52 protein-coding genes, 3 tRNA genes and 1 pseudogene (2 of these 56 cut by a window edge) are annotated in these 56,971 nt (G+C 64.0%); 38 read left to right on the forward strand and 18 right to left on the reverse strand.

The annotated features are described in order from the left end of the window. From aroA to G6032_RS08845, 15 genes are all read left to right on the forward strand, one after another. Positions 1-784, forward strand: partial view of a 3-phosphoshikimate 1-carboxyvinyltransferase gene (aroA, locus tag G6032_RS08775; RefSeq protein ID WP_165281764.1) — the 3' portion only. It extends 536 nt beyond the left edge of the window; the window shows 784 of its 1,320 coding nt (coding positions 537-1,320); its start codon lies beyond the left edge, outside the window; its stop codon occupies positions 782-784. Then, complete coding sequence (gene cmk / locus G6032_RS08780) at positions 781-1,455, forward strand: (d)CMP kinase (RefSeq protein WP_165281765.1); 675 nt, start codon at positions 781-783, stop codon at positions 1,453-1,455. Before aroA ends, cmk begins: the two co-directional genes overlap by 4 nt. 111 nt (positions 1,456-1,566) lie before the next feature. Next, complete coding sequence (gene rpsA, locus G6032_RS08785) at positions 1,567-3,243, forward strand: 30S ribosomal protein S1 (protein WP_165281766.1); 1,677 nt, start codon at positions 1,567-1,569, stop codon at positions 3,241-3,243. 85 nt (positions 3,244-3,328) lie between these two features. Then, complete coding sequence (locus G6032_RS08790) at positions 3,329-3,631, forward strand: integration host factor subunit beta (RefSeq protein ID WP_165281767.1); 303 nt, start codon at positions 3,329-3,331, stop codon at positions 3,629-3,631. A gap of 92 nt (positions 3,632-3,723) precedes the next feature. Next, on the forward strand, positions 3,724-4,011 hold the full coding sequence (locus G6032_RS08795) for a LapA family protein (protein ID WP_165281768.1): 288 nt from the start codon (positions 3,724-3,726) through the stop codon (positions 4,009-4,011). After that, positions 3,998-5,221, forward strand: a complete 1,224-nt coding sequence (gene lapB / locus G6032_RS08800; protein ID WP_165281769.1) for a lipopolysaccharide assembly protein LapB — start codon at positions 3,998-4,000, stop codon at positions 5,219-5,221. Before G6032_RS08795 ends, lapB begins: the two co-directional genes overlap by 14 nt. A gap of 89 nt (positions 5,222-5,310) precedes the next feature. Beyond that, complete coding sequence (locus tag G6032_RS08805; RefSeq protein WP_165281770.1) at positions 5,311-5,589, forward strand: helix-hairpin-helix domain-containing protein; 279 nt, start codon at positions 5,311-5,313, stop codon at positions 5,587-5,589. A 125-nt stretch (positions 5,590-5,714) separates the two neighbouring features. Further along, entirely contained in the window at positions 5,715-6,587 is an 873-nt protein-coding gene (galU, locus tag G6032_RS08810; protein WP_165281771.1) for a UTP--glucose-1-phosphate uridylyltransferase GalU, read from the forward strand. A 252-nt stretch (positions 6,588-6,839) separates the two neighbouring features. Next, complete coding sequence (locus G6032_RS08815) at positions 6,840-9,212, forward strand: OmcA/MtrC family decaheme c-type cytochrome (protein WP_206211897.1); 2,373 nt, start codon at positions 6,840-6,842, stop codon at positions 9,210-9,212. Between the two features lie 171 nt (positions 9,213-9,383). After that, on the forward strand, positions 9,384-10,316 hold the full coding sequence (locus tag G6032_RS08820; protein ID WP_165281773.1) for a DmsE family decaheme c-type cytochrome: 933 nt from the start codon (positions 9,384-9,386) through the stop codon (positions 10,314-10,316). A gap of 21 nt (positions 10,317-10,337) precedes the next feature. Then, on the forward strand, positions 10,338-12,476 hold the full coding sequence (locus G6032_RS08825) for an MtrB/PioB family decaheme-associated outer membrane protein (RefSeq protein ID WP_165281774.1): 2,139 nt from the start codon (positions 10,338-10,340) through the stop codon (positions 12,474-12,476). A 188-nt stretch (positions 12,477-12,664) separates the two neighbouring features. Further along, entirely contained in the window at positions 12,665-13,690 is a 1,026-nt protein-coding gene (gene moaA, locus G6032_RS08830; protein WP_276610941.1) for a GTP 3',8-cyclase MoaA, read from the forward strand. Between the two features lie 5 nt (positions 13,691-13,695). Next, positions 13,696-14,178 carry a cyclic pyranopterin monophosphate synthase MoaC gene (gene moaC, locus G6032_RS08835; protein ID WP_240902099.1) on the forward strand — a complete coding sequence of 161 codons (483 nt, stop codon included), beginning with the start codon at positions 13,696-13,698 and terminating at the stop codon, positions 14,176-14,178. Continuing rightward, entirely contained in the window at positions 14,175-14,420 is a 246-nt protein-coding gene (gene moaD, locus G6032_RS08840; RefSeq protein ID WP_165281777.1) for a molybdopterin converting factor subunit 1, read from the forward strand. Before moaC ends, moaD begins: the two co-directional genes overlap by 4 nt. Before the next feature lie 5 nt (positions 14,421-14,425). Continuing rightward, positions 14,426-14,947, forward strand: coding sequence for a molybdenum cofactor biosynthesis protein MoaE (locus G6032_RS08845; protein ID WP_165281778.1), 522 nt, complete (start codon positions 14,426-14,428; stop codon positions 14,945-14,947). 111 nt (positions 14,948-15,058) lie between these two features. Here G6032_RS08845 and G6032_RS08850 read toward each other — a convergent pair. Both G6032_RS08850 and G6032_RS08855 read right to left on the reverse strand, forming a co-directional pair. Continuing rightward, positions 15,059-15,134 (reverse strand) — tRNA-Asn (locus G6032_RS08850). 79 nt (positions 15,135-15,213) lie between these two features. Beyond that, positions 15,214-16,395: a pyridoxal phosphate-dependent aminotransferase gene (locus G6032_RS08855; protein WP_165281779.1), complete on the reverse strand. Its 1,182-nt coding sequence runs from the start codon at positions 16,393-16,395 to the stop codon at positions 15,214-15,216. A 131-nt stretch (positions 16,396-16,526) separates the two neighbouring features. On the opposite strand from G6032_RS08855, the gene uvrB reads away from it, so the two are divergent. Further along, a complete protein-coding gene (gene uvrB / locus G6032_RS08860; protein ID WP_165281780.1) occupies positions 16,527-18,590 on the forward strand; it encodes an excinuclease ABC subunit UvrB in 2,064 nt (687 codons plus the stop codon). A gap of 129 nt (positions 18,591-18,719) precedes the next feature. Here uvrB and G6032_RS08865 read toward each other — a convergent pair whose 3' ends face one another. Continuing rightward, positions 18,720-19,355, reverse strand: coding sequence for a hypothetical protein (locus tag G6032_RS08865; protein WP_165281781.1), 636 nt, complete (start codon positions 19,353-19,355; stop codon positions 18,720-18,722). Between the two features lie 325 nt (positions 19,356-19,680). Between G6032_RS08865 and G6032_RS08870 the strand changes: the two genes are divergently transcribed. The 15 genes and pseudogenes from G6032_RS08870 to G6032_RS08940 all read left to right on the forward strand — a co-directional run bounded on the left by G6032_RS08870 (position 19,681) and on the right by G6032_RS08940 (position 31,145). Then, positions 19,681-19,755, forward strand: a tRNA-Val gene (locus tag G6032_RS08870). 83 nt (positions 19,756-19,838) lie between these two features. Beyond that, positions 19,839-21,770, forward strand: coding sequence for a threonine--tRNA ligase (gene thrS, locus G6032_RS08875; RefSeq protein ID WP_165281782.1), 1,932 nt, complete (start codon positions 19,839-19,841; stop codon positions 21,768-21,770). A gap of 3 nt (positions 21,771-21,773) precedes the next feature. Further along, entirely contained in the window at positions 21,774-22,292 is a 519-nt protein-coding gene (gene infC, locus G6032_RS08880) for a translation initiation factor IF-3 (RefSeq protein WP_165282166.1), read from the forward strand. Positions 22,293-22,379: 87 nt separating this feature from the next. Next, positions 22,380-22,577, forward strand: coding sequence for a 50S ribosomal protein L35 (gene rpmI, locus G6032_RS08885; RefSeq protein WP_165281783.1), 198 nt, complete (start codon positions 22,380-22,382; stop codon positions 22,575-22,577). A gap of 11 nt (positions 22,578-22,588) precedes the next feature. Further along, complete coding sequence (gene rplT, locus G6032_RS08890; protein ID WP_165281784.1) at positions 22,589-22,948, forward strand: 50S ribosomal protein L20; 360 nt, start codon at positions 22,589-22,591, stop codon at positions 22,946-22,948. A 110-nt stretch (positions 22,949-23,058) separates the two neighbouring features. Continuing rightward, positions 23,059-24,054: a phenylalanine--tRNA ligase subunit alpha gene (pheS, locus tag G6032_RS08895; protein WP_165281785.1), complete on the forward strand. Its 996-nt coding sequence runs from the start codon at positions 23,059-23,061 to the stop codon at positions 24,052-24,054. Beyond that, positions 24,051-26,423: a phenylalanine--tRNA ligase subunit beta gene (gene pheT, locus G6032_RS08900; protein WP_165281786.1), complete on the forward strand. Its 2,373-nt coding sequence runs from the start codon at positions 24,051-24,053 to the stop codon at positions 26,421-26,423. The genes pheS and pheT overlap by 4 nt, the downstream gene beginning before the upstream one ends. A 1-nt stretch (position 26,424) precedes the next feature. Next, entirely contained in the window at positions 26,425-26,724 is a 300-nt protein-coding gene (gene ihfA / locus G6032_RS08905) for an integration host factor subunit alpha (protein ID WP_165281787.1), read from the forward strand. Further along, positions 26,705-27,064: a MerR family transcriptional regulator gene (locus G6032_RS08910; protein WP_165281788.1), complete on the forward strand. Its 360-nt coding sequence runs from the start codon at positions 26,705-26,707 to the stop codon at positions 27,062-27,064. The genes ihfA and G6032_RS08910 overlap by 20 nt, the downstream gene beginning before the upstream one ends. Positions 27,065-27,150: 86 nt before the next feature. Then, positions 27,151-27,227: transfer RNA gene (locus G6032_RS08915), tRNA-Pro, on the forward strand. Between the two features lie 229 nt (positions 27,228-27,456). Further along, positions 27,457-27,969, forward strand: coding sequence for a hypothetical protein (locus G6032_RS08920; RefSeq protein ID WP_165281789.1), 513 nt, complete (start codon positions 27,457-27,459; stop codon positions 27,967-27,969). Between the two features lie 514 nt (positions 27,970-28,483). Continuing rightward, a pseudogene (locus G6032_RS08925) lies at positions 28,484-28,567 on the forward strand. Positions 28,568-28,804: 237 nt separating this feature from the next. Continuing rightward, on the forward strand, positions 28,805-30,169 hold the full coding sequence (locus G6032_RS08930) for a GntP family permease (RefSeq protein ID WP_206211900.1): 1,365 nt from the start codon (positions 28,805-28,807) through the stop codon (positions 30,167-30,169). Positions 30,170-30,227: 58 nt separating this feature from the next. Beyond that, on the forward strand, positions 30,228-30,548 hold the full coding sequence (locus G6032_RS08935; RefSeq protein ID WP_165281790.1) for an Mpo1-like protein: 321 nt from the start codon (positions 30,228-30,230) through the stop codon (positions 30,546-30,548). A 99-nt stretch (positions 30,549-30,647) separates the two neighbouring features. Next, on the forward strand, positions 30,648-31,145 hold the full coding sequence (locus G6032_RS08940; protein WP_165281791.1) for a methyltransferase domain-containing protein: 498 nt from the start codon (positions 30,648-30,650) through the stop codon (positions 31,143-31,145). 91 nt (positions 31,146-31,236) lie between these two features. Here G6032_RS08940 and G6032_RS08945 read toward each other — a convergent pair whose 3' ends face one another. Next, the gene (locus G6032_RS08945) at positions 31,237-33,105 is read right to left on the reverse strand and encodes a DUF885 domain-containing protein (RefSeq protein ID WP_165281792.1); all 1,869 of its coding nucleotides are present in this window, start codon (positions 33,103-33,105) and stop codon (positions 31,237-31,239) included. Positions 33,106-33,428: 323 nt separating this feature from the next. Here G6032_RS08945 and G6032_RS15820 point away from each other — a divergent pair, with 323 nt between their 5' ends. The 4 genes from G6032_RS15820 (at position 33,429) to G6032_RS08965 (ending at position 37,788) form a co-directional block, all read left to right on the forward strand. After that, on the forward strand, positions 33,429-34,130 hold the full coding sequence (locus tag G6032_RS15820; RefSeq protein WP_165281793.1) for a matrixin family metalloprotease: 702 nt from the start codon (positions 33,429-33,431) through the stop codon (positions 34,128-34,130). 253 nt (positions 34,131-34,383) lie between these two features. After that, positions 34,384-34,956, forward strand: coding sequence for a PRC-barrel domain-containing protein (locus G6032_RS08955; RefSeq protein WP_165281794.1), 573 nt, complete (start codon positions 34,384-34,386; stop codon positions 34,954-34,956). 193 nt (positions 34,957-35,149) lie between these two features. Then, entirely contained in the window at positions 35,150-37,054 is a 1,905-nt protein-coding gene (locus G6032_RS08960) for a DUF294 nucleotidyltransferase-like domain-containing protein (protein WP_165281795.1), read from the forward strand. Positions 37,055-37,065: 11 nt separating this feature from the next. Beyond that, positions 37,066-37,788 (forward strand): 3'-5' exonuclease, encoded by a 723-nt coding sequence (locus G6032_RS08965; protein WP_165281796.1) that lies wholly within the window; start codon positions 37,066-37,068, stop codon positions 37,786-37,788. On the opposite strand, the gene G6032_RS08970 is transcribed toward G6032_RS08965, so the two are convergent. The 7 genes from G6032_RS08970 to G6032_RS09000 form a co-directional block, all read right to left on the reverse strand. Further along, the gene (locus G6032_RS08970; RefSeq protein ID WP_165281797.1) at positions 37,789-39,456 is read right to left on the reverse strand and encodes a BCCT family transporter; all 1,668 of its coding nucleotides are present in this window, start codon (positions 39,454-39,456) and stop codon (positions 37,789-37,791) included. Positions 39,457-39,481: 25 nt separating this feature from the next. Continuing rightward, positions 39,482-39,898, reverse strand: coding sequence for a universal stress protein (locus tag G6032_RS08975; RefSeq protein ID WP_165281798.1), 417 nt, complete (start codon positions 39,896-39,898; stop codon positions 39,482-39,484). 182 nt (positions 39,899-40,080) lie between these two features. Further along, positions 40,081-41,211, reverse strand: coding sequence for a polysaccharide deacetylase family protein (locus G6032_RS08980; protein WP_165281799.1), 1,131 nt, complete (start codon positions 41,209-41,211; stop codon positions 40,081-40,083). Then, positions 41,192-41,992 (reverse strand): glucosaminidase domain-containing protein, encoded by an 801-nt coding sequence (locus tag G6032_RS08985; RefSeq protein WP_206211901.1) that lies wholly within the window; start codon positions 41,990-41,992, stop codon positions 41,192-41,194. Before G6032_RS08985 ends, G6032_RS08980 begins: the two co-directional genes overlap by 20 nt. 88 nt (positions 41,993-42,080) lie before the next feature. Beyond that, positions 42,081-42,518: an HIT family protein gene (locus tag G6032_RS08990; RefSeq protein ID WP_165281800.1), complete on the reverse strand. Its 438-nt coding sequence runs from the start codon at positions 42,516-42,518 to the stop codon at positions 42,081-42,083. A 48-nt stretch (positions 42,519-42,566) separates the two neighbouring features. Next, the gene (locus G6032_RS08995; protein ID WP_165281801.1) at positions 42,567-43,727 is read right to left on the reverse strand and encodes an alkaline phosphatase; all 1,161 of its coding nucleotides are present in this window, start codon (positions 43,725-43,727) and stop codon (positions 42,567-42,569) included. Next, entirely contained in the window at positions 43,724-46,639 is a 2,916-nt protein-coding gene (locus G6032_RS09000; RefSeq protein ID WP_165281802.1) for a TonB-dependent receptor, read from the reverse strand. Before G6032_RS09000 ends, G6032_RS08995 begins: the two co-directional genes overlap by 4 nt. 439 nt (positions 46,640-47,078) lie before the next feature. On the opposite strand from G6032_RS09000, the gene G6032_RS09005 reads away from it, so the two are divergent. Then, positions 47,079-48,545, forward strand: a complete 1,467-nt coding sequence (locus tag G6032_RS09005) for an HD domain-containing phosphohydrolase (protein WP_165281803.1) — start codon at positions 47,079-47,081, stop codon at positions 48,543-48,545. A 34-nt stretch (positions 48,546-48,579) separates the two neighbouring features. Here G6032_RS09005 and G6032_RS09010 read toward each other — a convergent pair whose 3' ends face one another. From G6032_RS09010 to G6032_RS09030, 5 genes are read right to left on the reverse strand one after another with little or no spacing between them, the layout of a single operon-like run. Then, positions 48,580-49,206, reverse strand: coding sequence for a PqiC family protein (locus tag G6032_RS09010; protein WP_165281804.1), 627 nt, complete (start codon positions 49,204-49,206; stop codon positions 48,580-48,582). Between the two features lie 4 nt (positions 49,207-49,210). Further along, positions 49,211-50,224 carry an MlaD family protein gene (locus tag G6032_RS09015; protein ID WP_165281805.1) on the reverse strand — a complete coding sequence of 338 codons (1,014 nt, stop codon included), beginning with the start codon at positions 50,222-50,224 and terminating at the stop codon, positions 49,211-49,213. A gap of 31 nt (positions 50,225-50,255) precedes the next feature. Further along, positions 50,256-51,044, reverse strand: coding sequence for an ATP-binding cassette domain-containing protein (locus G6032_RS09020; RefSeq protein WP_165281806.1), 789 nt, complete (start codon positions 51,042-51,044; stop codon positions 50,256-50,258). Further along, entirely contained in the window at positions 51,041-52,186 is a 1,146-nt protein-coding gene (locus G6032_RS09025; protein WP_165281807.1) for an ABC transporter permease, read from the reverse strand. Before G6032_RS09025 ends, G6032_RS09020 begins: the two co-directional genes overlap by 4 nt. Positions 52,187-52,214: 28 nt before the next feature. Next, positions 52,215-52,898 carry a zinc metallopeptidase gene (locus G6032_RS09030; RefSeq protein WP_165281808.1) on the reverse strand — a complete coding sequence of 228 codons (684 nt, stop codon included), beginning with the start codon at positions 52,896-52,898 and terminating at the stop codon, positions 52,215-52,217. A gap of 155 nt (positions 52,899-53,053) precedes the next feature. Here G6032_RS09030 and G6032_RS09035 point away from each other — a divergent pair, with 155 nt between their 5' ends. Further along, positions 53,054-54,097, forward strand: a complete 1,044-nt coding sequence (locus G6032_RS09035) for a putative sulfate exporter family transporter (RefSeq protein ID WP_165281809.1) — start codon at positions 53,054-53,056, stop codon at positions 54,095-54,097. A gap of 46 nt (positions 54,098-54,143) precedes the next feature. On the opposite strand, the gene G6032_RS09040 is transcribed toward G6032_RS09035, so the two are convergent. Continuing rightward, positions 54,144-54,626, reverse strand: coding sequence for a hypothetical protein (locus G6032_RS09040; protein WP_165281810.1), 483 nt, complete (start codon positions 54,624-54,626; stop codon positions 54,144-54,146). A 95-nt stretch (positions 54,627-54,721) separates the two neighbouring features. After that, positions 54,722-55,276 carry a superoxide dismutase family protein gene (locus G6032_RS09045; protein WP_165281811.1) on the reverse strand — a complete coding sequence of 185 codons (555 nt, stop codon included), beginning with the start codon at positions 55,274-55,276 and terminating at the stop codon, positions 54,722-54,724. A 189-nt stretch (positions 55,277-55,465) separates the two neighbouring features. On the opposite strand from G6032_RS09045, the gene G6032_RS09050 reads away from it, so the two are divergent. Continuing rightward, positions 55,466-56,971: the 5' portion of an AbgT family transporter gene (locus G6032_RS09050; protein ID WP_165281812.1), read on the forward strand. Its footprint extends 45 nt past the window's final position; only the first 1,506 of its 1,551 coding nucleotides appear in the window; its start codon is at positions 55,466-55,468; its stop codon lies beyond the right edge, outside the window.

The following is a 56,971-nucleotide window of genomic DNA, read 5'->3' on the forward strand; positions in this document are numbered from 1 at the left end:
GTCGGCCGAGGGCCGGACTGTCGTTCGCCAGCCGGCCGTCTGTCGCGACCATACCGAGCGCTTGCTGGAATCACTCGGGTGCCCGGTCGAGCGGGGCGAGTGGGGCGCCGCCGTAACGGGACCGACCCGTCCCTCGGGGGGACAGGTCGTCGTTCCCGGGGACTTTTCCTCCGCTGCTTTTTTCATCGTGGCCGGACTGCTGGCCGGCGGGGAGGCCCCGATCGAACTGCAGGGCGTGGGTATGAATCCCACGCGCACCGGGCTGCTCGACATTCTGCGGATGATGGGCGGACGGATCGAGATATCGAGCCCGCGAGAAGAGTCGGGGGAACCGGTCGCCGACCTGCGGATCTGGCGCGCGGACCTCGTCGGTGCCGACGTGCCTCCCGAACTCGTCCCGCTGGCCATCGACGAACTGCCGGCGCTGTTCGTCGCAGCCGCGTATGCCCGCGGCGAGACGCGGGTCCGGGGCGCCGAGGAGTTGCGGGTGAAGGAATCCGACCGGATTGCCGTGATGGCCCGCGGGCTCGAAGCGGTCGGGGTCGAGGTCAGCGAGCAGGCGGACGGCCTCCTGATCCGCGGCGGGGGCATGCGGGGCGGTGTGGTGGACAGTGGTGGCGACCACCGCGTGGCCATGTCCTTTGCGATCGGCGCCGCCCGCGCCTCCGGTCCGATCGAGATTCTCGACGTCGCGAACGTGGCGACCTCGTTCCCCGGCTTCGAACAGGCGGCCGCGACGCTCGGGCTGTCCGTCGAGCCGCTGCATGCGGAGCACCGCGCATGAACGGTGCACCGGTACTGGCGGTAGACGGACCGGGCGGCGCAGGAAAGGGCACCTTGTGCCGGCGCGTCGCGGAGCGGCTCGGCTGGCGCCTGCTGGACAGCGGTGCACTGTACCGCCTCGTGGCGTTGGCGGCCGGCCGCGCAGGCGTGGCACTGGATGACGAAGCCGGGCTCGCTGTGCTGGCGCGGGACCTGCCGGTGCGATTCTCCGGCGAGCAGGTCTTGCTCGACGGCGAGGATGTGAGCGAGGGGATTCGCACCGAGCGCTGCGGCGATGAGGCCTCCCAGGTCGCGCAGTTGCCGGGGGTGCGGACCGCTTTGGTGGGACTCCAGCGGGGATTCCGCCGGCCGCCGGGGCTGGTGGCGGACGGGCGCGACATGGGCACGGTCATATTCCCGGATGCCGAAATGAAGGTATTCCTCACTGCGGCCGCCGAGGAACGCGCGAGACGCCGCTATAAGCAGTTGAAGGAAAAGGGGTTTGATGTTAGCCTTTCCGGTCTTACGGCGGAGATTGCCCACCGTGACAGGCGGGACGCGGAGCGTGCCGAGGCGCCTTTGCGTCCGGCACCGGACGCGTGCGTGATCGACAGCACCGACATGGATATCGATGAAGTCGTCGGTGTCGTGCTCGATGAAATGGCGCGGCGGCAGTTGATGCGGCAGGAGTGAAGTTATCGCGGTCCCTACGGAAAGGGGCCTTTTTTAATGAAAGCCCGACGAGGCAAGGATGCGCCGTCGGATAACCATTGGTCGGCCTGCGAGCCGTTGGATCAACAACCCATGTCTGAAAGTTTTGCAGAGCTCTTTGAGCAAAGTTTCGCGAGTCAGCAGATTCGCCCCGGCGCCATCCTCAAGGGACAGGTCGTCGAGATCAACGACGATGTCGTCATCGTTTCCGCCGGACTGAAATCCGAATCCGTCATTCCCGCCGAGCAGTTCAAGAACGAGAAGGGCGAGTGGGAAGTCGAGGTCGGTGACGAAGTCGAAGTCGCGCTGGACGCCGTCGAGGACGGCTTCGGCGAGACGCGCCTGTCGCGCGACAAGGCCAAGCGTTCCCGCACCTGGACGGTCCTCGAGGAAGCCTTCGAGAAGGGCGAGATCGTCGAGGGCATGATCACCGGCCGCGTCAAGGGCGGCTTCACGGTGGAACTCGAACTGGTCCGCGCGTTCCTGCCTGGCTCCCTCGTGGATGTCCGGCCGGTGCGGGATCCCGGTTACCTCGAGGGCAAGATGCTCGAGTTCAAGGTCATCAAGCTCGATCGCAAGCGCAACAACGTGGTTGTTTCGCGCCGCGCGGTCGTCGAGGCCGAACACAGCGTCGAGCGCGAGGAACTGCTGAAGAACCTGACCGAGGGGGCCGTGCTGCCCGGCATCGTCAAGAACCTGACCGACTACGGCGCATTCGTCGACCTCGGCGGCATCGATGGCCTGCTGCATATCACCGACATGGCCTGGCGCCGGGTCAAGAACCCGTCCGAGGTCGTCAACGTCGGCGACGAGATCCAGGTGAAGGTCCTGAAGTTCGACCGCGAGCGCAATCGCGTGTCGCTGGGCCTGAAGCAGCTCGGCGAGGATCCCTGGCAGGATATCGCGCGTCGCTACCCGACCAACACCCGGCTGTTCGGGCGCGTGACCAACCTGGCCGACTACGGCGCCTTCGTCGAGATCGAGGACGGCGTGGAAGGCCTGGTGCACGTCTCCGAGATGGACTGGACGAACAAGAACGTCAACCCGTCCAAGATCGTGCAGATCGGCGACGAGATCGAAGTCATGGTGCTCGAGATCGACGAGGAGCGCCGGCGCGTCTCCCTCGGCATCAAGCAGTGCATGCCCAACCCCTGGGACGAGTTCGCCACGAGCTTCAACAAGGGTGATCGCGTCAAGGGCGTCATCAAGTCCATTACCGATTTCGGCATCTTCATCGGTCTCGACGGCGGCATCGACGGCCTCGTGCACCTCTCCGACCTGTCCTGGGACCTGGCCGGGGAAGACGCCGTGCGCAATTACCGCAAGGGCGAGGAAGTGGAAGCCATCGTGCTGTCGATCGATCCCGAGCGCGAGCGCATCTCGCTGGGCGTGAAGCAGATGGATCGCGACCCGATGTCGGCCTGGCTGGCCGAGAACCCGAAGGGCAGCATCGTCCGCGGCGTGATCACGGAAGTGGACGCCAAGGGCGCGCTGGTCGATGTGGGCGGCCTGGAAGGCTACCTGCGGGCCTCGGAACTCTCCCGGGAACGCGTCGAGGACGCCCGCACCGTGCTGAAGCAGGGTGAAGAGGTCGAGGCACGGTTCATCGGGCTCGATCGCAAGAGCCGCCAGATCTCCCTGTCCATCAAGGCCAAGGAAGTCTGGGAAGAAGCCGAGGCGATGCAGAGCTACAAGAAGTCTGACACGACGACGGGGACTACGCTCGGCGACCTGCTCAAGGAGCAGATCTCGAGCCAGGAAAACAGCTGAGGTAGATTCGGGCGGGCCGCCACCGGTGGCCCGCCCGTTATCGAACACGCATGGACTCAGATCGAGGCGCTGACGGATCAACACCATGACAAAGTCTGAACTGATCGAGGCAATAGCTCACCGCCAGAACCACCTGAACGCCAAGGACGTGGAACTTGCGGTCAAGTACCTGATCGAGGTGATGAGCAACAGCCTGGCCAGCGGCGAGCGCATCGAGATCCGGGGGTTCGGAAGTTTTTCGCTGCATTTCCGCCCACCGCGCATCGGCCGCAACCCGAAGACCGGCGAGGCCGTCGCGTTGTCGGGCAAGTACGTGCCGCACTTCAAGCCCGGGAAGGATCTGCGCGAGCGGGTGAACTCCGGCCGTCACCTGCCGATCAAGGCCTGATCGACCCGGGTACGCCGGGCGCATCGCCCGGCTCTGCGCACTGATACAATCCAGTCTGGATCGCGCCCGGGCGCGCTACGAGCCGGATTGTCATGATCAAACGGATTCTGACCGGAATCATTCTCCTTGCCGCCGTCGCGGCTTCAGCTTTCTTCACGTCGCTCAATCCAGGGACAATCTCCCTCGATGTCGGCTTTGCTCAGTTCCAGGCACCCCTGGGCCTGGCCTTCGTGCTCGCCCTGGCGTTCGGCTGGCTGCTCGGCACACTGTCCGCGATACTCTGGATCGCACGGATTGCAGCGGATCGCCGGCGGTTGCGCCGGCAGCTGGACCATTCGCCGGCGGAAACGGCGCTCCAGGTGAGAGATGAGCGCGGCTGACACGCTGCTGTTGCTGCTGCTTTTCGCCGTCGCGGCGGGCCTGGGCTGGTTCTTCGCCCGACGCAGTGCGAACCGGGGACTCGCAACCGGCCCCCGGCATGTCAGCGCGGAGTATTTCCAGGGCCTCAACTATCTCCTCAACGAGGAACCCGACAAGGCCCTCGAGGTGTTCATCCGCATGGTGGACATGGACGCGGATACCATCGACACGCATTTCGCCCTTGGCGCACTGTTTCGCCGCCGCGGCGAGACGGAGCGGGCGATCAAGGTCCACCAGAACCTCGTCGCGCGCCCGGATCTCCCGCGGGAAGCGCGAGCGCGCGCCCTCAACGAACTCGCCGAGGATTACTTCAAGGCTGGCTTGTTCGATCGCGCCGAGCAGGTCTACGCACAGGTCGCCCGGGGCAATGCACAGCGCGAGCAGGGGTTGCGCGGGCTCGTGCGAATTTACGAGCTGCAACGCGACTGGGAGAAAGCGATCGGAGCGATGGACCAGCTCGTATCCATCTCCCGCGAGGCCAATGGGACGGTGGTGGCGCATTACTCCTGCGAGCTTGCCCAGGAGGCGCTGGGACGGGGTGATCTGCTCGCGGCCCGCCATTGGTTGAAGCGTGCCCAGGCCGCGGACCGGCACACGGTACGCGGCGCCATGATGCGCGCGTCGGTGGCGCAGCGGGAGGGCGATCATCGCCTGGCGGTGCGTCTTTACGAGCAGGCCCTGGAACGGGACGGTGGCTTTCTCGTGGATGTGTTGCCGGAATTGCGGCGCAGTTATGTCGAGCTCGGCAAGCCCGCGGCTTTCGAGCAATGGTTAAGCAACGCGATCGAAAAACATCCAGCCTGGCGGCCAGGCGTCGCCTTTGCCGCGATCACCGATGGAAGTTTCGATGACTCGGTGACCCGACAGGCCATCGTGGACTTCATCGCCGGCAATCCCATCCTGACCGATATCCTCGAGACCTTGCGTCCCACCCTGGAGACCGACGGCGGCAAGGACGCCGCGGTCCGGCGGATCAGCGGCGCCATGCGGCGGATCGCGAAAGCCAGTCCGCGCTATCGTTGCGAGGTATGCGGGTTTTCGGGCAATGCCCTTTATTGGCAGTGTCCGAGTTGCCGCAGCTGGGACACGACCCGCCCGGTGACCAAGTTCCGCTTCGAAGCAATGCTGGATGCGCGAGCCTTGCCGGCGGAAACCGCGCGCAAGCACTGAATTCTCTACCTCCCGCCTGACAGGATTCCGGCGGACGATGAATGCCGCGGCCGAATCGGCTGCGCTTCATCTGCAACAAGGAGTCCAACATGATTCACATCGCCAAAATTTTTCTGGCCGCGCTCGCGTTCCTGCCGATCCTGGCCTGGGCCGAGCCGGTCGACATCAACACGGCCGATGCTGCGACGCTCGCAAAAGAGCTCAAGGGCATAGGTCCCGCCCGTGCGGAAGCGATCATCGCCTGGCGGGAAGATAACGGTCCGTTCCGCTCTCCGGACGAACTGGCGCTCGTCCAGGGCATCAGCGAGCGCGTGCTGGAGGAAAATCGGGAGCGGATGGTGGCCGGTTCACCCGAAAAGTCCGAATAGGCCGGCGCGCGGGCGGCAGCTGGAAGTGGCCCCGACTCCAGCTGTCGCCCGCCGCGTTGCGCCTCTGACTGCGGGTGTGCCAGCATTGTTCTCCAGCATGGAGCAAGCGCCGCGGGAGGCAACACTTGAAGAAGAACATCCGCTATGCAGTATTCCCCGTCGCGGGAAAAGGGACTCGATTTCTCCCGGCGACCAAGGCGAGCCCGAAGGAAATGCTGCCCATCGTGGACAAGCCGCTCATCCAGTATGCGGTCGAGGAAGCGATCGAGGCCGGCGCAAATAACCTGGTATTCATCACGGGCCGGACGAAACGTGCGATCGAGGATCATTTCGATGTCGATCCCGATCTGGAAGCCCTGCTTGCGAGCAAAGACAAGGAATCACTGCGTGAAATGGTACGTAACATCGTGCCCGCACGGGTGAACTGCATCTACGTGCGCCAGGGCGAGCCGCTGGGACTCGGTCACGCGGTGTTGTGCGCGCGACCCGTGGTGGGAGAGCAGCCGTTCTTCGTGCACCTTGCAGACGACCTGATCGATGCGGAGGAGGCCTGCCTCGGCCAGATGGCACGCATATTCGACGAGTACGGGGGAAGCGTCCTCGGCGTCGAAGAAGTGCCGCCCGACCAGACCCGGCAATACGGGATCATCGACGGTGAGCGAGAGGAGAGCGGCTTGCACCGGCTGCGGGGGATCGTCGAGAAGCCGCAGCCCGCCGATGCGCCCTCGAACCTGGCGGTGGTCGGTCGCTACGTATTGACCCCGCGCATATTCGACCTGCTCGAAGAAACCCAGGCCGGCGCCGGGGGCGAGATCCAGTTGACCGATGCCATTGCACGGCTGTTGCAGGAAGAGCCTGTCTTCGGCCATGCCTTCGACGGCAGGCGATTCGACTGCGGAAGCAAGCTCGGTTATCTCGAGGCCACGGTGCACTTCGGCCTGAAACATCCGGAACTCGGCCCCGATTTTCGCGCACATCTGAAGACTTTGTCCGTTTGACGCGCTCCGGGCGGGTCCCGGATGTCGCCGGGTCATGGGTCCGGCGGCGGCCTCTTGCGTCCCGAGGGCACGCAAACACTTGATTCCGGCTTCCCCCTGCGCTCAGGAAAGCTTGTTTTTCCGTAGCTTAGGTATAAACCCGGATATTGAACCCGGACCTTATAAACTGAAATGTAACAGGCAGGCTCCGTGATTCGGGGCCCCGCGCAGCATACGCGCGCGGTTTGGGTCGAGATGGTCAAGGGGATCACCATGATTGGGCTTTCGGAAAGGCTTTCGGGCATACCAGCGCTTCTGGCGCTCGCCGTCATCTCACTGGCACTCGCCGGTTGCGATGGCGATGATGGTCCGGCAGGGCCTCCGGGTCCGGGCGGCGATCCGGGTGGCCAGGGACCGGAAGGCCCGGAAGGTCCCGAGGGACCCAGCGCACCGGGCGCCGGCGGCGATATCGTCATAGGCAATGGCAGCCGCCTCAGCCAGGAGACCGTCGATGCGGCCGGAAGACTGGTCGCGGAGATCACTTCGGTCTCGGTGCAGAGCCCGCCGGCCGTGGAATTCACCTTGCAGACGTCAGCGGGCGGCAACGTCCTCGGGCTCGCGCCTAACGTCATCAGTTTCACCCTGGCCAAGCTCGTCCCGGCCCAGGGCAGCGAACCCGCCCAGTGGGTGAGTTACATCAATCGTCTCGCACCGCCGGCCAGCGGCTCACCGCAGGTCCTGGACCAGGCGCTGCAGGCGACCACCGAGTCCGGCTCGGCCGGCACGTTAGAGGAGCTCGGCGAAGGGCGCTACCGCTACACGTTTGCGACGGATCCCGCGAATGTGACGTCCCCGGTGGCCGTAAGTTACGAGCCCGACCTGCCTCATCGCGTCGGTTTCGAGCTGCGCATGGCCGCCCCGGGCAACCAGATCTTCCCCGACAACCCCGTTTTCGACTTCACCCCGGCGACCGGTGAGCCCGTCGTACCGCTTGCGCGGGCGGTTGCTGCAGATGCCAATTGCAATGACTGCCATCTGCGACTGGAGATTCACGGCGGCCCCCGCGTGACCGTGGAGTACTGCGTGACCTGCCACAATCCACGGACCATCGACCCCGATTCAGGCGAATCGCTGGACATGGCGTACATGGTGCATTCGATTCATCTGGGGGAAAGCCGCGCCGAACCGTATGTCGTCTATGGTTTCGGTGGCTCCCAACACGATTACTCGGAAGTGACCTACCCGCAGTCGCCGCTGTTCTGCGAGAACTGCCATGCCGCGTCGGAGGTCACGCCGCAGGGCGACGCCTGGCAGTCCACGGCCACGGCCCCGAGCTGTGGCGGTTGCCATGTCGATGGCCTGTTGACCGGTGCGCCGGACGGCGTGACGGGCATAGCGACCTACGCTTACCAGCATGATTTCGGCGGCCCCATCGCGGACGGCACCTGCGTCAATTGCCATGCCGAGGGCGGTGCCGTCGGCGGCGGCAACGTTTCCAACCACCTCGCAGGCCCACGACTGGCGATCGAGGTGGCGCGCAACGAATTCGCGTTCGAGATCCTCGATGTCACGAGCTTCGCCCCCGGTGAAACGCCGACGGTGACCTTCGCCATCAGCAACCCGAGTGACGGCACGCGTTACGACATCAATGCGGACCCGGCGTTCACCACTGGCGGCGGCGTGGCGACGCTCAACCTCGATATCGCCTGGCCGACCAGCGACTACACGAACGAGGGCAGCGGCAGTGCGACCGTGGATGCCGGCGCGCCGGCCCAGCCCGTGCAGCTGAATCTCGCGTTCCTGCAGGCCAATGCCACGCGCAACGCCGACGGGAGCTACACGGTGACGGCGACCGGCAGCAACGCCGACCCGGTGCCGGCCGACCTCGACGGCGCGATCGCGGTCGCAATGGAAGGCCACCCGGCCGGGGATCTCGACGGCGACGGCGTTTACACCGACCGGCTGCCGGTCAAGGGGACCGTCTTCTTCCCCGATACGCCGCGGCGAAATATCGTCTCCATCGCTCGTTGCAACGATTGCCATGAAAGCCTCTCGCTGCACGGCAATAACCGTACCGACGACGTCCAGCTCTGCGCGACCTGCCACAATCCGGATTCGACCGACGTGCGCCGGCGGGTGGGTTTCGATTGGGATAACCCGTCTCCCCTGGACGGCAAAGGCGAAGAGAGCGTCGACATGCGCTTCATGACCCACGCATTGCATGCGGCGCAATACGTGGCCTACGGCTTTGGCAACAGGCCCCATGACTACTCGGACCTCACGTATCCGCAGCCGCTCAGCAATTGCCTCGCCTGCCATGAGCCCGGGACTTATTACGGCTCGTCGGACGACCGCTCGGTGACCATCAACACCGGCGCAGACCGTTCCGACTGGCGCGATGACGTGGCCATCACGCCGACGTCTGCAGCCTGCTGGTCGTGTCACCAGGCGGCGCCGGACTTCATTCTGAATCCGCTCCGGGCGCACATCGAGCTGAACGGCGGTTACCTGCCGTCTCCGACGGATACCACCATCACCAAGGAGATGCTCGAGTCCGGGAGCAGTTCGGCGTATATCGAGACCTGCGACGTGTGCCACGGTCCGGGCCGGATCGCGGACGTCGAGATTGTCCACGGCGTGTTCTGAGTGTGTCGTCCGGGATGTCTTCGGACATCCCGGACCGCGCCGCGCCCGGGCGGCGGTAGCCGTTTTTTCCAGGGGGAGGCCAGCTGAATCATCTGGCTTTTCCCCTTATATACAGGTCCCGACCGAGCGTGTAGTTTCGGCTCGGGACCGCCTCATCGGAAGGGAAGCAAAATGCTGTCGAGAATGAGCGTCGTTATATTCGTCCTGCTGCTGCTTGGCTTCGCGGATGCAGTCGCGGCCGCGGACGAAGAACCCAGCTTCAGCCGGCGCGGCGCGGATAGCTGTATCGGCTGTCACAGGAACTGGGATCCGCCCATCATGGGCATTTTCCAGAACCCGCACGGCAACCCGCATGACGCGCGGTCCCCGTTCGGCGAGCAGCAACTGCAGTGTGAGGCCTGCCATGGGCCGGGCGGCGCCCATGGCGGACGGGTTCGTCGCGGCGAACCGCGTCCCGCGATCATCAATTTCGGCTCCGAAGCATGGACGCCCATCCCCGAGCAGAACGCGATGTGTCTCGCCTGTCACGAGGGCCACGTCGGCGAGCAGTGGGGCGGCAGCATCCATGATCTCAACGATGTCGCCTGTGCGGACTGCCACAGTTCGCACACCCCGACGGACCCGATGCTGGACCCCAGGACCCAGGCCGACGCGTGTTACGCCTGCCATGCGGAAGTCAAGAGCGACTTCCTCAAGCCCTCCGCGCATCCCGTGCGGCAGGGAGAACTCGCTTGCACCGATTGTCACGACCCGCACGGTTCGACCAACGAAGCCTTGCTGACACGCACGACCATCAACGATACCTGTTACGACTGCCATGCCGAGAAGCGCGGTCCGCTGGTCTGGGAGCATGCGCCGGTAGCCGAGGACTGCACCATTTGTCACGACGCTCACGGTGCAGTGCACCCCTCGATGCTTACCCGACGCGCGCCCCTGCTGTGCCAGTCCTGTCACACGCCGAGCGGTCACCCCTCGGTGCCCCACGACAGCAACGGCCTCGCCGACGGCACGGCATCGGCTTATCTGCTTGCGGGCAACTGCCTGAGCTGCCATACGCAGGTACATGGCTCGAATCACCCGTCCGGCAAGGCGTTGATGCGCTAAGCGCCGCAGGAGTCGAACGAGATGAACGGAAATCGAATTCTCAAGATCATGGTGGCGTCCCTGCTTGGCGCCGGAACGGTGGCAAGCCCCGCGCTGGCGCAGGAACTTCCTGATTTCGAGCAGTGGTCATGCCGGTTCTGCCCCTTCCCGGAGAAGGGCGTGGAAGGCAATGTCGATGCGGAGGCGCTGCACGTGTCCGACGACTCGGCGCGCTTCGGCGACTACACCGGACTCGATGAAGAAGGCGCCTATCTCAACGCCGGCGCCGACATCCTCTATCGGGCGGGGGGCGGTTATGCCGTCGGCCTTGAAGCGCGGAACCTGGGCCTGGACTCCCGCGAGTTCGCCCTGCAGGCCGGGCGCCAGGGCACCTGGATGGTGGACCTGTCATGGGATGAATTGCCACGCCGGCTCGACGATTCGGTGCAAACACCCTATGGCGGGCTCGGCACCAGCAGGCTGACCCTTCCGTCCAGCTGGATCCGCGGCAATTTCACCTCCGGGTTTGCGGCATTGGACACGACACTCAGGGATTTCGAGCTCGGGTGGGATCGCGAGACGCTCGGCCTCGGCATCGAGTTCATCCAGAGCGAAAGGTTACGGTACGAAATCGACTGGAGCCAGCAGACGAAAGAAGGACGCGGTCTGACCTGGGGCAACTTCCTGGGCACGGCCGCCGATCTCGTCAAGCCCCTGGACTACCAGACAGACCAGGTGGATGCGGCGCTGGTTTACGCGGGCACGAACTGGAATGTCCGCCTCGGCTATTTCGGCTCGTTTTTCAGCAACAAGGACACGTCGCTGACCTGGGACAACCCGTTCAACGGGCCCGACCTGGGACGGATGGCCATGGCGCCGGACAATCGTTACCAGCAGGTGCAGCTCGCAGGAGCCTATCGCTTCACGACCTGGGACACGACGGTCAATGCCAGCTATGCCCAGGGGCGCATGGAACAATCCGATGCCCTGCTGCAGTACACGATCAATCCAGCGATTGCCGCACAGCCTTTGCCGGTGGAGAGTTTCGACGGCGAGGCGGACACCACCGCGATGAACCTGCGCCTCACCACACGGCCGATGGACCGGTTGCGCATGTCTGCCGAGTATCGCTCCAACGAGCGAGACAACACGTCCGGACAGTACGACTGGGCGATCGTCCAGGCCGACTCGTTCCAGTCGGTGTCGTTCGTCAATCCCGCCTATAGTTTCGAGAATCGCGATATCTCGTTCCAGGGCGACTATCGATTCAGCCGGATGCTCGATGCCACCGCAGGCTGGGCCCGGAAAGTCCGTGAGCGCGATTTCCAGAACGTGGAGCGGACCGAGGAGGACAGTTACTGGGGACGGGCCAGGATCCGGCCGTTCAGTGCGATGACGTTGAGCCTGCAGGCCGAGAACGCCTCGCGTGACGCATCGGAGTATCTCCAGGTCCCCAGCATCGGTCCTGGCGCCGCCCAGAATCCGCTGTTGCGCAAGTACAACTTGACGGACCGGGAGCGCGACTCGTTCCTGGTCCAGGCGGATCTCGTACCGGGAGCGCGCGGCAGCGTGTCCCTGCGTTACGAGCGTGCGCAGGATGATTACGAGGACAGCCCGGTGGGACTGGTGGCAACCGATTATGACCAGTTCAGTGCGGACGCCAACCTCCAGTTGTGGCGCGAGATCGTCGCCACCGTGTTCTACAGTCGTGAAAACTATGACTCGGACACGATCGGGGCAGGCAGTTTCGCGGTGCCGAACACCGCACAACCGAACTGGGAGGGCCGCACGCGCGATCGCCACGATGTCCAGGGCCTCGCATTGACCTGGCCGGGGCTGCGAGAGGGCAAGCTGGACCTGCGTGCCGACTGGACGCGCGCAGACACCACCGGGGATATCACGATCGCCAACAGCCTTGGAGCCGCCGGCACTGCGTTCCCGACGCTGCGTTCCAAGCTCACGGGCGTGGAACTGATGGCCGATTATCACCTGAGCCCGCGCTGGAGCGTAAACCTGGGTTTCCGCTGGGAGGAATTCTCGGCGGATGACTGGGCGAAAGACGGAGTGGGGGAGGCGACCATCGGGAACGTGTTGACCTTCGGCGCGGACACCCTCGATTACGACGTGAACGTGTTCCTGCTCGGCTTCCGCTACAACTTCATCAAGGAAGAAGAAGAATAAGCTGTTATCCTCTGCAGCAGGACTGGAGAAGAGGCGCCCCCGGGGCGCCTTTTCTTTTGCTGCGACGCGACCCGGACCGACGGGGTGGCAGGTGGCGCGGCGTCGCCGGAGCGTGCGATAATTTCCCGATAACAACAAGACGATGGGGGCCGTTGATGGAAGCACGAACACGCAACCCGGGCGCAGCAATGTCCAATGCAAACTCTCTTGACGATCGCCGTGGGCGGCCCTTGCGGGACCTGCGGATCTCGGTAATGGACCGATGCAATTTCCGCTGCCCGTATTGCATGCCGGAGAACCAGTACCACCGCGATTTCCAGTTTCTGCATTCCGACGAACGGTTGTCGTTCGCGGAGATCACGCGCCTGGCGCGTCTGTTCGTCGAACGCGGGGTCACCAAGCTTCGCCTGACGGGCGGGGAACCGCTGTTGCGCCCGGGGCTCGTAGACCTCATCGGCGAGTTGAGCCTCATCGACGGGGTCGAAGACCTGGCGCTGACGACGAACGGGATCCTGCTTGCCCAGCATGCGGCTGCGCTGAAGGGCGCCGGCCTGGATCGCGTCACCGTCAGTTTCGATGCACTCGACGAAGCGACATTCCGCCGCATGAGCGGCGGACGAGGCACGCCTGAGCGCGTGCTTGAAGGGATCGATGCGGCCATCGAGGCCGGGCTCACGCCGTTGAAGATCAACACCGTGGTCCAGCGGGGCCTCAACGAGAACGGCATCTATGCGCTGCTGGACCGCTTCAGGAATACGGGCGTGGTGGTGCGATGCATCGAATACATGGATGTGGGCACGCTCAACAAGTGGAACGAGAAGGAACTGGTGCCCTCCGCGGAGCTCGTCGAGCGCATCAACCAGCGCTGGCCGATCCGTCCGATCGAGGCCGGCTACCGTGGCGAGGTGGCCGAGCGTTGGGAATACGCCGACGGTGCAGGGGAGATCGGGTTCATCAGCTCCGTGACCCAGCCGTTCTGCGGGGACTGCACCCGGGCACGGCTCTCTTCCGACGGCAGCTTGTATACCTGCCTGTTTGCGGCGCGCGGCACGGATTTTCGCGGCCCGATGCGGGAAGGCATCGAGGACGCACAGCTCGGTGAGATGATCGACAAGGTCTGGCGTGGACGCAACGACCGCTACAGCGAGCAACGCGCCGAAGACGGGAGCAGCGTGCGGACCGAGAAAATCGAGATGTATTACATCGGCGGATGACCCACTTGGCAGCGAATCGATTCACCCATCTCGACGACCGCGGCACTCCGCGGATGGTCGATGTCGGCGGCAAGGCCGTGACCAGGCGGACCGCGCACGCGCAGGCCAGGGTCGGGTTCCCTCCCGATGCGGCACGGGTTTTCGCGGAGAACGATTACGCAACAGCGAAAGGGCCGGTGTTTCATACGGCGATCGTCGCGGGTGTCCTGGCGGCGAAACGCACGCATGAGCTGATCCCTTTCTGCCACCCCCTTGGGCTGGAGGACTGCAATATTGCGGTCAACATGAGAGGTGACGAGGCGATCGTGGATTGCCGCGTCAGCCTGCATGGGCAGACCGGGGTGGAAATGGAGGCCCTGACCGGGGCCAGCGTGGCGGCTCTCACCATTTACGACATGTGCAAGTCGCTGTCGAAGGGGATCGTAATTCGCGAGCTTCGGCTGCTGGAAAAGACGGGCGGCAAGAGCGGCGATTGGCGGGCAACATGACAGTGAAAGTGAATATCAGTTATTTCGCGTGGCTGCGCGAGCGGGCCGGGGTCGAGACGGAACAGTTCGAGACCTCCGCACAGACGCCGGCACAACTCTGGACCGAGTTGGATGCGCGTCATGATTTCAATACGGAGCGCCGCCATCTCAAGGTGGCGGTCAACGACGCTTTTTCATCCTGGGACGCGAGCCTGGCGGACGGTGATCGAATCGTCTTCATCCCGCCGGTATCTGGAGGTTAGTGACGATGTTCGAAATCACCAGCGAACAGGTCGATGTCGATGCCTTGCGCCGCGGCCTCATGAGCCCCGATTGCGGCGGCTACACGGCATTCGAGGGCTGGGTGCGCGACCATCACAAGGGTCGTTCGGTCTCGGGCCTGCATTATGAGGCCTACGCGGACCTGGCGACCGCCGAGGGCCTGCGGATCCTGGCCGAGGCGGAAGAGCGCTTCGGACCCGTGCGCATGGCCTGTGTGCACCGCATCGGCGATCTCGGCGTCGGGGAACTCGCGGTGTGGGTGGGCGCAGCGGCACCCCACAGGGACGAGGCTTTCAAGGCCTGCCGCTACGTCATCGACGAGCTGAAACAACGCCTCCCGATCTGGAAAAAAGAGCATTACATCGAAGGCGAGTCCGCGTGGGTCGACTGCGAGCGGTGCCGGGCGGCGGGGCATGGCAAGCACGACCACAGCCATGACCACGACCACAGCCACGAATATTCAGAGGATCGCCCCGCCGCGCTCAAGGCGGAAGACCAGTCGGCCTGAACTGAAGGCTGGAACATCAGCCGGCGGGGCCAGGGCGTACGGGCCAAGGGTCATCGAGCGCAATAAGAGACGCAAAAAGGGGCTGCCTCATGGCAGCCCCTTTTTCATGTTTGGCTCCCCGGGTCGGACTCGAACCAACGACCAACGGATTAACAGTCCGTCGCTCTACCAACTGAGCTACCGGGGAATAGCGGGTGGGGAAGGTGCCTTCGCCCAAGCAGCTAATTTTCAAGCAAGGCTCAGGACCCTGTCAAGGAAGCTGATCGTCAGAGCGCGCCCGCGATGCGCTCGACGGCTTTCTGTAACGTCTCCAGGCCACAGGCATAGGAGAGCCTGACGTGCCCCGGGGCGCCGAACGCAGCACCCGGAACCACCGCCACGCCGGCTTTTTCGAGCAGGTACTCGGCGAACTGCGTGTCGTCGGATACGCCGTCCAGTTTAGAAATCGCCTCGGAGACGTCCGGGAAGGCATAGAAGGCGCCGTCGGCCGGCAGGCAGCGGAACCCGGGCACCGCATTGAGCGCTGCGAGAAGCCAGTCATGACGCGCGCGAAAGGCCGTGGTCATCTCGGCTATGCAGGACTGGTCTCCGGTCAATGCGGCGAGGGCGGCATACTGCGATATCGAAGTCGGATTCGACGTGCTCTGCCCCTGGATCTTTTTCATGGCGGAGATGAGCTTGGCCGGCCCTGCGGCGTAGCCGATGCGCCAGCCGGTCATGGCATAGGACTTCGAGACGCCGTTGATGGTGACGACGCGCTCGTGCAGATCGGGCGCAGCGGTGAGCAGGGTGCAGAAAGGCTCGCTTCCCCAGAAGATCGGCTCGTAGATATCGTCGGTGGCCGTGAGGACCTGGGGATGCTCCCGCAACACCTCCGCCAGCGCCGCCAGTTCCTCCCGGGAATAGGCCATGCCGGTCGGATTGCTCGGACTGTTCAGGATCAGGAGACGCGTCCGGGGAGTGATCGAGTCGGCCAGCTGTTGCGGGGTGATCTTGAATTGCTGTTCGGGCCCGGCCGGCACGATGACGGGGGTGGCATCGGCCAGCAGCACGATATCAGGATAGGAAACCCAGTAGGGCGCGGGAACGATCGCCTCGTCGCCCGGTCCCAGTAAGGCCACGGCGAGATTGTAGATGCTCTGCTTCGCGCCACAGGAGACCAGGACGTGGCCGGGCTGGTACGCGATTCCATTGTCCCGCTGGAACTTCTCGCAGATCGCCTCACGCAGTTCGACGATGCCATCGACGGCCGTGTACTTGGTGCGACCCGCGCGGATCGCCTCGATCGCAGCCGCCTTGATGTGCTCGGGAGTGTCGAAATCCGGTTCGCCGGCGCCGAGCCCGATGACGTCGCGCCCGGCGCGCTTGAGCTCCGCCGCCTTCGCGGTGACGGCCATGGTCGGCGAAGGCTTGACGCGGTCGACTCGCTCGGAAAGACGAAGGTCCACGGAATTCTCCTGGTGCATAATGATGGGTCTGCAATTCATTCTCGACGAGGCGCCGACTCCCGGGAGACGATGCCAGGCTCGGGCCATGTTGAAATGATTCTTCCTCACAGTCCAGTAGGTATTGCCGCCAGATGACAGACAACCCCAGTGCCAAGGACACCGCCGCAGCGCCATTTCAGCTCGTTTCGGACTATGCGCCGGCGGGCGATCAGCCGGAAGCGATCCAGCAGCTGGTGGGTGGATTGCAGGCGGGCCTGGCGAGCCAGACGTTGCTCGGCGTCACTGGTTCGGGCAAGACCTACACGATCGCCAACGTCATCCAGCAGTTGCAGCGGCCGACGCTGGTGCTGGCCCACAACAAGACACTCGCGGCACAGCTCTATGGTGAGTTTCGAGAGTTTTTCCCCGGCAACGCCGTGGAGTACTTCGTCTCCTACTACGACTATTACCAGCCCGAGGCCTACGTACCGTCGTCCGACACCTACATCGAGAAAGACGCATCGATCAACGAGCATATCGAGCAGATGCGGCTTTCGGCGACGAAGGCCCTGTTGTCGCGCCCGGACAGCATCATCGTGGCCACCGTATCCGCGATCTACGGCCTGGGCGATCCGGCAGCCTATCTCAGGATGGTGCTCCACCTCGATCGGGGTGACCGCCTCGGCCAGAGGACCCTGCTCAGGCGCCTGGCCGACATGCAGTACGCCCGCAACGAAGTGGATCTGCGCCAGGGCACTTATCGGGTGCGGGGCGACGTCATCGATGTGTTCCCGGCCGAGTCGGAGCGGGAGGCCATCCGCATCCAGCTGTTCGACGACGAGATCGAGACACTCGCCTGGTTCGATCCGCTGACCGGCGAAGTCCTGCGTACCGTCCCCCGGGCAACGATCTTTCCGAAGACCCACTACGTCACGCCCCGGGAACGCCTGCTCGCGGCCATCGACGAGATCAAGGTGGAACTGCGCGAGCAGTTACAACGATTGCGGGCCGCGGACAAGCTGGTCGAGGCGCAGCGCCTCGAGCAACGCACCATGTTCGACCTGGAGATGATCCAGGAACTCGGCTACTGCCAGGGAATCGAGAATTACTCCCGGTACCTGTCGGGCCGGGAGCCGGGTGAACCGCCGCCCTGCCTGTTCGATTACCTGCCCAAAGACGCGCTGCTGGTCGTGGATGAATCCCATGTGACGATTCCCCAGCTCGGCGGGATGTACAAGGGCGATCGCAGCCGCAAGGAGACGCTGGTCGAGTTCGGCTTCCGCATGCCCTCGGCCCTGGACAACCGGCCGTTGCGCTTCGACGAGTTCGAGGCGCTCTCGCCGCAGACCATCTATGTATCGGCGACGCCACGCGAATACGAGCTCGGTCGTTCGGGACAGGTGGTCGAGCAGGTGGTGCGTCCCACCGGCCTGGTGGATCCGGAGGTCGAGGTACGCCCGGTCACGCACCAGGTCGACGACGTCCTTTCCGAGATCGGCACGCGGGTGGCCGGCAACGAGCGCGTTCTCATCACCACGCTGACGAAGCGCATGGCTGAAGACCTGACCGACTACCTTGCGGAGCACCAGGTGCGCGTGCGGTATCTTCATTCGGATATCGACACGGTCGAGCGTTCGGAGATCATTCGCGATCTCCGGCGGGGCGAATTCGACGTGCTCGTGGGCATCAACCTGCTGCGGGAAGGCTTGGACATGCCCGAGGTGTCGCTGGTGGCGATCCTCGATGCAGACAAGGAGGGTTTCCTGCGATCCGAAGGGTCCCTGATCCAGACCATCGGCCGCGCCGCGCGCAACGTGCATGGCAAGGCCATTCTCTACGCGGACAAGGAAACGCGATCGATGAGCCGGGCCATCGGGGAAACCGAACGCCGGCGGGCGAAGCAGATCGAGTTCAACCTGGCTCACGGCATCACGCCCCAGACGATCATCAAGCGGGTGGCGGACGTCATGGAGGGTGCGCGGGAGGAGGGCGGCAAGACACGTCGGGGCGAGTCGTCAAGACGGAAAGTCGCCGAACCGCAGCTGGCCTATGAGCGACTCAGTCCGGAAGACGTGATGAAACGGATCCGCAAGCTGGAAAACGAGATGTATCGCCGGGCCCGGGAACTCGAGTTCGAGCGCGCTGCGGAACTGCGCGACGAGATCGAGCGCTTACGCAAGGAAGGGCTGGGGCTGCCGTCCGATCTCGCCGGATAAGGAATCAAAAAAAGCCCCGGGCACACGTACCCGGGGCAAACCGTGTGCCGGGTTTTGCATCCGGCTACGGTGGGGGTCTGGTTAATGATCGGGATTCAAAGCACGTCTCATTGGCGATGAGCCCGGCCCTCAGGAGCCCTTGCGGAGCGTGACCACGGTGTCTGCGCTCACGACACGGCCCATCATGAAATCCGCCTCTATCTCGCCGGTCACCCTCACGACATCACCTTCACTGATCTGCTGGTACCCCTCGTCGTCCAGCGGGTTGTAGGCCAGATCATCCGTTTCGACGGTGATTTCGCGCGTTCCCGTGTCGATGGAGAACTGGTCGAATCCCACGTTCGTCACGGTGCCTTGCACGATCAATTCCGATACGACGATCGGCGTGGTAAATGTGACGAACATGTCCTCTTCATCGACAGCGCTCGCGAAGAAGTAGGTGTTGAGGTTCTCGACGTACACGCTGCTCGCCTCGATGCTACGGGTTTCGAACAGGTCGTCGTCGATGACGCCGTACACGGTCACCTTGTCGCCCTTGAGCAACTTGTAGGCGTCCGCATCCCGGTCGCCGTCGTCCATCTCGACGGTGATCATCCCGTCGCCGTAATCCAGCGTGAATACGTCGGGGGAAACGGTCTCGACCTCGCCGCTGATGCTGATCCAGCTATCGTCCGGTGCGGCATAAGGATCCTGCGCCGCAAGCGGAAACGAGAGCAGCGCGCCGGCGAGAAACACCAGGATCGAATAGTTCGTGGGCTTTCTCATTGTGAATACCTCCATGGGTTGGTCCGAAGTTGCCGGGTGATCCTTTCGGAGTTGTCCGAGAGTCCTTTTCCGGCGTGTCGCAGGAGTGGGGTGCAATCTCCGTACCAAACGCGCCAAATCCGTCATCAACGGCAGAACCACGGGGAATATCTCTCGTGCCAGCGGATGCATGGCCGGAGCGGGCGGAAACTTCTTCCGCAGCCCGGGAGAAATCTTCCATCCCTGCCCGGGCTGCACCCCCGAAGCCGTCTCGACACTCCCGGCGCCGTCGGTTAGACTTTCGCGCGCCGCGAGCTTAGGGTCGCGGCGCTTTTTTCGCAGTTCCAGGCGCGTAGCTCAGTGGTAGAGCACTACGTTGACATCGTAGGGGTCGGCGGTTCAAACCCGCCCGCGCCTACCAAATCCGAGATTTCCACGCACCGGCCGTCCTCGCTCGGCCAGTCCGGTCCGGTGCGTGGAGTCCGATTCTGAGCACCATTTCAAATGCCAGTAATCACGCTTCCTGACGGCAGTCAGCGCAGCTTCGCCGGGCCTGTCACGGTCGCCGAACTCGCTGCCGACATCGGTCCCGGGCTTGCCAAGGCCGCGGTGGCGGCGCGCGTGGGCGACCGCCTGGTCGATACGTCCCATCGTCTCGAGGCGGACGCGGAAGTCGCCATCATCACGGCCCGCGACGAAGACGGCCTGGAGATCATCCGCCATTCCACCGCGCACTTGCTCGCGCAGGCCGTGAAACAACTCTTCCCCGGCGCCCAGGTGACCATCGGCCCGGTCATCGAGGACGGCTTCTATTACGATTTCGCCTTCGACCGCGCGTTCACGCCGGAAGATCTCGAGGCGATCGAGAAGCGCATGGCGGAACTCGCGGAGGCCGACCTTCCCGTGCACCGCGAGGTGATGAACCGGGACGCCGCCGTGACCTTCTTCCGCGGCATCGGCGAGGAATATAAGGCGCAGATCATCGAGGAAATCCCCGCGGACCAGGAGATCAGTCTCTACGGGCAGGGCGAGTTCAAGGACCTGTGCCGGGGACCGCATGTTCCGCGCACGGGGTTGCTCAAGGCCTTCAAACTGACCAAGGTCGCCGGCGCCTACTGGCGCGGGGACGCGCGCAACGAGCAGTTACAACGGATTTACGGGACCGCGTGGGCCGACAGTAAGGCCCTGAAGGCTTATCTGCGGCGTCTCGAGGAGGCCGAGAAGCGGGATCATCGCCGCATTGGCCGCGATCTCGAGCTGTTCAGCATCCAGGAGGACGCCGGCGGCGGCCTCGTGTTCTGGCACCCCCACGGCGCCCGCATCCGGCGCGTCATGGAGGATTACTGGCGCGAGCAGCACACGCGGGCGGGCTATGAACTGCTGTTCACGCCGCATATCGCGCTGGAGGACCTCTGGCACACCTCGGGCCACACCGACTTCTATCGCGAGTCGATGTACCGTCCGATGGAAGAGGACGGGCAGCCGTACCAGCTCAAGCCGATGAACTGCCCGTTCCACGTGCTGGTCTACAAGGACAAGCTGCGCTCTTACCGGGAATTGCCCATGCGCTGGGCCGAGCTCGGCACGGTGTATCGGCACGAGATGTCGGGTGCGCTGCACGGGCTGATGCGGGTGCGCGGGTTCACCCAGGACGACGCGCACGTGTTCTGCCAGGAAGAGCAGATCGAGGAGGAGGTCCTCCGGGTCCTCGACCTGACCCTCGAGATGCTCGGGGACTTCGGCTTCACCCAGTTCGAGGTCAATCTTTCGACCCGGCCTGAAAAAGCCGTGGGATCCGACGAGATCTGGGAGAAGGCGACGAAGGCGCTGCAGGGCGCGCTGGAGCGCAAGGGCCTCGAGTTCATTCTCGACGCCGGCGGCGGGGCGTTCTACGGACCGAAGATCGACCTGAAGATCGAGGATGCCATCGGTCGCAAGTGGCAGTGTTCTACGATCCAGCTGGATTTCAACCTGCCGGAACGCTTCGAGATGGAGTACGTGGCAGCCAGCGGCGAACGGCGCCGGCCGATCATGATCCACCGCGCATTGCTCGGTTCCCTGGAGCGTTTCTTCGGTATTTTGATCGAGCATTACGAGGGCCGCTTCCCCGCGTGGCTCGCCCCGGTGCAGGCCGTGGCGCTGAATATTACGGACAAACAGGCCGATTACGTCGATTCCGTAGCGAAAACCTTAAATAATCAGGGGTTTCGAGTGGATGCCGACTTGAGAAATGAGAAGATCGGCTTTAAAATCCGCGAGCATACTATGCAAAAGGTGCCCTTCCTCTTGGTCGCAGGTGACCGGGAGAAGGAGGCTGGTTCGCTGGCCGTGCGTTCGCGCAGCGGCGAGGATCTCGGGTCGATGAGTATCGACGACCTGGGGAAATTCCTCGCTCGCCAAGTCGCGATGCGCGGCCGGTCTGTTATGGAGGATTGACGCATCACAGCGTCCAAACGAGTTCGGCGCAACGAAGATATCGGCGCGCCACAATTGAGGATTATCGGCTCGGACGGCGAGCAACTTGGGATCATGAGTCGCGAAGAGGCCCTCAGGCTCGCGGCGGATGAATCACTCGATCTCGTCGAAGTGGCGCCCACCGCGGAGCCGCCGGTCTGCAAGGTGATGGACTACGGAAAGTTCGTCTTCGAGCAGAACAAGAAGAGCCAGGTCGCGAAGAAGAAGCAGCGACAGATCCAGGTCAAGGAAGTGAAGTTCCGCCCGGGAACCGAGGAAGGCGACTACCAGGTCAAGCTGAGAAACCTCACGCGATTCTTGACGGCGGGCGACAAGGCCAAGGTGACCCTGAGGTTCCGCGGCCGGGAGATGGCGCACAGGGACCTGGGCGCCAAGCTCCTCGAGAGAGTGCGGGACGATCTCGTCGAACTGGCTTCGGTCGAGCAGTTCCCGCAAATGGAAGGGCGCCAGATGACCATGGTGCTGACGCCCAAGAAAAAGTGAGCCGCGGACCGAGGGGCCGAAACCCCGAAGCCGTGTCTACGCCTGCAGGGCCGTTGAGCCCGACCAGGCCATAAAACGGAGATCGACATGCCCAAGATGAAAACGAATCGCGGGGCCGCCAAGCGGTTTCGCGCGACGGGCGGCGGCGGCTTCAAGCGAGGCCAGTCCCACCTGAATCACATCCTTACCAAGAAGAGCACCAAGCGTAAGCGCCATCTGCGGTCCACCGAGTTGGTGGCCGAGAGTGATGTGAAAGCCGTCCGCAAAATGCTCCCCTACGCGTAAGGAGGTGACCCATGGCACGAGTTAAACGTGGCGTGACCGCCCGCGCGCGGCACAAGAAGATTCTCAAGAAGGCGAAGGGCCATTACGGCCAGCGCCGCAAGAGCTTTCGCGTGGCGAAGCAGTCGGTCACCAAGGCCGGCCAGTACGCCTACCGTGATCGCAAGGCCCGCAAGCGCGACTTCCGCGCCCTGTGGATCGTGCGCATCAATGCCGGCGCGCGGATGCATGGCCTGTCCTACAGCCGCCTCATCGACGGCCTGAAGAAGGCCGGCGTCGAACTGGACCGCAAGGTCCTGGCCGACATGGCGGTCTTCGAGCCCGAGGCTTTCGGCGTGGTCGCCGAACAGGCCAAGGCCGCACTCGCCGCTTAAAGCCGCCGCGGATTTTCCGCACACGCCGCGACGCCGCGGGCGCGCGGAGACGGCACGAAGGGGAGAGGCCTTGCGGGGCCTTTCCCCTTTTCTGTTGCAAGGGGATCAGCGTGGAAGATGCAGCACGGCTGCTGGAGCAGGGCCGCAAAGATATCCAGGCCTGTAACGACCTGGCGTCCCTGGACGAGGTCCGGGTGCGTTACCTGGGGAAGAAAGGTCTCCTGACGGGGCTTCTGAAGTCGCTCGGCGGCCTTGCGCCGGAGGCGCGGCCGGTGGCCGGGCAGGTCATCAACGAGGCCAAGCAGTCCCTCCAGGCGGCGCTCGGCGCACGCAGGACGGAGCTGGAAGCCCAAGGCGAGCAGCAATCCATCGAGGCCGAGCGCATCGATGTGACCCTCCCCGGGCGGGGCGAGACGCTGGGCGGCCTCCACCCGGTGACACGCACCATGCGACGCATGGAAACCATCTTCCGCCAGGCCGGCTTCCAGGTGCGCACGGGACCGGAAGTCGAGGACGAATTCCATAATTTCGAGGCGCTGAACATCCCGGAGCACCATCCGGCGCGGGCCATGCACGACACTTTCTATTTCGGCGACGGCCGCCTGTTGCGGACGCACACCTCGCCCGTGCAGATCCGCTCCATGCGCAGCGAAGGCGCTCCGATCCGCCTCATCGCGCCGGGGCGGGTCTATCGGTGCGACTCCGACCAGACTCACTCGCCGATGTTTCACCAGGTGGAAGGCCTGGTGGTCGATCGCGGCGTGAGCTTCGCCCATCTGAAAGCCGTGCTGCACGATTTCCTCGAGGCTTTTTTCGAACGGAAAGTGCGCTTGCGCTTCCGTCCCTCGTATTTCCCGTTCACCGAGCCCTCGGCCGAAGTCGACGTGGAATGGGGCGACGGCTGGCTCGAGGTGCTGGGCTGCGGCATGGTGCATCCGCGGGTGCTGGAGTTCGGCGGCATCGACCCGGAGGAGTTCACCGGCTACGCATTCGGTATGGGGGTCGAACGCCTTGCGATGTTGCGCTATGGCGTCAATGACTTACGGCTGTTTTTTGACAATGATTTGCGCTTCCTGAAGCAGTTCAACCAGGGGGCCGTGCGATGAAAATCAGCGAGCGGTGGCTACGCGAGTGGGTCGATCCGCCGGTGGACACGGCCGGGATCGTCGCGCAGCTGACCATGGCGGGGCTCGAGGTGGACGGGACGGCCCCGGCGGCCCCGGCGTTTTCCTCGGTCGTGATAGGGCGGGTCGAGAGCGTCGCGCCCCATCCCGATGCGGACAAGCTGAAAGTCTGCCGGGTCGAGGTCGGCGCCGCAGAGACGCTCGGAATCGTTTGCGGCGCGCCGAATGTCTACGCGGGCATGCGGGCGCCGGTGGCGCTGGTCGGCGGGGCACTGCCCGGCGGGTTGAAAATCAAGCGGGCGAAACTGCGGGGGGTCAGCAGTGTCGGCATGCTCTGTTCCGAGCGCGAACTGGGACTCGGCGAAAGTCACGAGGGGCTATGGGACCTGCCGCAGGATGCCCCGGTCGGCGTCGATTTGCGGACCTGGCTGAGCCTGGATGACACCGTCATCGACGTCGATCTGACGCCGAACCGCGGCGACTGTTTCAGCGTGCTCGGCGTGGCGCGGGAAGTGGCGTTATTGAATGATGCGCCGCTGTCCGGCCCGGTGATTGCGCCGGTGCCGGCGGCGGTCGACGACACGTTTTCGATCGAGGTGCGTGCGCCGGAGGCCTGTCCGCGCTTCGTCGGGCGGGTGATTCGCGGCATCCGCAGCGATGCGGTGACGCCCTTGTGGATGGCGGAAAAGCTGCGCCGCGCCGGCTTGCGGCCGATTCACCCGGTGGTCGATGTCACGAACTTCGTCATGCTGGAACTGGGCCAGCCGATGCACGGCTTCGACCTGGGCCGCCTCGAAGGCGGCATCGTGGTGCGCCACGCCGCGGCCGGGGAGCGCATCACCTTGCTGGATGGGCGGGAGGTCACTCTCGAACCGGACATGCTCGTGATCGCGGACCATGCCGGGCCGCGCGCCGTGGCCGGCATCATGGGCGGTGAGGCCTCCGGCGTGACGGCCGCCACCCGCGACGTGTTTTTCGAAGTCGCGTTTTTCGACCCGCAGGCGATCGCCGGGCGCGCGCGGCGGCTGGGGCTGCACACCGACGCCTCGTTGCGCTTCGAACGCGGCGTGGACCCCGCAGGGCAGGAGCGCGCTGTCGAGCGCGCCACGGCCTTGCTGGTGGAGATCGCCGGCGGTGCGCCGGGTCCCGTGATGATGCACGTCGCCCACGAGCACCTGCCGCAACGGGCACCCGTGCGGCTGCGCCGCGCCCGACTGGACGCACTGCTCGGGCACGTGATCCCGGACGCGGACGTAGAGCGCATGCTCGGTGGCCTGGGCATGACCGTCCTCCCGACCCCGGACGGCTGGGAGGCAACGCCGCCCTCGCATCGCTTCGACATGGCGGTCGAGGTGGACCTGGTGGAGGAGGTGGCCCGGGTCTATGGCTATGACCGGCTGCCAGAGTCCCGCGGGGCCGGTGGTGCCGTCCTGGGCCAGGCCGGCGAGCATCGGGCACCCGCCTCGCGGATCGCGGATACGCTCATCTCGCGCGGCTACCAGGAGGTGGTCACCTACAGTTTCGTGGACCCGGAACTGCAGTCGCAACTGCTCCCGGGTGAACGGGCGCTGGCGCTGGCCAATCCGATCTCCTCCGAACTGAGCACGATGCGGCTGTCGCTGTGGCCGGGCCTCCTGCAGGTCATGAAACGCAACCTGAGTCGCCGCCAGCCGCGGGTTCGCATCTTCGAGCAAGGTCTCAGGTTCATCTATGAAGGTAATGAATTAAAACAACTTATGACCGTGGGTGGATTGCTTGCGGGCGCCCGGCTCCCGGAACAGTGGGGCGCCCCGGCGGCGCGAGTCGACTTCTTCGATGCCAAGCGTGATGTCGAGTTGCTGCTGGACTCGAACCTTGCGGACTATCGCTTCGAAGCGGCTGAACACCCGGCACTCCATCCCGGCCAGGCGGCCCGCATCGTGGTCGACGGCCACCCGGCCGGCTGGATCGGCGCCTTGCATCCCCGCCTTGTACGGGTGCTGGACCTCGACGCAGCGCCGTTACTCTGGGAGCTGGATGAAGCACTGGGTTTCGCGGCGAAACTGCCCGCCTTCAGGGAGATTTCACGGTTTCCAGCCATCCGTCGGGACATTGCCGTGGTCGTGGACCAGGCCGTCCCGGTCCAGGCGCTCGTGGAGGCAATCCGCCACGCCGCCGGGCGCCTTTTAACAGAATCCAAGGTTTTCGATGTGTATAGCGGCGATCGTATAGATTCGGGTCTAAAAAGTGTCGCTTTCGGGTTGATTTTACAGGAATCTTCGCGCACTCTTACCGACGAAGAAGCGGACGGAGTCGTGGCGGCGGTGGTCGCTCGGCTCGCGTCAGAGTTCGGCGCCAGACTGCGAGATTGATATGGCACTCACCAAGGCCGAAATGGCCGAAGCGTTGTTCCAGGATATGGGCCTCAACAAGCGCGAGGCTCGCGAGCTGGTCGAGATGTTCTTCGAGGAATTGCGTACTGCGCTCGCCAACGGCGAGCAGGTCAAGCTGTCGGGGTTCGGCAATTTCGACCTCAGGGACAAAAACCGGCGCCCGGGACGGAATCCCAAGACGGGAGAAGAGATTCCCATCACCGCCCGCCGGGTGGTGACCTTCCGCCCCGGTCAGAAGCTCAAAACGCGAGTGGAAGCCTATGCTGGAACCGGGAAATAACGACGAGCTTCCGGCAATCCCGGGGAAGCGCTACTTCACCATCGGTGAAGTCAGCGAGCTTTGCGGCGTCAAACCGCATGTCCTGAGGTACTGGGAACAGGAATTCCCGCAACTCAAGCCGGTCAAGCGCCGGGGCAATCGCCGTTATTACCAACGCCGCGACGTGCTGCTCATTCGCCAGATCCGCAGCCTGCTCTACGAAGAGGGTTTCACGATCGGCGGCGCCCGCCAGCGCCTTACCGGGGACGAGGCCAAGGAAGACCTCACCCAGAGCGCCCAGATCGTGCGCCAGTTGCGCGCCGAGCTCGAGGAAGTCCTGAAGATTCTTCGCAGCAAATAGCTGTCGTTTTGCTTTCTCGGGTCCGCGCCATCAGGTATGATGCGACCCCTTCGGACCGGTAGTCGCCGGTTCGTTTTTCTCCCGGTCGGGGCGTGGCGCAGCCTGGTAGCGCACCTGCATGGGGTGCAGGGGGTCGGAGGTTCAAATCCTCTCGCCCCGACCACTAAATAGCTGAAATATAAAGAAAAGAATACGGGCCCTGCGGGGTCCGTTTTTCGTTGGGTATACCTTTGGGTATACCTTTCGCGGCGGACAGCAAATCGGCTGCCCCGGAGGACGTTCGTGTCGGGGAGCAGGCGTGCTTCCGAGTCCAGGCGCTTTAACGAGGATCTGTCCGCACGCCGACGAGTCTGATATTATCTATTCAGTTTTTATTCAGCATTCGTTGTGCAATGACGACCTCGCCCGACCATGATGGCCTGAGAGACGAAATCGTGGCGCTGCTGGCCAGCGCACCGCACGGGCTGAGCGCGCCGCAGATTCTCGACGGCATTGAGCACCAGATCAGCCAGCCGACGCTGTCCCGGAGGTTGATGGATCTGCGGGCCAGGGGTCGGATCGCCGCGATCGGCAAGGCGCGCGCGACGCGCTATTTCTTCACAGGAAGCAGAGGGGAACTGGCCGCTCTTCGCAGTCGCATGCTGCACGAGCGGATCGCGCACCGCATCGCGCGCAATCCGGCATTGATAGATCAAGTCAGGAAAAGACTGGCGAAACTGTCAAAGGTGAATCCTTCGGGCCACGTTTATCACCAGCAGTGGGGTGCGTTGCTGGATGGGGACCTGCCCGCCTTGCTGCGGACGATGGTCGCCGAATCAGAACGGTCGGATGTGCTGAGGAAGGAATCACCGTTTACGATCCTCGCCACGCGTGACGACCGGCAGCGCGTGTTCTCCGGACAATGAACCGCGCGCAGCTCGAACTCGTTGTCGCCGAAATCGCCCGCAGGTTCGACCTGGATTATTTCTACGTCGTCGGGTCTGCCGCCATGTTGGCCTCAATTCCGGATGCCACAGCAGGAATTCTGACTGCGACCCGTGATGTGGACGTGATTCCACAACCGGTCGACCGTGAACGGCAGTCGCGCGTGATGGACCAGATCGACTTTGTCCTGGGCGAGGCGTCAGACTTTGACGTTGAGCATGGGTTTTACGCTCAGGCGGTCGACGATTCGACTGTGACGTTTGCGCCGGCGGGATGGAAGGAACGCGCGATTCCTTTGCGCGTTGGCGACAAGACCGCGCTGTGCATGGATCTGCACGACTTGATGCTGTCAAAGTACGGTGCGGGACGAGAGAAAGATCTGCTCTTCAATCGGGCGCTGGCGGGAACCGGAGTCGTATCCACGAAAACACTGCTCTCGCGCCTCGAGGATGTCCGCTGTGACGATCGCCTCCGCGAACTGATTCGTGATCGGATTGGGGCGGATTTCGCATAATCCCTTCCGCCGACACCCCCATGGGGTGCAGGGGATCGGAGGTTCAAATCCTCTCGCCCCGACCACTAAACAACTGCCGATGAAGAGCACCAGGCGAGCCCTGCGGGGCTCGTTGTTCATTGGGCGCGCCTTTGCCAACCCTTCGCGCATTCGCGATAGCCCCGACACTTTGACGACCGCATACTTTCCCTGCATATTCCCGGACATGCGCCATACCGAAGGGAGAGGGCGCCGGCAGCTCGCCGCGGTTCTTCGGGCCGGGTGCAGCCTGATCCGATCATGCGACGCCGACTACCGGGGGAATGATGCTGGAGTATCTCGGCCTGTTTGCAGGACTGGCGCTGCTGATCGTGCTGGCGCTGCGGGGCGTGAACATCGTGCTCGCATCGCTGCTCGCGGCGCTGGTGGTCGCGTTGAGCAACGGGCTGGACCCCTTCGGTGCGATGGCGCGGGATTACAGCAGCGGTCCGCTGGGCGCATTCACCTTTGCGGGTCGTTTTTTTCTCCTGTTCGTGACCGGCGCGATATTCGGTCGCGCCATGGCGGAGAGCCACGCGGCCACGAGCATCGCCGCCGCGCTGGCCGGGTGGCTCGGCGCGCATCGGGCGCTGTGGATCGTGGTGCTCGCCTGTGGGGTGCTGACCTATGGGGGCGTCGTGCTGTTCGTGGTGCTGTTTGCCGTGCTGCCGCTCGGCTTCAAGCTCATCGAACAGACGGCCATCCCGCCGCGCCTGCTGGCCGCGGCGATGGCACTCGGGGCCGGCACGTTCACCATGACCGCGCTTCCCGGCACACCGTCCGTGCAGAATGTCATCGCCGCGACCGCGCTCGGCACCGACCTGTATGCGGGGGCGTGGCTCGGCGTGATCGGCGGCGTGCTGATGCTCCTGCTCGGCATGTGGTACCTGGAGTGGCAGCGACTGCGGGCCGGCGCCGGGATGGTCGCGGCGAATCCGCAGGCGCCTGCCATCGAAGAGGCCGCCGGGCCAAGGCCGCACTGGCTGCTGGCGCTCGTTCCCATCGCCATAGTGCTCGGCACCATCGTCGTGCCCAAACTGATGCTCTCTCTGGCGAGCCCGGACCCTGCATCGCTTGCCGGACGCATCGCCGAGCTGGCGCGTTCGGAACCGGTGGCCTGGCCGAGTTTTGCGCTCGTCCTGGGCACGCTCAGCTGCCTGTTGCTGTTCGGATCGTTGCGTCGCGCTCCCCTGACGCTGCTCGGCAAGGGCGTCGACGACTCGATCATGCCCCTGATCAACACCGCCGCGGTGATCGGTTTCGGCGGTGTCGTCAGCCAGACCCAGGGTTTCGCCGCCTTCGTCGCCTTCGTGGTGAATGTCGACCTGCCGCCGCTTTTCTCCTTGCTGCTCGCCACGAACTTGCTGGCCGGAATCGTGGGCTCCGCATCGGGCGGGCTGCAGATATTCATGACGACGCTCGCGCCCGGCTTCGTGGAGCAGGGCATCCCGCTGGAACTCGTCCACCGCATCGGGGCGATGGCGAGCGGTGGCCTCGACTCGCTTCCTCACAGCGGCGCCGTGGTGGCATTGCTCACGATCATGAAGCTGAGCCACCGCGAGGCCTATCGGGACATCGCCGTCGTCACCGTGGCGATTCCCGTGCTGGTGACGGTGCTCGTGGTCGCCGGGGTGCATCTGCTGGGATGAGGTCGAGCGGTTAGAATATCCTTCCCGGTCGTCCGCAGAATTCGAGAGAGTAATCAGCATGAGCTCCACGCCACCGGAGAAGCGCTTCAATTCGTTCGCCGAGTTCTATCCGTATTACCTCGAGGAACACAGTCATCCGGCCTGCCGCAGGCTGCACTATGTGGGCAGCCTGCTGGTGCTGGCGCTGCTGGCCTACGTACTGGTCACGCAACAGTGGTTGCTGCTGTTGGCCTTACCCCTGATCGGCTACGGCTTTGCCTGGACCGGTCACCTGGTCTTCGAAAAGAACAAGCCGGCGACCTTCAAGCATCCCTTGTACAGCTTCATGGGCGACTGGGTGATGCTCAAGGACGGCCTGACCGGAAGGATCCCGTTCTAGTCCCTCGAGGTCCCTCGAGGTCGCTCGCGAATAGCCGTATGCCGCGGCCCGACAGTCCTGATATGCTTTTCGCGACAATACGAGCAGGTGGGTTCGTCGATGACTGTACTACTTATTGCGACGGGCCTTGGGACCATCGTCGCGATTCTTTTCGGCCTGCATTACCTCAGCTACCGCATCATCAAGCGAAACATCGTCGCCCGCCGACGCTGGGACCTGAACGTCTGCTGCGGCACGACCGATGCCGGCGGGGTCAATGTGGACATCGTGCAGCACGCCGATGTGCCGGGATTCGTGCAGGTGAGCTCGATCTACGAGCTGCCGTTCCGGGATCGCCAGTTCAATATCGCCCTGTGTTCGCACACGGCGGAACACGTGGATGATCCCGACGCACTGGACCGCGAGCTGCGCCGGGTGGCCCGACGCGTGGTCTATGTGCTGCCGCCGGTGTGGGACCTTGCCGCCAGCCTGAATTTCCTCGAGCACAAGTGGATCTTTCTCTCGACCCGCAAACTGCACCTGCGCTTGCCGCGCCGGGTGCCGTTGCCCCTGGCGGAGTTCTTCCAGGCGCGCTGGGGCCAGAAAATCAAGGCGTGATCGCCCCGCAGCGTATCCCGGCGCATCCCGTTCCACGCGAGGCGCATTGCACTGGCGCCCCGGCCACGCCTTTGCTGGCGAGGCCGGCTAGCTAGCGCGAAGGATCGCCGTTGGCGGCCTGGCTTATCCAGTCATCCACCACCGCATCCAGCAGGTCCAGGGGCATCGCGCCGCTGTCCAGGATCAAGCGGTGGAAATCGCGGATGTCGAAAGCCTCGCCAAGCGTTCCGGCGGCGCGCTCGCGCATCGCCTGCATGCGAATCATGCCGGTCTTGAACGAACAGGCCTGCCCGGGGATAACGAGGTAGCGCTCGATCTCGGACACCACGTCGCTCATCGGCATACCGGTCACGGCATGCATGTAGTCGATGCCCTGTTCACGCGACCAGCGCAGCTGGTGCATGCCCGTGTCCACCACGAGCCTCACCGCGCGGAACAATTCAGCCTGGAGGCGGCCGAGATTGTCGTACGGGTCCGCATGGAAGCCCATCTCCCACGCCAGGCGCTCGGCGTACAACGCCCAGCCTTCAGCATGCGCGTGCAGTCCGAGGCTGCGCCGGAACTCCGGCACGTCGGACATGGCCTGCATGCGGCTGACCTGCAGGTGATGTCCCGGGATGGCCTCGTGATAGGCGAGGGTGCGCAGGCCGAAACGCGGATGTTCGTTCACCGCCCGCAGGTTGACGAAAAACATGCCCGGCCGGGAGCCGTCCAGCGCCGGGCGCATGTAATAGGCGCCGAAGGCCGTCGCCTGGCGGTACTCGGGAACGCGGCGCACCTCGATATCGGCGGCCGGGCCGTCGTGAAACCAGCCGGCGAGGCCGTCGCCGATCTCCGCGACGATCTCGCGGTAAGCTTCGAGGACCGCCTCGCGCCCGGCGGCGCTGTCCTCGAACAGGAAGCGCTCCTCGCTGTTGAGCTGCGCCATGCGCGCGCCGACGGTACCCTCGCAGTAGCCCTCGCTGCACAGGATGGCATCCATCTCGCCTTCGATACGCGCGACCTCGGCCAGTCCGAGTGCATGCAGTTCCGTCGGACCCAGCTCCGTGGTGGTGTGCCCGCGCAGCACCCAGCGGTAGTAATCCTCCCCGTCCGGAAGCGCCCAGACGCCGTGGTTCGACGTGGCCGTCGGCAAAAGCTCTTCGAGATAGCTGGCCAGGTGCCGATAGGCGGGCACCACGTGGAGGCTGACGGCCTCGGCGAGCTCCGCCTCCGCGGTTGCGCGGCGGGCCGGTGTCAGGACGCCGTCGCGGTCGGCCCTGGCAAGAATCTCGGTGACCAGCGGGTTGGTTTCCGGCGGCCCCGCGATGAAGCCCTCGGCGTCCCGCAGGGTCTTCTCGATGGCGAAACGCGGTGGGAGGACGCCGCGCTCCGCGCGATAGGCCACCACCTCCACCGTGCCCGCGAAGGCCGCGGGGAACTGGGCAAGGCGCTGCAGGTAGAAATCGAGGTCCCGGTCGTTCCGGAGCGGATGCTGTGCCGTCATGAAGCTCGGCAACATGTTGTGAATCGCCATCAGCTGGTTGACCGGGAAGTCGTGCCAGAGGAACGCTTCGCCCGCGAGTTTCTGATCGAGGGTCCAGGCGAGAATCTCGAGAGACAACCGGTCCTGGGGGGATAGCTCGGCCGACTGGAACTTGGCCAGCTCCGCGCGGTGCCGCCGCGCCATCTCGAACTCGGCCTTCGTCCTGGCGACGGACGGAATATCCAGGCGACCAAGATAATCGGCCTCGCGCTCGGTGCCCGCCGTCGCGGCTGCCATGGCCTGGGGACTCGCGGCACGCCGCTCGTCGTACACGCGGGCAAAAAACGCGTGCAGCGTTTCCTCCGCGGCCACAGGATCCGCGACCACAGGCTCGGCAGCCACGGGCTCCGCAGCCCCGGCATCGACGCTGCGCGGGCCCGTGGCGCAGCCCGCAAGCAGGCCCAGGGCGGTTAACAGGACGAGGATTCGATGCATGGTTGATGCTCTCCGGCCGCGATTCAGGGCCCGGACGACGCGCGTCGGTTCCGGGGTTTCGCCGGCAGCGCCGGCATTGCGCCGCGCTTGCCGTCGAGAAATGCGCGGCCACCGTAGCAGAAAATCAACGCCCGGTGCCAGATGAAACCTGCCGCTCCCGGCAGGCCCGCGAAGTATCGATTTTCTCGCGCACACGCGTGCCGGCGGAATCATCTCAGCGGAGTGTGTTTTTGTGACCTGGTACCGGAGGGCCGTGCGCGTGGTACTTACAGTACGTCTCCAGAGGCGCGTTACAGGTCGCAACGCCAACTGGGGATCCCATCGTGAGAACCACTGCAAGCAGGCTGCTCGCCACGTTTCGGCTGCTCGCGCTTTTCCTGGTCATGAGCGCCGCGGCCGTGGCGACCCCGCCTGGCGACGCCAGGTTCAGGCTCCTGAAGCTCGACGGGTATCACGTGAAATGGGGCACGGCCGAATTCGGTGCCGGCGCGACGGTCACTTATGCCTTCGTGAACGTCCCCCGGCGCTTCGACGGTGCGCGCAACTGCGAAGAACTGGTGCCCGTCGATGCATTGGCCCGGCAGCATAGGATCTCCCTGGCCATCCTGCACGAGGAGGCGGCGGCGGCATTCCGCATGTGGGAGAGGGTCGCGAACATCAGTTTCCGCAGAGCCGAAAACCCCGACGAGGCGGATATCCTTATCGGTGCGCAGGGCCGGCCCCGCGGTCGCGCCTATGCGAACGTCATTCCTCGCGGTGACAAGGCAGACGGCATCCAGGGTATCCAGCAAGCTGTCGCCTGCCTGAATCCGGAGCACCGGTGGAAGGTCGGCTTCGACGGAAACATCGAGTCTTTCGATATCCGCTATACGCTCGTGCACGAGATCGGACACGCGATCGGCCTGGATCATGCCGGCCCCTCAGGCCAGGTCATGTCATTCAGTTATGACGAGGCGCATTACGAGTTGCAGCCCGGCGATATTCGCGGCGCGCAGATGTTGTACGGCATACGCCGCATGAACTAGGCGCGGCTCGCCCGAGCGGAACTTCTTGCATTGCCAATGTAGTTGTTTCCCCCGTCTCTCCCTTTCCAGGGCCCGGATCCGGCGCCTGGCGCCCGGCCTGACGGCGATTCCGCCTGGTTGGCACGCAACATGCACGTTTTCCCCTTGCCGGACGAGCAAAATAATCGCCGCCGGGCAGGCGCGACCCGCGGTGCGGCAGCACCCCGAATCGACGCCTGCATTGGTTTCGCAACAAAATTCCCAGGAGGAAAACATGAAACATCTCGTAACAATCAGTGCGCTGGCACTGACACTGCCGGCCATCGGCATCGCGCAGGCCGGCGACGACGCTCGCTATGACAAGGACAAGAGCAAGCAGCAGACGCAGCAGTCGCGGATGCAACAGCAAGACCGGACGCATGCCCGCAACCCGGAACACATGCAGCAGCGCCAGGGGGAAAGCGATCAGGCACATATGCAGCGTATGCAGCAAATGGGGCAACGGACCAGCCAGAATCGGCTGACGCGCATGGAGCAAAGCCACATCAAGCTCGAGGATCTTGAAGACACGACGATAGTCAATCGACAGGATGAAGAGGTCGGCACGATCTCCGATGTCATCCTTGACCAGCAAGGTCGAGTCGCTGCAGTCGTGGTCACGACCGGTGGCGTCATGGGCATTGGCGGCGAGACCAAGGCGCTGGCCTGGGATGATGTCAAGGTGCGCACCAAGAGCGATGAAGACGACGAATACAAGGTCGTCGTCAACATGAGCGAACAGGAGCTCGAGAACCTGCCGGAGTTCGAGGCCGAACGTCGCACGGGCGACAAGGACCGCGACCGCTAACTCATCACCCCACATGGCCGCAAGGATTGCTGCCATGAGCATTCGACCCGATGCCACGGAAGCAAGGAAAAAACGGAGGCGGGCTGCCCGGCAAGATCGGCAGTCCGCCGATCCGCGCCCGGGATCGCCTTTACAGCCCGCGGCTGGCCAACCACACTGGGTATTGTCCTTGAAGCCAGACAGGGGGCGATACATGGATGTCGAAGTACTCGAGATCCGGCAACACATGGCGCGATTCGCGCCGTTCGAGAGCTTGTCGGACGACCTGCTGGACAAGGTGGCCGGCAGTGTCGATGTCGCCTATTTCAAGGCCGGCAGCGAGATCCTGCACCGCGACGATACGATCAATGACTTGCACTACATCCGCAGCGGCGCGATCGAGATCTATCGGCGTGGCGGTACCCTGCACAACCGCCTGGAAGAAGGCGACATCTACGGGCATTTCAGCCTGCTGCGCAACCATCGGGTGCATTTCCCCGCCAAGGCCATCGAGGACACGCTGATCTACCTCATTCCGGGCACGGTGTTCGAAGAACTGTGCGCCGCGGACGAGCAGTTCGCCGACTTTGTCGAACTCGATCAACCGCGACTGAAAACCACCGTGGAACGTCGCGCCGGCGAGGCCGGCATGATGACGACGCGGGTGCGGAAGCTCATCACGCGGCTGCCGGTGGTGGTCGATGCGTCGGTCACGGTACAGGAGGCCGCGCGTCGCATCAGCGAGGAATACGCCACGGCGGTGCTGGTCCTGGCAGACCCCGACGGCAATCCACGCTTCAACGTGACTGACGAGACCGGCGAGGTCCGGCAGCTGCTCGGCATCCTGACGGACAGTGATTTTCGCAGCCGCGTCGTGGCGCAGGGTCTGCCGCCGGATACCCCGGTCGGCGAGGTCATCGAGGGCCAGCCGTTCACCGTGCAGTCGGACGAGACGCTGCAGGAAGCGATGCTGTGCATGCTGCGCAACAACATGCAACACCTGCCGGTGCTCCACCGACGCCGCCTGATGGGCGTGCTGCACATCTCGGACATCATTCGGCACCAGACCCACACCAGCCTCTACCTCGTCGAGCGCATTTTTACGCAGGACGACGCGAAGGGCCTTGCCCGACTCCTGCCCGACGTCCGCGAATCTTTCGTGCGCATGGTGGAGGAGGGCGCCAATTCGCAGATGATCGGCAGTGCGCTTTCTACCATCGGCCGGAGCTTCACGCGTCGCCTGCTGGAAATCGGTGAACGGGAGCTGGGGCCACCACCGGTGCCGTATTCATTGATGGCGCTGGGCTCCATGGCCCGCAACGAACAGAGTATCGTCACCGACCAGGATAACGCGTTGGTGCTCGACGATACGTTCGAGCCGGACCGGCATGATGAGTACTTCGCCGCATTGGCGAAGATCGTCAGCGATGGGCTGGCTGCATGCGGCTACACCTATTGCACCGGGGGCATCATGGGGACGAATCCGCAGTGGCGTCAGCCCCTGCGGGCCTGGAAACGATACTTCAACGACTGGATCGATAATCCGACGCCGGAACGCCTGCTGCACAGCTCTATTTTCTTCGACCTCGACAGCGTCGCCGGCGAAGGGGCTTACGTCGTCCAGCTACAGGACCTGGTGGCCGAAAAGGCGCCCCAGAGCCCCCTGTTTCTCGCCGCGATGGCGCGCAACGCGTCCAATCGGACGCCGCCTCTGGGGTTCTTCCGTAACTTCGTCATGGAGAAAGACGGCAAGCAGAACAATACGATCAATGTGAAGCGCCGGGGCACCGCACCAATGGTGGACCTGATCCGGGTGCACGCGCTGGCGTCCGGCTCCACTTCGCAGAACTCCTTCGATCGCTTGAACGACATCGCCCAGACCGACCTGCTGCCGTCCGGCGTAGCCGATCGGATTCGTTACGCGCTCGAATTCATTTCCATGGTAAGGATTCGTCACCAGGGCATCGCCCTGCAGCGGGACCAATTGCCCAGCAACAGCATCGAACCGGAAAACATCTCCAGCGAGGAACGACATAATCTCAAGGACGCTTTCCAGCTGCTCAGCGATGCCCAGAAGTTCCTGCAGTTCCGCTATCCGATTCCCACCCGACGCAACTGAGCCGTTCCCGGATGCCAGCAAAGACACTATCCGGCGCGCCACCGACCGAGTGGGTCGAGTACATGGCGCAGTGCGCAGCCGCGGCCAGGGATCCCAGGCTGCAGCGCTTCTTCGCGGCCTGGGAGCTGTTACCCACGCAGCCGCTGGCAGACACGCCGCTGGTGGCGCTCGACATCGAAACCACGGGCCTCGATCCGCGCCGCCACTCCATCGTCAGCATCGGCGTGGTGCCGTTCACGCTGGATCGCATCCAGTTCTCCCAACGCCGCCACTGGCTACTGAAGCCGAGATTCCAGCTGCAGGAAAAATCGGTCACCCTGCACCGGATCACGCACTCGGTTCTCCATGGCGCACCCGATCTGACCGTGGTGCTCGAGGAAGTGCTCGCGTCGATGGCTGGCCGGTTGCCTGTCGTCCACTATCGCAACATAGAGCGCGCGTTCCTGGAGTCCGCCGTGCAGTTCCGCCTCGGCGAAGGACTCCGGTTCCCGGTGATCGACACTATGGAGCTCGAGGCGCGCGTGTACCGGCAATCCAGGACGGCCCGGCTCCGCCGCTGGCTCGGTGGCAAACCGGTCTCGATCCGCCTGCATGAGAGTCGCAGCCGCTACGGGCTTCCCGTCTACCAGCCCCATCATGCGGTCATCGACGCCCTGGCCACGGCGGAACTGCTCCAGGCCCAGGTCGCTGCGCGCTTCGGTCCGCAGACCCCGATCGGCGAGCTGTGGGGCTAGTCAGCCCCGAGGCTCGCTCAACAGGCCCTTCACGATGGCGTAACAACCGACCAGCAACACGACGGTGAACGGCAATCCGGTCGACACCGCCATGGCCTGCAATGCCACCAGTCCGCCGCCGAGCAACAGTGCGATGGCGATACCGCCCTCGATGAACGCCCAGAACACCCGCTGGGGCTTGGGTGCATCCACTTTTCCGCCCGCCGTGATGGTGTCGATCACCAGTGAGCCCGAGTCGGAGGAAGTGACGAAAAACACCACGACCAGCACGATGCCCACGAAGGAAGTGATTTCCGTCAGCGGCAGTTCGCCGAGCATGGCGAAGAGCTTCAGCTCCAGCGCGGCCTCACGCACACCTTCGAAACCGGTCCCGACGAACTGGTTGATCGCCGTACCGCCGAAAGCCGTCATCCAGAGCACCGAGACGAAGGACGGCACCAGCAGCACGGCCACCAGGAATTCGCGCACGGTGCGGCCGCGGCTGACCCGTGCGATGAACATGCCGACGAACGGCGACCAGCTGATCCACCAGGCCCAGTAGAAGGCCGTCCAGCCCTGGCTGAAGTTCGCATCTTCGCGGAAAAACGGGTTGGACAGGGCAGGGAGATTGACGACATAGGTCCACAGGTTCTCGAAGAAACCCGTGAAGATCAGCATGGTCGGCCCGACCACGAGGACGAACAGCAACAGCACGAATGCCAGGACCATGTTGATCTCCGACAGGCGCTTCACGCCCTTGTCGACGCCCGCGACGATGGACACGGTGGCGATGGAGGTGATTCCGAGGATCAGGAGCACCATGGTGACATTCCCTTCGGGAATGCCGAACAGGTAGGTCAGCCCCGCGGACGCCTGCGACGCCCCCAGCCCGAGCGAAGTGGCCAGGCCGAACAATGTGGCGAACACGGCGAGCATGTCGATGATATGTCCCGGCCAGCCCCACACGCGTTCGCCCAGAAGCGGATAGAAGATCGAGCGAATGGTCAGCGGCAGCCCCTTGTTGAAGGAGAACAGGGCGAGCGCGAGCGCGACGACGGCGTAGATGGCCCAGGGATGCAGGCCCCAGTGGAAGATCGTTGCCGCCATGCCCAGCCGTGCGGCGGCCTCCGTGTCGCCGGCAGCGGCACCGAGAGGAGCCCAGTCGGTGCGCACGCCGTTCTCCATCGTCGTCCCGGCCAGCGCGGCATCGAAGTGCGACATGGGCTCGGAAACACCGTAGAACATGAGGCCGATGCCCATGCCCGCGGCGAACAGCATGGAAAACCAGCCGATATAAGTGAAGTCCGGCTTCGCTTCCGTGCCGCCGATACGGATTTTGCCCAGCGGGGACAGGATCAGCCCGAAACAGAGCAGCACGAAAATGTTTCCCGCCAGGATGAAGAACCACGCCAGGTTAGACGTCAACCAGTCTCGCATCGCGCCGAACAAGGGTTCGACCTCGTTTTGCAGCGCGAGCGTAAGCAACAGAAAAAACAACGTGACTACGGCGGAGATCGCAAAGACCTTGCCGTGGATATCGAGATTGATGCCAAGAGGAGAAGCTGTGTAATTGTCCTGGCCGATCACGTAATCCGTATCGATCAGCGAAGCCGCGCCCTCGGGGGCGGGTACGCCTTCGCTGAGCTCTGTCGGATCCGTGCCTGAGTCATGATTCGTTTTGTTTTCCACCCGGTCGCTCCTTTATTCGATGGGGTCAGGGACGCACCAGGAACACTGACGCTTTCGTGTGTTTTGCGAGCTTGTCGCCGTGGGAAGGCATGATGGCATCGACCTTTTGAGGCAGGTGCGTGCCCATCACGACCAGGTCCGCCCCGACTTCCTCGATGGCGTTCACCAGTAAACGGTCGAGATCAGCCGTGGGATCGTGACTCACGATCACCTTGGAGTCGGTCGGCTGGCCGTGCTGTTGACTCTGCGCTGCGGCGAAAGCAGTGAGCTTTTTTTCGTATTCAGCCGGTGTGCGCCCCACCGGACCCGGCGTATTCGCCGTGACGCTGACGTAGCAGACTTCCGCCTTGAAATGGCGTGCCATATCTGCAGCCACCTGGACAGATTTCTCCAGCGCATCGATATGAGCCAGGTCGACGGGGACCATGATTTTCTCGTACACGCCCGTGCACCTCCCTATGGCAGATATTTTGTTGTGGAGCAGACTGGCCTTTAAGTCGCTTTTATTTCATCGGCCCGCTCCGCTATTCAACCTAACATGCGAACAACCTTCGAGGCCAATTCGCTGCCTCGAGCGGCGGTGGTTCTTTTGCACATGAGGCACGGGCGCCCGCGCGGAAACGTTTATTCCCGGTACCAGCTGCCATCGTCGTTCGGGCGTATCCACAGGTGGCTGTACCAGAAGTAAACACCTGGAATTTCGCTGGAGGGCGCCGTGCAATTGAACTTGCTGCGGCCGGGCCTGAGGGCCCGCTGGGCGCGGACCAGCGCGATGTCGCCATCCCAAGTCACTTGCGCCGGCGCCTGTCCACTCACGTAGCAACTCAGGCGGCGACGATCATAGCCGCCGGGAGGAATTCTCAGCTTCAGGAGGGGCGGACCCGCCCCTGGCGCGAGCACACGACTGTCGGGTGAGACGACCTCGACCGGCAAAGGGCGGCTGCGCAGCTTCTCCGCGAGTGATTCGAGGTCCGCGTAGCCGGTGGCGACGGGGAATCTCGGCAACGACCGGAAATCCGAGTTGCGTCCCACCGGCCCCGACTGCTGGCCGAAGGCCACGTAATCCATTTCGTGGAGCAGGGCTTCGAGCGAGCCATCGAATTCGCCGTAAGGATAGGCGTGCATTTGCAACGGTGCGGCCAGTTCGGCCTCCAGGCGCGCCTGGGCATGTTCGATATCCGCGGCGATGCGCCTGCGCCAGGCCGCTTCGCTTTCATCCGGCAAGCGCCGAACGAGATGGCGGTGCGATGAGCTGTGGTTGCCGATCCGCCCGCCGCGCATCTCTATAGCACGCAGCTGCGCCCAGCTCATGTAGCCGCCGTAGGACTTATCGATGTAGTCCGTGCTGACGAACACCGTAAACGGCCAGCCACGGCGCTCCAGCATCGGTAGCGCATGGGTGAAAACCGAGGAATAGGCATCGTCGAAAGTAATGGACACGGCGTTCGGCGGCAGTGATCCACGGCCGCGGAGCCCGGCAACCAGCGTATCGAGCGGGATGACGTTGTAGCCCTGCGCAGCGAGATGGTCCAGGTGGGACGAGAACACGTCCGGCGAGACGCTCGTCGCGGGCGGCGTATCGTCGCTGACGTGGTGATACAGCAGGATGACGCCATGTTCCCGCGCACCGTCATCCGTTTCCTCGCTCGCAATCGATTGCTCCCCGAGGGCCAAGGCAAGCAGGAGCAGCACCAGAAACCTGGCACTGCGAAGGGCATCCGCCGGGCCGTGGCGTTCATGCATCCGTATCGCCATCGAACTCCTCGAGATCGTTGAATCGGATCAGCTGCTTTATTTCATCGACATAGGCGCTGCCGCGTTCCGAATAGCTCTGCAGTTGTTCCGCGAGCACCAGCCCTGAAAGCGGCGCCTGGCTCGCGCGCAAGCCGGCTCGCGCCAGGCGAAAATCACGGTAGGCCGGATGCGTGTTGATGTTTTGCAGATAACTTGCCACGGACTCGCGCGGTGTGGAAAAGACCTGGACCTCGTGTGTCGCGTGTTCGCCGCGGGCACGCGGCACGATCCCGCATCCCGGTTCGTAACACCACTGGCCGAACAGGTTCCGTCCTTTCCGGGCGAAACGAGAGGTTCCCCATCCGGACTCCTTGGCCGCCTGCGCCAGCGCCAGCGACATGGGAACCGCATCCACGCGAAGCAATAATGTCGCCAGTAATTCGTCGCCCGACAGCGTCTCCGGGTCAAGGCGATAGCTTTCGCCCAGTGCCCGTAACCAGCGACGATCACGCCACCCGGGCTCACCGGCGGCAGCGATTGAAACCAGGCGACGACGGTCCCGTAAAACGCGGGCGGTTTCCGCGGCAACAAGTGGTTGCATGAACTCTACGAAACGCGCTTTTCGCTCCGGCCCGGCCGGCCAGGCCGAAAAATCCGGCAGGGCCTGCGGCCGAGCGAGCAAGACCACCAGGGCCACCGCAGCGAGAAGCATCCCTGCCGCGAGAAGCCGGATGATGCTTGCATCGCCAAGCGGGCGTCCCGTGGTCCGCCAGCGGCGGCGTAGGTCGTCGTTCGATGACATGCCTGGAGATTCTAACATCCAGGGAAAACCGGGTTGTCCGGCGAGCGATCTTGATCCCGCTACACCGCAGGCTGCAATGGAGGTCTGCCTAGAACGCGGAGGCGCGCCCGATACCGAGATTTCGCAATAGCGAGGAAGAAAAGACCTCCCGGTCGGCAGCGTCGTAGGGCCTCGCCGCATGTATCCCCCAGACCGGACGCGGCCATGCATCATCCGTTTCGAACCTGGCGATCACATGCACGTGCAGTTGGGCGACCACGTTGCCGAGTGCCGCGATGTTGAGCTTGTGAGGTCGGACCGTTCGATCCAGCGCGGCGGCGCAAAGACGGATTTCATCCCAAAGCAGGAGCTGGTCGGGCTCCGCGAGATCCAGGATCTCGACTGCATCCGGTCTGCGTGGCACGAGCACCAGCCACGGATAGCGCGCATCCTGCATCAGCCTCACCGAGCAAAGCTCGAGGTCCACCAACGGGCTCGAATCCCTCTCGAGGCGGGAGTCCAGCGAGAATCCGGGCGACGATGTCATGGCCTGATTCTAGCGCAATGCCGTGACCGTATCGGAACGAATTTCGCGCTACTGCAAAAGACGGAGAACGCGCTCGCGGATATCCGTATTGTCCAACCGCTCCCCGAATAACCCGGCGCCAGGGCCGTAAGCGAAAAGGGGTACCGGCTGCGCCGTATGGTCTTCAGAGGCAAATTCAGCTGTGACTTTCCCGGCGCCCGCCGCCGTAATAGTCAGGCCGCAACACTCGTGGTCGGACGTCACGACCAGCAGCGTCCGCTGGTCTTTCTCTGCGTATTCGCGTGCGGCTGCAACGGTATCGTCGAGATGGACGACCATTTCCGCGAGCAGGGAAAAATTGTTGTCGTGCCCCCAGGAGTCGATCCAGTCTTCTTCCACCAGCAAGAAAAAACCCTTCTCGGAAACGCGCGACAGTTGCTGGATCGCGAAGCGCATGGCCTCCGCGAGGTGTGGTGCGCCGGCTTGCAGCACGTTCCGCTCTGCCTGCAGGGACTGCGCCTCGTCGATATATTCCGAATAACCGATCAGCACCGGCGACTCTCCCGCAGGGATATCGTCGAACGGTACATCGACATGCACGCCCCATCCGGCCGCCTGGAGCGTCTCGGCCCGAAGTGGTGCGGGTCCCTCCGGATGAAAGAACTCCACGCTGTTGCCGACCATCACGTCGGGTGCGAAACGCACGATGCCGCGACTGATGGCCTCCTTGTCGCGGCGACTCGGCGCACTGGTGATAAAGGCGGCCGCTGTCGCCCCATTGAGATCTCCGGTGGTCGCAACACCAACGGCATAGCCCCGCGCGCGCAGGGCTTCGAACAAAGTCTCGAGCGATTCGCCCGCCGGAGTGGTCGCGATTCGCCCGTTCGTGGTCTTCGATCCGGTCGACATGGCCGAGGCAGAAGCCGCGGAATCCGTGATCCACTCCTCCCCGAGAGATAAAGTCTCGAGTGTGCCGCTGCTGGGGAGTTGCTCCATGACAAGCGGCACGCGCAGATCCCCGCGGTGGTACCGACCGGCAAGCAGGTGACTGAACCCCAGGCCATCGCCCACGATGAGAATCACGTTGCGCGGCAGCGGCGCCTGGGGCGTCGCAGACACCTCCGCGTATGACGGTCCGGCAGCCAGACACAGGATAAAACCGCGAGCAATACCCGACAAACGCTTCATGGCGCCCCCAAGGTTGTTGATAATCGGACGCGCCGGAGTCAAAACAGCACGTTCGCGCCGAAGACGAATGACCGGCCGTTGTAAGTCGCTTCCTGGAGAAGTGGCGAACCCTTGCCGAAACGGAAATCGTTGATCGGGTCCGAGCCGTCATCAAGCAGGTCGATGGCGTTCAGAAAGACTCTCACTCGCGGGCCGAAATCGTAACTCAGCTGAGCGTCCAGGGAGCCATAGGGCTCGGCGACGATGCTCCTGCCGAAGTCCGCGAACTCCAGCACGTACGTATCGCGATAGGAGTAGGCGAGGGTCGCTTCGACCCCGGCGCCCTGGTAGGTGCCGGCTACGGTGTACAAAAGGTCAGGGGCGTTGAAGAACTCCTCGTCATCCCGTCCCTCGAGCCCTGCATCGGCGGAACTCGTCTGCACCGTCAGGTTCGCATAGACGCCGAGGCCGCCCCAGGCGCCGGGAAGCTCGGAGAACTGGCGTACGAGATTGAATTCCGCGCCCCAGATCTCGGCCTGGTCGCCATTGATGATCGTGACCACTTCGCCGATCTCGAGCCCGGCAAGCCGTGGATCATTGGCGAATCGACCGCTATCGATCTCCGCCTCGGGCGCGTCTTCGTTGAAGATGAAATCATCGATCCGCTTGTAAAACAGGTTGATCGAGGCCACGCCGACATTCCCGAAATATTTTTCGATTGCGAAGTCGAGGTTGTAAGCGTAGGAGGGCTTGATATCGGGGTTGCCGAGGAAAATATCCACGACGCCGTCGTCTTCTTCGATCTCGGTCGTCCCTGAGACATATTCGAAAGCCGGACGTCCGATCGAGGTAAACGCGGCGGCACGGAAAACGATGTCGTCCGCGTAACGATAGTTCGCCTGGAAACGCGGCAACACGTGCGTGTAATCAGCGCTTCCCCGGATCGGGGTCAGCACGGGATCCTGGCCCTCGAGTTCGAGCAATTCCAGGTTGTTGCTCTTTATTTTTGTATGGTCGATCCGGGCCCCGCCGATCAGGTCCCACCGCCCGAGGACCCATTTTCCCATGGCATATGCAGCGTAGGTGTCCTCGGTGGCGTCATAGGTATCCTCGTCCGGAATCGGAGCTCCGTCGAGGCCGTCTTCGACGTAGGCGTTGACGAAATCCGGATCGTTTTCCACCAGGTTGTTGCCGAAGGTCCGCCAGTTCTTCAGGTTCGCGTCGTCGAGGGTCAGGTACGCAGGATAAGGCGCGCCGATATCACGGAAGTCGATGCGCGGCCCGACACCGAAGTCCGTCAGGCTCAATGGCCCTTCGACCTCGAGAACATTGGCCTCGAAGAGACGTTTCTCCGACCGTTCGATCTTGACGCCGCCCTTGATGAACTGGAGCGCACCGGGACTGACGGGCGCAAAGGTCGTGTCGAAACGCGCCGAGTAACGGGTATTTTCAGACTCGTCCGCGTCGATATCATTGCCGCCCAGGACAAAATTAGCCGGGTCACTGATTTGCTGCAGTTCGGCCGCCGTGAGAGACGGGAAAGGGTATTTGGCCGAGGAGCCCGAATAATCCAGCAGGCTCGAATCGACATCGGTTTCGAAGCTGACTTCATAATCGTTGGGCTCGTCCTGCCGCGCATAGGAATAACCCAGGCCATACTCGAACAGGAAGGGACCCGAGTAGGTTTCGCCATGGAACACCAGTGAGTTCTGCTCCCACTCGGTTTCCTCGTACTCGCCATTGAGCACCACGGTGCCCCCCTGGTCGAGCAGCAGGTTGCCGGCGGCGTCGTATTCGTCCGAGCCCTCGAATACCAGGCCGCGATTCGTTTCGATATCGATCAGGCGGTTATAGCTGCCCTTCAGAGCCAGGTACGTATCCGGAGTGACCTGCCAGTCGAGGGCAGTCTGGAGCGCCAGGTTCTCTCGGTCATTGTCGAAGGTGTTCAGTTCGAACTCATAGGCCGTGAAACCGCTTGACGGATCGTCCTCCACGAAAGGGATGTAATCCTCTCCGTTACTGAGCACGTAGCCGAAGGTGTCACGCTGGCTGTAGCTGCCCGCGACCAGGATGCCGAGTTGTTCCCGGGCGCCGAACTTCCGGGCGAGGGTGCCCGCGATCTTCGGTCCGACACTGTCGGCGAAGTCCTGGTAGTAGCCGCTCACCTCGAACTCGTAGATCGGACTGCTGAAATCGAATGCCGTCGCCGTCTCCAGGATGACCTGGCCACCGATTCCGTCCGATTCGTGGTCCGGAAGAAGCGTCTTGTTGATGGTGAGTTTCGACAAGGCGGATGTCTGCACGACGTCCAGCGGAGCGCGTCGTGTCTCTTCTTCCGGCTGCGCTACATTCATACCGTTGATCTGGAAATTGTTCAGTCCGCTGTCCAGCCCCCGGATCGAGACATAGCGACCTTCGCCGCCTTTCTCCTCACGCTGGATCGAGATGCCGGGGACGCGCCGCAGGGACTCAGCTACATTTCGATCCGGGAAACGGCCGGCCTGGTCCGCAGACACCACGTTCCGCAGATTGTCGGCGGCGCGTTGTTCGCTGAGCGCCTGGGCCTGTGCCCCGCGTTGGCCGACGACGACCACGGTCTCGAGCTGCCCCAGCTCGACATCGAGCCTGATATCCGCGCCCGACATGACCTCGACAGTCTCGATCACGGAGTCGACACCCACGAAAGAAAACTCCAGCGTGTAGGCGCCGGGTTCGAGATTGGTGGCACGGAACTGTCCATTCGTATCGGTGACAAAGCGGCGTCCGGTTTCGACGATGCGGACGGAGACACCGTTGAGCGGCTGCCCCTTGACGCGGTCGAGTACTCGACCGCTGACCGTGCCAGGCTGGGTTTGCGCCATGGCCGAGGTCGGCACCAGTAACATGAAGCCTGTCGCGCAGCTGGTGAGGACGGTCGCTGCGAGCGCCGCCCGCAAGCCATCGCGAAGCCGGGAATTGTTCTTTCTCGTGGACATGGAAATCCCTCGGATCTGGTTACAGGGGGAGAGGTGGCATCGGCCCGACGGGGAGCCGACGACGCGCAGGGGCGCAATCGTGTCCGCTAAGCCCTGGCGCAGTGTCGGTCTCGCGACAGTGGATGCGGGGGACGCATCCCTTTGGGCGCAACCGGCGGGGCATGCCGGGTCCCTGGTGCCCGCAGTCCCCTGTTCCAGGGTCCGGGCGGGTCGCGATCGTCCTGCGAGTTGCCGGTCGAACGGCGCTATTACAACGTCGGAAAGTTCAAGTTGTATTACCGTTTTGGGAAGAAGGGTTTACTCGTTCCCGGATTGTTGCAGTGCGTAAAAATTTAAGACTGGGAGCAACACGGCCGACAATAAACCTGTACAACTCGGTCTGCGTGGCGAAGGATCACGCTGCCCCGTCCGTCGACCGCCCTTGGGACACGATCTGCCGATGCCTCGAATCCTTGTCGTAGATGACGATGCGCCGAGCCGGATGCTGCTTGCAGGCATTTTTGATGCGCGCGGCTACCGGGTGACGCAGGCGGCCGACGGCCATGAAGCCCTTGATTCGGCACGGGCGGAGCCGCCCGATCTCGTGATTTCCGATGTATTCATGCCCGGGATGGACGGCTTCTTGCTATGCCAGGCCTGGATGGGTGACGAACACCTGTGCGGAGTGCCGTTCCTGTTCTACACGGCGGTCTACACGAGCGAGACCGATCGGGAGTTCGCCCTGTCGCTGGGCGCAGCGGCTTACATGGTCAAGCCGTGCGCGGCAGAGCAGCTGGTTGCCACAGTCCAGGCCCAGCTCAGCCGAGGCACGCGGTGCCCGCCGGCCAAGCCACCCATGGATGAGGCCGCGTTCCGCAGTGGGCGGGAGAGGATCGTCGGTCGCAAGCTGGAGACGAAGATCTCCCAGGTGGAGGAACTCAGCCGCGCCTACGAATCCATCCAGCAGGACTATCGACTCCTGTTCACCGCAAACCCACAGCCGATGTGGATCTACGACCTCGACTCGCTCCACTTTCTCGATGTGAACGACGCGGCCATCGCACACTACGGTTATGCGCGACCCGAATGGCTCGCGATGCGCATCACCGACATCCGCCCGGCGGAAGAAGTCTCGCGACTGATGGAGAACATACAGCTGCATCGCGCCCATCCTTTCTCGCGCAACGAGATCTGGACACACATCAAGAAAGACGGCTCACGCATCAAGGTCGAAATCGCGGCGCATTCGATGCGCTTCAGGGGCCGCAACGCCCGCGTGGTGACGGCGCTCGACGTCACAGGGCGGCTCGAGGCCGAACGCCGCGAGCTGGCGCAGTTGCGCCGTATCGAGGAAGCGATGCAAGGCACCGTCATGGCGATGACCCGTGTCGTGGAGCTGCGCGACCCCTATACCGCAGGGCACGAGCGACGCGTGGCTGCGTTGTCGGTGGCCATCGCCGACGAGTTCGGCTTCGACGCGGAACGTCGTGAAGGTCTCATGCTCGGCGCGTCGGTGCATGACATCGGCAAGATCGCTATTCCCGCGGACATGCTCTCCAAGCCCGGCCGGCTCACGGACGTCGAATACGAGTACATCAAGTCTCATGCCACGGCGGGTTACGAGCTGCTCAAGGATATCGTCTTCCCCTGGCCACTGGCCGAGATGACGTACCAGCATCATGAGCGCATGGATGGCAGCGGTTATCCGCGCGGCCTGAAGGGTGACGAGATCCTGCTCGAGGCGCGGATTCTCGCCGTGGCGGACACGGTGGAGGCGATGGCGTCCCACCGACCTTACCGTCCGGCACACGAGATCACGACCGCCCTGGAGGAAATCGAGCGTCATGCCGGCACACGTTACGATCCGGACGTGGCCGCCGCATGCTTGCGGCTTTTCCGGGAACAGGGCTACCAGTTTCCGGATTGAGCGGCCGCTACGGCCGGTCAGGCCGTTCCGGCGCTCAGGGTATGGCCGTTCCCTTGCCCGATTCCTCGGCGAGATGCACGGCGAGTTCCCTTGCGAACTCGCCGACCACGGTGCTCAGCGCGCCGACCCGTGCAGCCATTCCTTCATTCTCTGCGCGCGCCCGGTACTCGGCGGTCTGCGGCGCCATGAGCACTTCCCCACGGCCATTCTTCAGCTGCCACTGGGCTTTCAATACTGCAACTCCGGCGGTGTCCGTATCGAAACGAATGATCTGCCCCGTGACACGCAAATCCGCCGCAGCACGACCGGGCGTGGGGTAAGCCAGCACCTGCTCTGAGCCGGTGAGGCGCATGAGGTTGTCCGCGAGGGTCTGCACCAGCATCTCGTCCAGCGGCGCAGCCCAGCGATCGAGTTCATGCAGCATCAGTTCCCCGTCCGATCGGCGGGTCATGAGCTGCGGCCGGTCGAGATAGCCCGCCGCGCGCAGGGGACCGATCAGTACGCGGAGGCCATCGAGCACAGGGGGCGAGGGCGCCTCCGCCTCGATGGGCGTGAGCACGAAAAAACGCATCGGCGGTGAGGCCGGAATACATCCCCCGAGCAGGAGTATTCCAAGCAGTGCCAGGGCACCGAAGCGGCCGGGGTGTTTGGGGTGAAACATGGTGTCATTGCTCCCGTGGGGGCGGGCGACCGCGCAACAGGGCTTCCGGATTACGTTCCAGGAACTCGACCAGCTGTCGCAGGCTGCGTGCCGCTGCGCGCGATTCGTCCAGCGTTTCGCGCAGCTGGTAACTGAGCTCCGAATCGCCGCCGAATTCCGTCGAGAGTGTATCGAGCATCGTACTCACGTCACGCAGCGTGGCACCGAGTTCCGCGACACTGCTTTCCGCGCCCTGCAACACGGGCTGGAGATTCTGGTCCGTGGTCGCGACCAGGGCCCGGATCTCGTCCAGGGTGCGTTCGACGGAATCCAGCGTGTTTGCCACGGCGCCCGGCAGGGCTTGCAACTCCTCGGTGTTGGAGAGGCGATTCAGGCCGCTCAGGGTGCCATGCAGCTGGTCAGATCGCACCAGTGCATCGATGCCTTCGAGCACGTTGTCAATACGCGTGACGAGTTCCTCGACATCGACGGTTTCCTGCAGGTCGCTGATGAAATTCTGGATGGCCCGCAGCGCCCGCTGGATGTTCGAGGGCACGCTGGGAATTTCGGGGAACTCATAGGGGCTGCCGTAAAGCTTGATCGGCGTATCCGGGTAGAAATCGAGCTCGAGGACGAGCTGCCCGGTGACAAAACTTTCCGTTTCGAGGCGGGTACGAAGTCCGCGCTGGATCAGTTCGTCCAGGCTGGGGGATTCGTTGTCGCGCAGCAGGAGCCCGTCGTCGGGCCCCACGAGCGCGATGGCCTCGGGGAGAATCTGGAATATCACCGGGACGAGGAACTCGCTGTGGTCTTCATCGACCTGGACCTGGATGTCGCTGACGAAGCCCACCCGCACCCCGCGAAACAGGACATCGGATCCCACGCGCAGCCCCTGGAGCGAACCTTCGAAATAAGTGACGAAACTTCTTCTTTCCTCGAGAAACCGTCCGCCACCGAAAATCATCAGGGCCGACGCGAGGAGCACGATGCCGCCCAGCACGAAAGCGCCGACCACGGTCGGGTTCGCCCTGGCGCTCAAGACGCTTCACCAAGAGCGTGCATCAGCTCGTTCATGTGCCGGCTCCATTGGCGACGGCTTCCCGGCGGGGCGCCTCGCGGCGCAAGAAACGGCGCACGGTGTCGTGCTCCGCATGGTCGCGCATCTCTTTCGGCGCCCCCACGGCCAGCTGGGTGCGCGCCTCGGTGTCGAGAAACACGGCCGTGTTGCCGATGGCGAAGATACTGGCGAGCTCGTGGGTGACGACGACGATGGTGGTGCCCAGGCTGTCGCGCAGCTCCAGGATCAGCTCGTCCAGCAGGCGCGCGCTGACCGGGTCGAGCCCGGCCGAGGGCTCGTCGAAGAACAGGATCTCCGGATCCATGGCCATTGCGCGAGCGAGCCCGGCACGTTTGCGCATCCCGCCGGACAGTTCGTTCGGATAGTAGTCTTCGAAGCCGCTGAGCCCGACCAGGGCGAGGTTCCACGCGCAGACCTCGGCGATGCGGGCGGCGCTCAGCCCGGTGCGCTGCCGCAGCGGGAGAGAGACGTTCTCGGCCAGGGTCATGGAGCTCCACAGGGCGCCTGACTGGAACAGCACGCCCATGTGCCGGGCGAGGCCGCGCCGGGAATCCTCGTCGCAGGACCAGAAGGGCCGGCCCCCGTACCAGACGTCGCCGCTGGTCGGCTCCAGCAGACCGATCATGGCCTTCATCAAGCTGCTCTTGCCGCAGCCGCTGGGGCCCATGATGATGAAAACCTCGCCGCGATCGATGCTGAACTCGAGGTCGCGCTGCACGACGAAATCGCCGTAGGCGATCGTCAGGCCCCGCACCTCGATCAACTTTTCGCTTTCGCTCATATGCCGTACACCGTATAAATCACGGTCAGGACCGAGGCGGTCACGACGATCAACAGGATCGCCATGACGACCGCAGCCGTGGTGGCTTTGCCCACCGCCATCGCGCTGCCGCCGCATGCCATGCCCTGGTAGCAGCCGGACAACGCGATCACCCCGCCGAACACCACGGCCTTTAGCAGCCCCCCGAGCACACCGTCCAGGTCGATCGCATTGCGCGTCTGTTCGATGTACTGCATCACGTTCACGTCCAGCATCGCCAGCGCCACGAGCCCCCCGCCGAGTATGCCGAGCAGTCCCGCGTACACGGACAGAAGGGGCATCATCAACACCAGCGCGATCGTGCGCGGCAACACCAGGTAATCCATCGCGGGTATGCCGAGCGTGGTCAATGCGTCGATTTCCTCGTTCACTTTCATCGTGCCGATCTGTGCGGCAAAGGCGGCGCCCGAGCGTCCGGCCATGATGATCCCGGTCATGATGGCGGCCATCTCGCGGACCATTGCGACGGCGACCAGGTCGGCGACATAGATGCCCGCGCCGAACTGCTCGAGCTGGCGCACCCCGACGAAAGCGAGGATCACGCCCACCAGGAAAGCGATCAGGCTGACGATGGGCAGCGCCCTGGCACCGGTCTGTTCGATGTACAGCAGCAGGTCGCGTGGGTCGAATACCGCTTTCCCGCGCAACAAGCGTAGCATCGAGAAAACCAGTTCGCCCGTGAAGCGAAGCAGTTCGACGGCCGTGGCACGCAGGCGCAGCGTCGCGCCGCCGAGTGCCGCGAGCAGGCCGCTCGGGGGCGGCGTCCGGTGCGCATCCTCACGCACGGCGACGGCCCGCGCCAACTGCAGGAGCCGCTGGGCACCATCCGGCAGTCCCCCGGCATCGACCTCGACGTCCCGCGCCTGGGCGGCACGGGTCAACGCGTCCAGGCCGATCAGCAGCGACGCATCCCAGCGCCCGAGCTGCCTGCTGTCGAAAACGAGCTTCTGCGTGCCGGGGAACTCGTCGAGCAGGTCCAGGAATGCGCTGCGGCCTGGCGTCTCTTCACCCTGCAAAATCCAGTCGCCACGCAGCCGGATGCACAGGCGCCCCGTTTCATCGATCTCCGCACGCAGTGCATCAGTGGGGCTCGCATCGTCCATGGAGATGATTCTAGACGCCTGGGCGGGGTCAGCGTCGCAAAATGGCCCACCAACGCGCCACGTTGAGCAGGCTCATCAGCGACGCGGCCACGTAAGTCAGTGCCGCCGCAGTGAGGATGCGGCGCGCATGTGGCCGATCACTCTCGATGAGTATGTCGTCCTCGTCGAGCATCGGCAGCGCCCGGCGAAAACTCGCGTCGAGCTCGGTCGGCAGCGTGACGAGATGGACGAGCGTGGCAGTGCCGAGGGTCAACAGGCCACCGAAAAACATCAGCAGGCCGAGTGACGGAATGCGTGTGAGTGCGCCGATGAACGGCGACACCATGAGGATCCCGGCGCCGAGTCGCTGCACCGGATTCAACAGGTTCACGAGGTGATGGCGCAGGCGCAGGGGCACATAGTTGGTATGGTCCTGCACCGCGTGTCCCACCTCGTGTGCGGCGACGGTGATGGCCGTGAGCGAGCGGCCTTGATACTTGTCGGGGGTGAGGCGGACGACCTTGTCCACCGGGTCGTAGTGATCGCCTTGTTCGGTTTCTTCCACGCCCACGGTGTGCAGGCCGTGGCGGTCCAGCAGGTGTCGCGCCAGCTGGGCGCCGCTGCCCCTGTAGCGATCGGCAGGGCTGGAGTATTTCTCCAGCACCCGCTTCACCCACAGGCCGGGACCGAAGACGACCGCGAGCAGAATGAGGCCGAGGACGAGAAAATGCATGCCACGATGATATGTGAATTCATCGCTCGTGCACGACTTTGGCGACATGAGCGCGGGCCTCGGGCCCGCGGTGCTGGATTCGCGCTCTCAACCCGCGCAGAATCGCGCCTGGCACGGATCAGCCGGGCCGCGATCCGGGAATGCACATGCCTCCGATGACGGCAGTCACATCAACCCGCTGGCCCGGGATGCTCGTCGCCGCGACGATCGCTGCGGTAGCGACGGCCGTCCCCATGTTGCTCAGCCGTCTCCCGGAGCCCGTCGCAGGCCTGCCCGTCAGCCCGATACTCGTGGCAATCCTGCTCGGACTGCTGTTCTCGGGTCGGGCACGGATCCATCGCGGATGGCACAGCGGCATGGCGTATGCGGCCGGGCCCATGCTGAAGCTCGCCGTGATGCTGATCGGCTTGCGACTTTCGCTTGCAGAGGTCGCCGAACTCGGCATCCAGGCGGCGCCGATGGTAATCGGGGCCGTCGCTACCGGCCTGTTCCTGGCCTGGTTGCTGGGTCGTCTGCTGGGTACCGGCGACCGCCTCACAGCGTTGCTGGCCGTGGGTTCGGCCATCTGCGGCGCTTCGGCCGTCGCTGCGACGGCGCCGGCGCTGAAGGCCCGGCCGGAGGAGACCGCTTACGCACTGGCCTGCGTGGCATTGTTCGGCCTGGCCGCGACGGTCTTCTATCCGTGGCTGCTGGGGGCCTGGCTCGCGGATCCGGGACACGTGGGGCTGGTGCTTGGCGCGGCAATTCACGACACCTCGCAAGTCACCGCCGCGGCGCTGTTGTTCGAGCAGTCGTTCGGCACACCGGAGGTCGTGGCTGCCGCTACCGTGACGAAACTGCTGCGCAACCTGTCGATGCTGATCGTCATTCCCGCGGTCGTCTGGTGGGCGACCCGTGCCGCCCGGGAAGAACTGCGCCGACCGGCTTTCCCGATGTTCATCCTCGGGTTTCTCGCCCTGGCGGCATTGCGCACGGCGGGCGACCACTGGTTCGCAGGCCATGAAGCATGGTCTGCCGCACTGTCCGCTGCCGCCGGGCTCAGCGCCTACCTGTTCGCCGTGGCGATGGCCGCCATCGGCATGGCGATCAGCGTGGCGGCGCTCAGGCAGCTGGGCATGCGCCCGGCGCTCGTTGCGCTGTCGACGGCCCTCGGCATGGGTGCCGTGGCGCTGGTCCTGGTGAATTTCGCGGGGGGATGACGCGACGTCGCGGAGCCGGTTCGCCGACTGCTGCAGCCGGGTTCTCTCAGGGTAAAGGACCGAGCCCCGCCTGGCGCTCGAATCGTTCAGGATCGGCACCGTAAACGGCGCTCACATAACAGCTGCGCCCGGTCGAGAACCAGCGGGCCACGAGCACCACCGGCCCGGTGCGCGCCATGAATTCCCTTGACACCGGCTTGCGGATCTCCCAGTGCTCTGTCGCGCTGCCGAAGCGTGCGACGAATGTCTCGGCGAAACGGTCTCGCAATGCCAGGCAGGCGGCCTGGTCCTCAGCCTGCAACGGGGCGTCCAGCCCCAGCTCGATCTCGACGAGGCGCTCGTCTTCCGCCATGCCCATGGCGCTGACGGGCAATGTGCCGAGCACACCACTGAATCGGACTTCGTCGAGGCCCCCGCAGCCCGGGCCCGCGAAGGCGCTGTCGGGCGCGGCGCGCTGCGCCGCAGCAACCGCGGTCGCGTAGTCGGCGCCGAGCGCCAGCGGACCGATACCGTCGGCATTGATCGCCATCGGCCCGGCGCCTGGCTTGAATGACCGCTCGAGCAGAGCGCCCGCCGCCGCCAAGGCGGCGAGCGCTCCCACGAGAACAACGTGACGGCGCGCGATCATTCCGCCTTGATGACACCGCAGGCGATCCGCGGACCCGCGCCGCCGATCGGTTGGGTGATGTGGTCGTCGCGGTTCTGGTGAATGACGAACGCGGCGGTGTCCTCATCGAGGATCTTGGGCCGGCCTTCGGCGCCGGTGAGCGATGCCAGGGTGGTGAAAAACTCGACCTGCACGGTGCCGTCTTCCCGCACGATCAGGTTCGGCAGGTCGCCGCCGTCGGGTCCGTCGGGATTCATCAGGCCGTGCTCTTTGCCGTCCGGATTGAGATGCCCCGTGGAGGCGACGAAGCCTGCCTCGGGATCATCGCAGGTGCCCACGCTGTGAATATGGATGGCCTTGGGCGCGGGCGGCAGGCCCTTGAGGTCCAGGTAGATCAGCACGCCATGGGGACTCTCGGTGAGCGTCGCGGTCCCGAGCGCATTGCCCTCGCGGTCGATGAACTCCGCCTTCGCCTGGGTGACGATCTCGATGGCTTCATCTGCGACGGCCGGAATGGCGAACGTGGCCACGCCGAGCGCGGCGCACAGGGAAAGAGCGGTGGTTTTATTCATGTTGTTGATCCTCGCGGGTGACGGATTGATTGTTCGGTGCAGCACTCGTGGCGTGAGCCGGATGAGAGCGGTACGCGCCGAATCATAGCCCAGCGTCGGGAAAAGCGCCGCTTCGGCGGCTTCAGCGGCCTGCATCTGCAGGTATACTCCGCCGCTGGCCCGCTCGGGCAAACCGGCGAAGGAGTACGAATGAACCCCGGGGACCAGGACAAGAGCCAGTCTTTCAGCCGCTGGGTGGAGCGGGTAGGGCACAAGATCCCCGATCCGGTGATCATTTTCATGTCGTTCTACCCGATCGCCTTCATCGCCACGATCCTGCTCGGCGGCCACACGTTCGAGACCATGGGCGCCGGTGGCGAGACGATCAGCTACCAGATCCTGCCGATGTACGAGTCCGAGCACGTCCGCTGGATCTTCGACAACGCCTTGCTGCGCAACTGGCTGGCCTTCGGCAACGGCGTACTCGCGGTCATCCTGGTGGTCATGCTGGCGATCGGCGTGGCGGAGAACTCCGGGCTGTTCGCCGCACTGATCAAGCGCGTCGGCACCCATATCCCGCAGGCCTGGCTGCCGCTGCTGTTGATGTTTCTCGGCATCACGAGCTCCGTGGCGACCGACGCCGGATACCTGGTGCTGATCCCGCTGGCCGGGCTGCTTTACGCCGGGCTCGGGCGCAATCCGTTGATCGGCATGGCCACGGCGTTCGCAGGCGTCTCCGCCGGCTTCAGCGCCAACCTGATTCCCGGTACCCCGATCGACGTGATCATCGGCATGAATGCCCAGGTGTTCGCCGAGTCCCAGGGCGTGCCTTTCACCACCGCGGAGGGCGTGCCGCTGCGCCCGGCTACCATGCATTACTGGTTCATCGCCACGTCCACCGTCGTGCTGGCCTTCACCGGGGCCTGGGTGACCCGGCGCTTCGTCGAGCCGAAGCTCGACGGCCAGCCTTTCGAGCTCCCCCCGGAAATCGGACTGAATGAATTCGAAGCCAGTGCCGCCGAGCGCAAGGGATTGCGCGCCGCAGGCTTCGGGCTGCTGGTGGCGGCGGCGGCGATCGGCGGCCTCGCCCTCGGGCCGCTCGGGGCTTACACGGACGCCGAGGGCACTCGCGTCCTGCCGTTTTTGAACAACATCATCCTGCTGATCTCGCTGTTCTTCATCATCGAGGGCCTGTTCTTCGGCTACGCCTCGGGCAACTTCCGCCGCGTGGGCGACGTCGTCAAGGCCATGGTGAAGCAGATGAACACCATGGGATACATCCTGGTGCTGACCTTTTTCAGCTACAACTTCCTCGGGCTGCTCAGCTACAGCGGGCTGGGCTCCTATATCACCTACCTGGGCGCGGAAGGCCTGGTGGCGCTGGGGCTGCAGCAATTCCCGGTGCTGCTGTTAATCGGCTTCGTGCTGACCACGGCCGTCATCAACCTGTTCATCGGCGGGTTGACGTCGAAGTGGATGCTGCTGGGACCGATCTTCGTGCCCATGCTGTATTTCGTGAACCCGGCCATGACGCCCGACCTGGTGGCGGCGGCCTTCCGCGTGGCGGACTCGGCCACCAATATCATCACGCCAATGATGGTCTACTCGGGGGTGATCCTGGCCTTCATGCGCAAGTACCGCCCGGGACTCGGATTCGGCGACATGCTGCTGATCATGCTGCCGTACTCGATCGTGTTCATGATCGTCTGGACGGCC

This window comes from Wenzhouxiangella sp. XN24, from assembly GCF_011064545.1.
Lineage (GTDB): Bacteria > Pseudomonadota > Gammaproteobacteria > Steroidobacterales > XN24 > XN24.

What these genes read in the sequence shown, in the direction of transcription:
- cmk (WP_165281765.1), top strand. Translation starts at nt 781, where the DNA reads ATGAACGGTGCACCGGTACTGGCGGTAGACGGACCGGGCGGCGCAGGA.
- rpsA (WP_165281766.1), top strand. Translation starts at nt 1,567, where the DNA reads ATGTCTGAAAGTTTTGCAGAGCTCTTTGAGCAAAGTTTCGCGAGTCAG.
- G6032_RS08790 (WP_165281767.1), top strand. Translation starts at nt 3,329, where the DNA reads ATGACAAAGTCTGAACTGATCGAGGCAATAGCTCACCGCCAGAACCAC.
- G6032_RS08795 (WP_165281768.1), top strand. Translation starts at nt 3,724, where the DNA reads ATGATCAAACGGATTCTGACCGGAATCATTCTCCTTGCCGCCGTCGCG.
- lapB (WP_165281769.1), top strand. Translation starts at nt 3,998, where the DNA reads ATGAGCGCGGCTGACACGCTGCTGTTGCTGCTGCTTTTCGCCGTCGCG.
- G6032_RS08805 (WP_165281770.1), top strand. Translation starts at nt 5,311, where the DNA reads ATGATTCACATCGCCAAAATTTTTCTGGCCGCGCTCGCGTTCCTGCCG.
- G6032_RS08815 (WP_206211897.1), top strand. Translation starts at nt 6,840, where the DNA reads ATGATTGGGCTTTCGGAAAGGCTTTCGGGCATACCAGCGCTTCTGGCG.
- G6032_RS08820 (WP_165281773.1), top strand. Translation starts at nt 9,384, where the DNA reads ATGCTGTCGAGAATGAGCGTCGTTATATTCGTCCTGCTGCTGCTTGGC.
- G6032_RS08825 (WP_165281774.1), top strand. Translation starts at nt 10,338, where the DNA reads ATGAACGGAAATCGAATTCTCAAGATCATGGTGGCGTCCCTGCTTGGC.
- moaA (WP_276610941.1), top strand. Translation starts at nt 12,665, where the DNA reads ATGTCCAATGCAAACTCTCTTGACGATCGCCGTGGGCGGCCCTTGCGG.
- moaD (WP_165281777.1), top strand. Translation starts at nt 14,175, where the DNA reads ATGACAGTGAAAGTGAATATCAGTTATTTCGCGTGGCTGCGCGAGCGG.
- G6032_RS08845 (WP_165281778.1), top strand. Translation starts at nt 14,426, where the DNA reads ATGTTCGAAATCACCAGCGAACAGGTCGATGTCGATGCCTTGCGCCGC.
- uvrB (WP_165281780.1), top strand. Translation starts at nt 16,527, where the DNA reads ATGACAGACAACCCCAGTGCCAAGGACACCGCCGCAGCGCCATTTCAG.
- G6032_RS08865 (WP_165281781.1), bottom strand. Translation starts at nt 19,355, where the DNA reads ATGAGAAAGCCCACGAACTATTCGATCCTGGTGTTTCTCGCCGGCGCG.
- thrS (WP_165281782.1), top strand. Translation starts at nt 19,839, where the DNA reads ATGCCAGTAATCACGCTTCCTGACGGCAGTCAGCGCAGCTTCGCCGGG.
- rpmI (WP_165281783.1), top strand. Translation starts at nt 22,380, where the DNA reads ATGCCCAAGATGAAAACGAATCGCGGGGCCGCCAAGCGGTTTCGCGCG.
- rplT (WP_165281784.1), top strand. Translation starts at nt 22,589, where the DNA reads ATGGCACGAGTTAAACGTGGCGTGACCGCCCGCGCGCGGCACAAGAAG.
- pheT (WP_165281786.1), top strand. Translation starts at nt 24,051, where the DNA reads ATGAAAATCAGCGAGCGGTGGCTACGCGAGTGGGTCGATCCGCCGGTG.
- ihfA (WP_165281787.1), top strand. Translation starts at nt 26,425, where the DNA reads ATGGCACTCACCAAGGCCGAAATGGCCGAAGCGTTGTTCCAGGATATG.
- G6032_RS08910 (WP_165281788.1), top strand. Translation starts at nt 26,705, where the DNA reads ATGCTGGAACCGGGAAATAACGACGAGCTTCCGGCAATCCCGGGGAAG.
- G6032_RS08920 (WP_165281789.1), top strand. Translation starts at nt 27,457, where the DNA reads ATGACGACCTCGCCCGACCATGATGGCCTGAGAGACGAAATCGTGGCG.
- G6032_RS08930 (WP_206211900.1), top strand. Translation starts at nt 28,805, where the DNA reads ATGATGCTGGAGTATCTCGGCCTGTTTGCAGGACTGGCGCTGCTGATC.
- G6032_RS08935 (WP_165281790.1), top strand. Translation starts at nt 30,228, where the DNA reads ATGAGCTCCACGCCACCGGAGAAGCGCTTCAATTCGTTCGCCGAGTTC.
- G6032_RS08940 (WP_165281791.1), top strand. Translation starts at nt 30,648, where the DNA reads ATGACTGTACTACTTATTGCGACGGGCCTTGGGACCATCGTCGCGATT.
- G6032_RS08945 (WP_165281792.1), bottom strand. Translation starts at nt 33,105, where the DNA reads ATGCATCGAATCCTCGTCCTGTTAACCGCCCTGGGCCTGCTTGCGGGC.
- G6032_RS08955 (WP_165281794.1), top strand. Translation starts at nt 34,384, where the DNA reads ATGAAACATCTCGTAACAATCAGTGCGCTGGCACTGACACTGCCGGCC.
- G6032_RS08960 (WP_165281795.1), top strand. Translation starts at nt 35,150, where the DNA reads ATGGATGTCGAAGTACTCGAGATCCGGCAACACATGGCGCGATTCGCG.
- G6032_RS08965 (WP_165281796.1), top strand. Translation starts at nt 37,066, where the DNA reads ATGCCAGCAAAGACACTATCCGGCGCGCCACCGACCGAGTGGGTCGAG.
- G6032_RS08980 (WP_165281799.1), bottom strand. Translation starts at nt 41,211, where the DNA reads ATGGCGATACGGATGCATGAACGCCACGGCCCGGCGGATGCCCTTCGC.
- G6032_RS08985 (WP_206211901.1), bottom strand. Translation starts at nt 41,992, where the DNA reads ATGTCATCGAACGACGACCTACGCCGCCGCTGGCGGACCACGGGACGC.
- G6032_RS08990 (WP_165281800.1), bottom strand. Translation starts at nt 42,518, where the DNA reads ATGACATCGTCGCCCGGATTCTCGCTGGACTCCCGCCTCGAGAGGGAT.
- G6032_RS09000 (WP_165281802.1), bottom strand. Translation starts at nt 46,639, where the DNA reads ATGTCCACGAGAAAGAACAATTCCCGGCTTCGCGATGGCTTGCGGGCG.
- G6032_RS09005 (WP_165281803.1), top strand. Translation starts at nt 47,079, where the DNA reads ATGCCTCGAATCCTTGTCGTAGATGACGATGCGCCGAGCCGGATGCTG.
- G6032_RS09010 (WP_165281804.1), bottom strand. Translation starts at nt 49,206, where the DNA reads ATGTTTCACCCCAAACACCCCGGCCGCTTCGGTGCCCTGGCACTGCTT.
- G6032_RS09020 (WP_165281806.1), bottom strand. Translation starts at nt 51,044, where the DNA reads ATGAGCGAAAGCGAAAAGTTGATCGAGGTGCGGGGCCTGACGATCGCC.
- G6032_RS09025 (WP_165281807.1), bottom strand. Translation starts at nt 52,186, where the DNA reads ATGGACGATGCGAGCCCCACTGATGCACTGCGTGCGGAGATCGATGAA.
- G6032_RS09030 (WP_165281808.1), bottom strand. Translation starts at nt 52,898, where the DNA reads ATGCATTTTCTCGTCCTCGGCCTCATTCTGCTCGCGGTCGTCTTCGGT.
- G6032_RS09035 (WP_165281809.1), top strand. Translation starts at nt 53,054, where the DNA reads ATGACGGCAGTCACATCAACCCGCTGGCCCGGGATGCTCGTCGCCGCG.
- G6032_RS09040 (WP_165281810.1), bottom strand. Translation starts at nt 54,626, where the DNA reads ATGGCGATCAATGCCGACGGTATCGGTCCGCTGGCGCTCGGCGCCGAC.
- G6032_RS09045 (WP_165281811.1), bottom strand. Translation starts at nt 55,276, where the DNA reads ATGAATAAAACCACCGCTCTTTCCCTGTGCGCCGCGCTCGGCGTGGCC.